Annotated in this window: 50 protein-coding genes and 1 pseudogene (2 of these 51 cut by a window edge); 15 read left to right on the forward strand and 36 right to left on the reverse strand. The window is 62.5% G+C overall.

The window, feature by feature from the left end:
• On the reverse strand, positions 1–1,074 hold the 5' portion of the coding sequence (locus tag ACSSVQ_RS04165) for a NupC/NupG family nucleoside CNT transporter (protein ID WP_454180957.1). It extends 186 nt beyond the left edge of the window; 1,074 of the gene's 1,260 nt are visible here — the first part of the coding sequence; it begins with the start codon at positions 1,072–1,074; its stop codon lies beyond the left edge, outside the window.
• 183 nt (positions 1,075–1,257) lie between these two features.
• Between ACSSVQ_RS04165 and ACSSVQ_RS04170 the strand changes: the two genes are divergently transcribed.
• On the forward strand, positions 1,258–2,160 hold the full coding sequence (locus ACSSVQ_RS04170; RefSeq protein WP_454180958.1) for an SDR family oxidoreductase: 903 nt from the start codon (positions 1,258–1,260) through the stop codon (positions 2,158–2,160).
• Positions 2,161–2,215: 55 nt separating this feature from the next.
• On the opposite strand, the gene ACSSVQ_RS04175 is transcribed toward ACSSVQ_RS04170, so the two are convergent.
• Positions 2,216–3,445, reverse strand: coding sequence for an MFS transporter (locus tag ACSSVQ_RS04175; RefSeq protein WP_454180959.1), 1,230 nt, complete (start codon positions 3,443–3,445; stop codon positions 2,216–2,218).
• A gap of 355 nt (positions 3,446–3,800) precedes the next feature.
• Here ACSSVQ_RS04175 and ACSSVQ_RS04180 point away from each other — a divergent pair.
• Positions 3,801–4,643, forward strand: a pseudogene (locus ACSSVQ_RS04180) (ABC transporter substrate-binding protein); the annotation flags it as partial.
• A 144-nt stretch (positions 4,644–4,787) separates the two neighbouring features.
• The gene (locus ACSSVQ_RS04185) at positions 4,788–5,588 is read left to right on the forward strand and encodes an ABC transporter permease (RefSeq protein ID WP_454184644.1); all 801 of its coding nucleotides are present in this window, start codon (positions 4,788–4,790) and stop codon (positions 5,586–5,588) included.
• Here ACSSVQ_RS04185 and ACSSVQ_RS04190 read toward each other — a convergent pair.
• From ACSSVQ_RS04190 to ACSSVQ_RS04210, 5 genes are all read right to left on the reverse strand, one after another.
• Positions 5,545–6,009 (reverse strand): DUF1801 domain-containing protein, encoded by a 465-nt coding sequence (locus ACSSVQ_RS04190; protein WP_454180960.1) that lies wholly within the window; start codon positions 6,007–6,009, stop codon positions 5,545–5,547. The two genes, ACSSVQ_RS04185 and ACSSVQ_RS04190, sit on opposite strands and share 44 nt — an antisense overlap.
• Positions 6,006–6,482 (reverse strand): GNAT family N-acetyltransferase, encoded by a 477-nt coding sequence (locus ACSSVQ_RS04195; protein WP_454180961.1) that lies wholly within the window; start codon positions 6,480–6,482, stop codon positions 6,006–6,008. The genes ACSSVQ_RS04190 and ACSSVQ_RS04195 overlap by 4 nt, the downstream gene beginning before the upstream one ends.
• A gap of 1 nt (position 6,483) precedes the next feature.
• On the reverse strand, positions 6,484–7,692 hold the full coding sequence (locus ACSSVQ_RS04200; RefSeq protein WP_454180962.1) for an acyl-CoA dehydrogenase family protein: 1,209 nt from the start codon (positions 7,690–7,692) through the stop codon (positions 6,484–6,486).
• Positions 7,693–7,774: 82 nt separating this feature from the next.
• A complete protein-coding gene (locus ACSSVQ_RS04205; RefSeq protein WP_167094322.1) occupies positions 7,775–8,071 on the reverse strand; it encodes a putative quinol monooxygenase in 297 nt (98 codons plus the stop codon).
• Positions 8,072–8,215: 144 nt separating this feature from the next.
• The gene (locus ACSSVQ_RS04210; RefSeq protein WP_454180963.1) at positions 8,216–9,016 is read right to left on the reverse strand and encodes a crotonase/enoyl-CoA hydratase family protein; all 801 of its coding nucleotides are present in this window, start codon (positions 9,014–9,016) and stop codon (positions 8,216–8,218) included.
• Between the two features lie 192 nt (positions 9,017–9,208).
• Between ACSSVQ_RS04210 and ACSSVQ_RS04215 the strand changes: the two genes are divergently transcribed.
• A complete protein-coding gene (locus ACSSVQ_RS04215; protein ID WP_454180964.1) occupies positions 9,209–10,723 on the forward strand; it encodes a sensor histidine kinase in 1,515 nt (504 codons plus the stop codon).
• A gap of 9 nt (positions 10,724–10,732) precedes the next feature.
• Here the strand turns inward: ACSSVQ_RS04215 and ACSSVQ_RS04220 are convergent, their stop codons facing one another.
• The 8 genes from ACSSVQ_RS04220 to ACSSVQ_RS04255 all read right to left on the reverse strand — a co-directional run bounded on the left by ACSSVQ_RS04220 (position 10,733) and on the right by ACSSVQ_RS04255 (position 18,844).
• Positions 10,733–11,287 carry an inner membrane-spanning protein YciB gene (locus ACSSVQ_RS04220; RefSeq protein WP_454180965.1) on the reverse strand — a complete coding sequence of 185 codons (555 nt, stop codon included), beginning with the start codon at positions 11,285–11,287 and terminating at the stop codon, positions 10,733–10,735.
• 4 nt (positions 11,288–11,291) lie between these two features.
• Entirely contained in the window at positions 11,292–11,624 is a 333-nt protein-coding gene (locus ACSSVQ_RS04225; RefSeq protein ID WP_454180966.1) for a winged helix-turn-helix domain-containing protein, read from the reverse strand.
• Positions 11,625–12,296, reverse strand: a complete 672-nt coding sequence (locus ACSSVQ_RS04230; protein WP_454180967.1) for a hypothetical protein — start codon at positions 12,294–12,296, stop codon at positions 11,625–11,627.
• A gap of 91 nt (positions 12,297–12,387) precedes the next feature.
• Positions 12,388–13,515: an acyl-CoA dehydrogenase family protein gene (locus ACSSVQ_RS04235; protein WP_293323972.1), complete on the reverse strand. Its 1,128-nt coding sequence runs from the start codon at positions 13,513–13,515 to the stop codon at positions 12,388–12,390.
• A gap of 53 nt (positions 13,516–13,568) precedes the next feature.
• On the reverse strand, positions 13,569–14,756 hold the full coding sequence (locus ACSSVQ_RS04240; protein WP_339613957.1) for an acyl-CoA dehydrogenase family protein: 1,188 nt from the start codon (positions 14,754–14,756) through the stop codon (positions 13,569–13,571).
• A 237-nt stretch (positions 14,757–14,993) separates the two neighbouring features.
• Positions 14,994–16,439, reverse strand: a complete 1,446-nt coding sequence (locus ACSSVQ_RS04245; protein WP_454180968.1) for a di-heme oxidoreductase family protein — start codon at positions 16,437–16,439, stop codon at positions 14,994–14,996.
• Between the two features lie 44 nt (positions 16,440–16,483).
• The gene (locus ACSSVQ_RS04250) at positions 16,484–17,716 is read right to left on the reverse strand and encodes an imelysin family protein (protein WP_454180969.1); all 1,233 of its coding nucleotides are present in this window, start codon (positions 17,714–17,716) and stop codon (positions 16,484–16,486) included.
• A gap of 117 nt (positions 17,717–17,833) precedes the next feature.
• Positions 17,834–18,844, reverse strand: a complete 1,011-nt coding sequence (locus ACSSVQ_RS04255) for a nicotinate-nucleotide--dimethylbenzimidazole phosphoribosyltransferase (RefSeq protein ID WP_454180970.1) — start codon at positions 18,842–18,844, stop codon at positions 17,834–17,836.
• 105 nt (positions 18,845–18,949) lie between these two features.
• Here ACSSVQ_RS04255 and ACSSVQ_RS04260 point away from each other — a divergent pair, with 105 nt between their 5' ends.
• Positions 18,950–19,192, forward strand: a complete 243-nt coding sequence (locus ACSSVQ_RS04260) for a DUF1289 domain-containing protein (protein ID WP_454180971.1) — start codon at positions 18,950–18,952, stop codon at positions 19,190–19,192.
• On the opposite strand, the gene cobA is transcribed toward ACSSVQ_RS04260, so the two are convergent.
• Complete coding sequence (gene cobA / locus ACSSVQ_RS04265; RefSeq protein WP_454180972.1) at positions 19,189–20,037, reverse strand: uroporphyrinogen-III C-methyltransferase; 849 nt, start codon at positions 20,035–20,037, stop codon at positions 19,189–19,191. The genes ACSSVQ_RS04260 and cobA overlap by 4 nt on opposite strands.
• 220 nt (positions 20,038–20,257) lie before the next feature.
• On the opposite strand from cobA, the gene ACSSVQ_RS04270 reads away from it, so the two are divergent.
• The 3 genes from ACSSVQ_RS04270 to ACSSVQ_RS04280 all read left to right on the forward strand — a co-directional run bounded on the left by ACSSVQ_RS04270 (position 20,258) and on the right by ACSSVQ_RS04280 (position 23,003).
• The gene (locus ACSSVQ_RS04270) at positions 20,258–20,956 is read left to right on the forward strand and encodes a retropepsin-like aspartic protease family protein (RefSeq protein ID WP_454180973.1); all 699 of its coding nucleotides are present in this window, start codon (positions 20,258–20,260) and stop codon (positions 20,954–20,956) included.
• Between the two features lie 103 nt (positions 20,957–21,059).
• Positions 21,060–22,559: a phosphomannomutase/phosphoglucomutase gene (locus tag ACSSVQ_RS04275; RefSeq protein ID WP_454180974.1), complete on the forward strand. Its 1,500-nt coding sequence runs from the start codon at positions 21,060–21,062 to the stop codon at positions 22,557–22,559.
• A 27-nt stretch (positions 22,560–22,586) separates the two neighbouring features.
• Positions 22,587–23,003 (forward strand): PaaI family thioesterase, encoded by a 417-nt coding sequence (locus ACSSVQ_RS04280; protein WP_454180975.1) that lies wholly within the window; start codon positions 22,587–22,589, stop codon positions 23,001–23,003.
• A gap of 8 nt (positions 23,004–23,011) precedes the next feature.
• On the opposite strand, the gene ACSSVQ_RS04285 is transcribed toward ACSSVQ_RS04280, so the two are convergent.
• The 3 genes from ACSSVQ_RS04285 to dusA all read right to left on the reverse strand — a co-directional run bounded on the left by ACSSVQ_RS04285 (position 23,012) and on the right by dusA (position 25,593).
• Positions 23,012–23,656: a hypothetical protein gene (locus tag ACSSVQ_RS04285; RefSeq protein WP_454180976.1), complete on the reverse strand. Its 645-nt coding sequence runs from the start codon at positions 23,654–23,656 to the stop codon at positions 23,012–23,014.
• Between the two features lie 77 nt (positions 23,657–23,733).
• A complete protein-coding gene (locus ACSSVQ_RS04290; RefSeq protein WP_293329349.1) occupies positions 23,734–24,579 on the reverse strand; it encodes a sulfite exporter TauE/SafE family protein in 846 nt (281 codons plus the stop codon).
• A 3-nt stretch (positions 24,580–24,582) separates the two neighbouring features.
• Complete coding sequence (gene dusA, locus ACSSVQ_RS04295) at positions 24,583–25,593, reverse strand: tRNA dihydrouridine(20/20a) synthase DusA (protein ID WP_454180977.1); 1,011 nt, start codon at positions 25,591–25,593, stop codon at positions 24,583–24,585.
• A 257-nt stretch (positions 25,594–25,850) separates the two neighbouring features.
• Here dusA and ACSSVQ_RS04300 point away from each other — a divergent pair, with 257 nt between their 5' ends.
• Together ACSSVQ_RS04300 and ACSSVQ_RS04305 are read left to right on the forward strand one after the other, a co-directional pair.
• Positions 25,851–27,050 (forward strand): cytochrome P450, encoded by a 1,200-nt coding sequence (locus ACSSVQ_RS04300; RefSeq protein ID WP_454180978.1) that lies wholly within the window; start codon positions 25,851–25,853, stop codon positions 27,048–27,050.
• A gap of 26 nt (positions 27,051–27,076) precedes the next feature.
• Positions 27,077–28,063 (forward strand): amidohydrolase family protein, encoded by a 987-nt coding sequence (locus ACSSVQ_RS04305; protein WP_454180979.1) that lies wholly within the window; start codon positions 27,077–27,079, stop codon positions 28,061–28,063.
• A gap of 3 nt (positions 28,064–28,066) precedes the next feature.
• Here ACSSVQ_RS04305 and ACSSVQ_RS04310 read toward each other — a convergent pair whose 3' ends face one another.
• Positions 28,067–29,413: a PQQ-dependent sugar dehydrogenase gene (locus ACSSVQ_RS04310; protein ID WP_454180980.1), complete on the reverse strand. Its 1,347-nt coding sequence runs from the start codon at positions 29,411–29,413 to the stop codon at positions 28,067–28,069.
• A gap of 174 nt (positions 29,414–29,587) precedes the next feature.
• Between ACSSVQ_RS04310 and ACSSVQ_RS04315 the strand changes: the two genes are divergently transcribed.
• Complete coding sequence (locus ACSSVQ_RS04315) at positions 29,588–29,950, forward strand: hypothetical protein (protein ID WP_454180981.1); 363 nt, start codon at positions 29,588–29,590, stop codon at positions 29,948–29,950.
• 60 nt (positions 29,951–30,010) lie between these two features.
• Here ACSSVQ_RS04315 and ACSSVQ_RS04320 read toward each other — a convergent pair whose 3' ends face one another.
• The 6 genes from ACSSVQ_RS04320 to ACSSVQ_RS04345 form a co-directional block, all read right to left on the reverse strand.
• A complete protein-coding gene (locus ACSSVQ_RS04320; RefSeq protein WP_454184645.1) occupies positions 30,011–31,513 on the reverse strand; it encodes a flavin-containing monooxygenase in 1,503 nt (500 codons plus the stop codon).
• Between the two features lie 243 nt (positions 31,514–31,756).
• Complete coding sequence (locus ACSSVQ_RS04325; RefSeq protein ID WP_293329343.1) at positions 31,757–32,425, reverse strand: OmpW/AlkL family protein; 669 nt, start codon at positions 32,423–32,425, stop codon at positions 31,757–31,759.
• Between the two features lie 178 nt (positions 32,426–32,603).
• Entirely contained in the window at positions 32,604–34,031 is a 1,428-nt protein-coding gene (gene mltF, locus ACSSVQ_RS04330; protein WP_454180982.1) for a membrane-bound lytic murein transglycosylase MltF, read from the reverse strand.
• Between the two features lie 158 nt (positions 34,032–34,189).
• Positions 34,190–35,419: an acyl-CoA dehydrogenase family protein gene (locus ACSSVQ_RS04335; RefSeq protein WP_454180983.1), complete on the reverse strand. Its 1,230-nt coding sequence runs from the start codon at positions 35,417–35,419 to the stop codon at positions 34,190–34,192.
• A 39-nt stretch (positions 35,420–35,458) separates the two neighbouring features.
• Positions 35,459–36,583, reverse strand: coding sequence for an acyl-CoA dehydrogenase family protein (locus ACSSVQ_RS04340; protein WP_454180984.1), 1,125 nt, complete (start codon positions 36,581–36,583; stop codon positions 35,459–35,461).
• Positions 36,580–36,720 (reverse strand): hypothetical protein, encoded by a 141-nt coding sequence (locus ACSSVQ_RS04345; protein ID WP_454180985.1) that lies wholly within the window; start codon positions 36,718–36,720, stop codon positions 36,580–36,582. The genes ACSSVQ_RS04340 and ACSSVQ_RS04345 overlap by 4 nt, the downstream gene beginning before the upstream one ends.
• 216 nt (positions 36,721–36,936) lie before the next feature.
• On the opposite strand from ACSSVQ_RS04345, the gene ACSSVQ_RS04350 reads away from it, so the two are divergent.
• The 4 genes from ACSSVQ_RS04350 (at position 36,937) to ACSSVQ_RS04365 (ending at position 42,803) form a co-directional block, all read left to right on the forward strand.
• The gene (locus ACSSVQ_RS04350; protein WP_454180986.1) at positions 36,937–37,482 is read left to right on the forward strand and encodes a hypothetical protein; all 546 of its coding nucleotides are present in this window, start codon (positions 36,937–36,939) and stop codon (positions 37,480–37,482) included.
• Between the two features lie 245 nt (positions 37,483–37,727).
• Positions 37,728–40,382, forward strand: a complete 2,655-nt coding sequence (pepN, locus tag ACSSVQ_RS04355) for an aminopeptidase N (protein ID WP_454180987.1) — start codon at positions 37,728–37,730, stop codon at positions 40,380–40,382.
• A gap of 295 nt (positions 40,383–40,677) precedes the next feature.
• On the forward strand, positions 40,678–42,423 hold the full coding sequence (locus tag ACSSVQ_RS04360) for a PAS domain-containing sensor histidine kinase (RefSeq protein WP_454180988.1): 1,746 nt from the start codon (positions 40,678–40,680) through the stop codon (positions 42,421–42,423).
• Positions 42,424–42,518: 95 nt separating this feature from the next.
• Positions 42,519–42,803 carry a YrhK family protein gene (locus ACSSVQ_RS04365; protein WP_293323806.1) on the forward strand — a complete coding sequence of 95 codons (285 nt, stop codon included), beginning with the start codon at positions 42,519–42,521 and terminating at the stop codon, positions 42,801–42,803.
• Positions 42,804–43,755: 952 nt separating this feature from the next.
• On the opposite strand, the gene ACSSVQ_RS04370 is transcribed toward ACSSVQ_RS04365, so the two are convergent.
• The 10 genes from ACSSVQ_RS04370 to ACSSVQ_RS04415 all read right to left on the reverse strand — a co-directional run.
• Positions 43,756–45,153: a glutamine synthetase family protein gene (locus tag ACSSVQ_RS04370; RefSeq protein WP_339614408.1), complete on the reverse strand. Its 1,398-nt coding sequence runs from the start codon at positions 45,151–45,153 to the stop codon at positions 43,756–43,758.
• A gap of 14 nt (positions 45,154–45,167) precedes the next feature.
• Positions 45,168–46,514: an NAD(P)/FAD-dependent oxidoreductase gene (locus tag ACSSVQ_RS04375; RefSeq protein ID WP_454180989.1), complete on the reverse strand. Its 1,347-nt coding sequence runs from the start codon at positions 46,512–46,514 to the stop codon at positions 45,168–45,170.
• Between the two features lie 61 nt (positions 46,515–46,575).
• Complete coding sequence (locus ACSSVQ_RS04380) at positions 46,576–47,106, reverse strand: periplasmic heavy metal sensor (protein WP_454180990.1); 531 nt, start codon at positions 47,104–47,106, stop codon at positions 46,576–46,578.
• Complete coding sequence (locus tag ACSSVQ_RS04385; protein ID WP_454180991.1) at positions 47,103–47,639, reverse strand: hypothetical protein; 537 nt, start codon at positions 47,637–47,639, stop codon at positions 47,103–47,105. Before ACSSVQ_RS04385 ends, ACSSVQ_RS04380 begins: the two co-directional genes overlap by 4 nt.
• 27 nt (positions 47,640–47,666) lie before the next feature.
• The gene (locus tag ACSSVQ_RS04390) at positions 47,667–48,239 is read right to left on the reverse strand and encodes an RNA polymerase sigma factor (RefSeq protein ID WP_293325571.1); all 573 of its coding nucleotides are present in this window, start codon (positions 48,237–48,239) and stop codon (positions 47,667–47,669) included.
• A gap of 161 nt (positions 48,240–48,400) precedes the next feature.
• The gene (locus ACSSVQ_RS04395; protein WP_454180992.1) at positions 48,401–49,324 is read right to left on the reverse strand and encodes an EF-hand domain-containing protein; all 924 of its coding nucleotides are present in this window, start codon (positions 49,322–49,324) and stop codon (positions 48,401–48,403) included.
• A gap of 230 nt (positions 49,325–49,554) precedes the next feature.
• Complete coding sequence (locus ACSSVQ_RS04400) at positions 49,555–50,694, reverse strand: hypothetical protein (protein WP_454180993.1); 1,140 nt, start codon at positions 50,692–50,694, stop codon at positions 49,555–49,557.
• Positions 50,691–52,271, reverse strand: a complete 1,581-nt coding sequence (locus tag ACSSVQ_RS04405) for a phytoene desaturase family protein (protein WP_454180994.1) — start codon at positions 52,269–52,271, stop codon at positions 50,691–50,693. The genes ACSSVQ_RS04400 and ACSSVQ_RS04405 overlap by 4 nt, the downstream gene beginning before the upstream one ends.
• Positions 52,268–53,881 carry a phytoene desaturase family protein gene (locus ACSSVQ_RS04410; protein WP_454180995.1) on the reverse strand — a complete coding sequence of 538 codons (1,614 nt, stop codon included), beginning with the start codon at positions 53,879–53,881 and terminating at the stop codon, positions 52,268–52,270. Before ACSSVQ_RS04410 ends, ACSSVQ_RS04405 begins: the two co-directional genes overlap by 4 nt.
• Positions 53,882–54,125: 244 nt before the next feature.
• On the reverse strand, positions 54,126–56,693 hold the 3' portion of the coding sequence (locus ACSSVQ_RS04415) for a bifunctional [glutamine synthetase] adenylyltransferase/[glutamine synthetase]-adenylyl-L-tyrosine phosphorylase (protein ID WP_454180996.1). The gene runs 387 nt beyond the window's last position; only the last 2,568 of its 2,955 coding nucleotides appear in the window; the start codon falls outside the window, past its right edge; the stop codon is at positions 54,126–54,128.

Genomic DNA, 56,693 nt, shown 5'->3' on the forward strand with positions numbered 1-56,693 from the left:
GGAGCGCGGCGACAAGGTTCCCGGGGCCAGATGGCCCAGATCCACATAGGCGATGAATTCGTTCAGGATCGTCTTTTCGCCCATGAGCTGCCCGGCCGTCTGCATCTCGCTTACAGGCACGCCCATCAGCCAGACGAGCGGCGAGAACACCCAGCCCATGATGCGCTGCGCGGTGAGCGGCATACCTGCCACGTCGGGTAGAAGCCCCAGCAGGATGTTTGCCAGCGCCACTAGCGCCACCATGACGACCAGCATGGCCATGATGTTGAGCAGCAGCTTCAGCCCCTCCATCGTGCCCTGCGTCACCGCATCCATGCTGCTCTCATATTCCAGATAGGGCACGTCGTCGCCCACGCCGGTCGGCACCTCGCCATGCTCCTCGGGCAGCATGACCCGGGCAATCAGGATGGCGGCGGGTAACGAAATGAGCGATGCGACCAGAATGTGGCCCAGCGCGCCGGGCACCGTGTTCTGCAGGAAGCTCGCATAGAGCACGAGAACGGTGCCCGCCACGGTGGCGAGCCCGACCGTCATCACCATGAAGAGTTCCGACCGGGAAAGCTTCTGCAGATAGGGCCGGATGAGAAGCGGCGCCTCCACCATGCCGAGCAGGGCGTTGGCGGCCGTGGCGAGCCCCACCGCCCCGCCAAGCTGCATGGATTTCTGCAGGAGGGCCGAAAAGCCCTTCGTCACCCAGTCCAGCACCCGCCAGTACCAGAGCAGCGCGGAAAGCGCGGAAATAACCAGCACCAGCGGCAGCGCCTGAAAGGCCAGCGAATAGGCGTTGGCCGGGTCGGTGACCTCGAAGGGCGTTTTCCCGCCGCCCACATAGCCGAACACGAAGCTGGTGCCGGCCTGCGTGGCGTCGGTCAGGGCCGTCACCACGCCGTTCAGCGCCAATATGCCCTGTCGGGCCAGCGGCACCTTGAGGAGCAGCAGCGCCAGCCCGAGCTGGATCGCAATGCCGATCAGCACGGTCCCCAGCGGGAAGGACCGCCTGTTCTCGCTCATCACCCAGGCAAGCCCCACGATCGCGCCCAGCCCCAGGACGCTCTGCAAAATCCCCAGCGACATTCTGCCCCTCTTTCACACAAATGCGCGGGATCGCCCCCCGCCCCGCGCTCCGGCGACGGCCCTCGCTTGACCGTCTATGCCGCATTGTGCACAAAAGCGGTCAAATTCGGGAGCGGCCAGCCCAAAAAGCCGCGCCGAGGGCTTCAATGACCTTCACAGGACTTTCACAGGGAGACTCAACCGATGAGCATTCGTTTTGATGGCAAGGTAGCCATTGTCACCGGCGCCGGCGGCGGCCTGGGCCGTTCTCACGCGCTGGAACTTGCCCGTCGCGGGGCCAAGGTTGTCGTGAACGATCTCGGCGGCGACCGCACGGGCGCCGGCGGCTCGTCGGACGCGGCCAACAAGGTCGTCGAGGAAATCAAGGCGGCCGGCGGCGAAGCCATCGCCAACGGCTCCTCCGTGACCGACGACGAAGGCGTGGCCAACATGGTCAAGCAGACCGTCGACGCTTTCGGCCGCATCGATATCCTGGTCAACAATGCCGGCATCCTGCGCGACAAGAGCTTCACCAAGATGGAAATCGGCGACTTCCAGCTCGTGGTCGATGTGCACCTGATGGGCACGGTCAAGCCGACCAAGGCTGTCTGGCCGATCATGAAGGAACAGGGTTACGGCCGCATCATGGTCACGACCTCCACCTCGGGCCTTTACGGCAATTTCGGCCAGACCAATTACGGCGCGGCCAAGCTCGGCGTTGTCGGCTTCATCAACACGCTGAAGCTGGAAGGCCAGAAGGACAACATCCGCTGCAACGCGCTGGCGCCGGTTGCCTTCACGCGCATGACCTCCGACCTGTTCCCGCCGGAAGCCGAGCAGATGTTCACGCCGGAAAGCGTGTCGCCGGGCGTGATGGTGCTGGTGTCGGAAGATGCGCCGACGGGCACGATCCTGCTGGCAGGCGCAGGCGTCTTCTCCGCCGCGCAGATCATGGAATCGGAAGGCGTGTTCCTGGGCCGCGAAGGCCTCACCGCCGAGAAGGTTCTCGAAAACTGGGAAAAGATCACCGACATGAAGGGCGCCCAGCCGTACTTCATGGGCGGCGAGCAGACCGGCAAGGTGCTGAAGCTCGCCACCGAAGACTGATTTCTCTTTCGGTCGCAAGACGGACCCCCGGCCTCACGGCCGGGGGTTTTTCGTTTCAGTCGGCACTAACAGCAAGACCGCTCCGCGCGTTCCGCCTCACGGCAAGCGACACCATTGCGCCCGCCGCGCAAAATCCCAGCGTGGCCGCTATCGCCTCCATGCCGTAGACGAGATAGAAGTGCTTGCAGCCCTCCACCAGCGCGATCCCCACGAACATGAAGACCGTGTTGATGAAAGCGGCGACCGCGCCCTTGCTCGATCCCGGCACGGCGAAAAGCGTGCGGCGCATGAGGCCGCCGAAGCCGATCCCCATACCGAAGGAACTGATCGTGACGCCGGGTATGAGCCAGCGAAAATCCTGGTTTCCCCAGGTCAGCGCCACGGCCAGCACGGCGCCGGTCGTGATGCAGGAAATGGATATGGCGATCAGCCGCTCGATTTCGACGCGGTAGACGATCTGGGAGAGCAGCAGATTGCCGCCGACCAGGCCTGCAAAAACGGGCAATTGCCATAGCGCATAGGATAGCGGCGTCAGCCCCTGCCTCTCGATCAGGCCGATGGGGCTCAACGCAATCCAGATCATCAGCATGCCGAAGATGAAGCCGAGCGCGAATGAACCGGACAGCAGTTCCCGGTTCATCAAGCACCGCCGGTAGCCCCGCAGCGTGCGGACGATATGGAAGCGGAAGCTCAATGTGCGCTGACGCGATTTCGGCATGCTCTTCCAGAGCCCCGCAAAGGCGACAAGCGATACAAGGGCGATGAGAAGGAAGATCACCCGCCAGGAGAACACCGTTACGACGAGTGCACCCGCCACCGGGCCGAGAATGGGGGCGAGCAGCGACACATTCGCCATGAGCGAGATGGTGCGGACCGCGCGCTTTTCCTCGAACGCTTCCTGAATGGCCGGATAACCGACCGCCATGGTGAAGGCGCCGCCCGCCCCCTGCACCGCGCGCAGCAGGATGAACTGCCACATGCTTTCGACCGCCATGCCTGCAAAGCAGGACAGTGTGAAGATTACGACACCCGCGAGAAAGACCGGCCGCCGCCCGAGCGCATCCGAAAGCGGGCCCAGCAACCATTGCGTGCCGATATTGCCCATCAACGCCGCAGACAAGGCGAGCGAAATCACGCCGACGGATTGCGCACCGAGGTCATGTGCCACGGCGGGCATGCCGGGCATGATCATGTCGTTCGAGATGAAGGTCGCAAACTCGAAGAACACGACCGACAGGGGAAACAGGACACCGATGACCGGCGCCGGACGAGATTGAGCAGTCATTTTATGAGAATCACTTTTTCCGCTTTATGCGGAGGGAGCAACATCCACCGGAAAGGCGGACCGCGACACCCCGAAACACGAACTGAATCGTGACCGGAGCGCTCTTAGCGAGCGGCTGGACGAACTATCCGAATGTTGGATGCATTACGCATCGGTCATACTCCCGAAAGGACGGCACAGCTTAATGCCGCAATAAGTCTTGTGGCAAGCCCCGGTTTGCCATTGGCCCCCCTCTCCCTATAGTTCAACCATGCCTTTTCGACATATTCGTTTCTTCGCGGTTCTGCTGATCGCTACCGCCGCTCTTTTTGCCAGCTCCTCGCACGCCGCGGCCTGCGAACTCAAACGGCCTGTGATGTTCGGCGGGCTCGACTGGGATTCCAACGCCTTCCATACCGCGGTCGCGCGCATCATTCTGGAGCGCGGATATGGCTGCAAGACAGATGTGCTGCCCGGGTCGGCACTGCCGCTTCTGACCGGGCTTTCCAATGGCGATATCGACGTGCTGATGGAAGTCTGGCGCGACAACGTCACCAAGCCGTGGAATGACGCGCTCAACGCCGACAAAGTCGTCTCACTCGGCACGAATTTCCCCGACGCCATACAAGGCTGGTATGTGCCGCGCTATGTGATCGAGGGGGATCCGGCACGCGGCATAGAGCCCATGGCGCCCAACCTCCACTCCGTCGAAGACCTCAAGCGATATACCAAGCTCTTCCGCGATCCGGAGGAGCCGGGCAAGGGCCGCTTCTACAATTGTATTCTGGGCTGGACCTGCGAGGTGGTGAACACCAAGAAGCTCAAAGGCTATGGGCTCGACCGCTACTATACGAATTTCAGACCGGGCACCGGCGCCGCGCTGGCCGCCGCCATCTCGTCCGCCTATCAACGCGGCAAGCCCATCCTTGCCTATTATTGGGGTCCGACCTGGATCCTCGGCAAATACGATCTCGTCAAGCTGAAGGAACCGCCCTACAGCAAGGCCGCATGGGAAGCCTTCAACGACGATCCGGTGCATAACCCGCCCGTCGCCTATCCGAAAGTCGAAGTTATCATCGGTGCCAATGCGAAATTCGCAAAGGAAGCACCCGAGATCGTCGCGTTTCTGCGCAACTATCAGACAAACAACCAGATGGTGAGCCAAGCGCTTGCCTATATGCAGACGCACAAGGATGCAGGCGCGACAGGGGCGGCGGAACATTTCATCGCGACACGCGGTGACATATGGCGCAAATGGGTGCCGCCCGAAATCGCCGCGCGCATTTCCGGCGAACGCAAAGCGAAGGCGAAAAGCTTTCCCCTCACCTTTCAGCGCCCGATTGAAGACTGGGTGAACAAGGCGATGAAGCAGTTCGTCGCCAAATATGGCGATGCATTCCAGGCGGCAAGTTCCGTCATGCTGACCCTGATCCTGACAGTCGAACAATTGTTCAGCCTGCTGCCCTGGTGGCTTTTCATTCTACTGGTCGCAGGCGCCGCATGGCATGCCTCGCGCGGGGTTATATTACCCGCTGTGCTGTCCGGCACGCTCCTGCTGATCGGGTTTCTGGGGCTTTGGGATCTGGCCATCCAGACACTCGCCCTCATCGTCATTTCGGTCGGCATTTCCGTGCTGATCGGCGTACCGATAGGCATAGGGCTCGCGCAGAACGACATGGCACGGCGTATCGTACGGCCCGTGCTCGATGCGATGCAGACCATGCCGAGTTTCGTCTATCTCATCCCGGCGCTGATGCTGTTCGGGCTCGGCAAGGTGCCCGCCGTCTTTGCCACCGTCATCTATGCCATGCCGCCGCTGATCCGGCTTGTCGATCTGGGCCTGCGCGGTGTCGACGAACGTCTCGTCGAGGCCGCCGCCGATCTCGGCGCAGATAACAAACGGCGTCTCCTCGACATCAAGCTGCCGCTGGCGCTCCCCAACATCATGGCGGGCATCAACCAGACCACCATGATGGCGCTTTCCATGGTTGTGATCGCTTCCATGATCGGCGCGCGCGGGCTCGGCGAGGAGGTGTTGCTGGGTATTCAGCGGCTCGATATCGGACGGGGCCTCATCGCGGGCGTCGCCATCGTGGCGCTCGCCATCGTCTTCGACCGCATTACGCAGGCTTACGGCGGACAGCAGGACGCGGCGCCGCGCTAGCGGGACGCCGGTGATAGGTCAGCGCCATCGACAGGCACATCGCAAGCGGCTCTTTCGGCAGCGGGCCCGACACATTCAATAGAATGGCGCGATTTCCCTGATACTCGAATGCTTCAGGAAATTGGCTCCTGAAGGTATCGACCAATGTCGTCCGGCAATTCACGAAGACGGCGCATCGCCCTTCCATCGCGCGCGGTACGCCGAGCCTGATGGTGGTGCCGCTGCCGCTTGCCTCCGTCAAATAGGCCGGCTCGCCCCATTTGAGGGTCTCCGTTAGCGGGCCGACACCATCCGTCTCGGCCGCCGTCTTGAAAATCAGACGGCGCACCTGGAGAAGCCGCTCGCGAACCGACGCGGGATAATCGTCGAATACTGCCGCCACTTCGGCGGACATAGCGGGAAGCGTTGTTGCGCGGGTCATGCGAGATACTTCTCCATCCGCCACATGGCATCTTCAAGATAGCCGATGACGGAGCCTTCCGGCGAGTCGGCAAGCTGCGCGACCTGCCAGCCCTGTTTCTCGTAGAACGCCCGCGCGCGGTCATTGCCGACACGGCAAAGCAGAAAGAGCTGTTTGTGCCCCGCCTCGCGCATGGCCGTTTCGGCGCGCTCGATAAGCTCGGCGGCAAGCCCTCCCCCATAGACACCCGGTAAGACAAATAGCTGATAGAGCTCGTTTTCCTGCCACGACACGAGGCCCACCGGCTCACCCTCCTTGCGGGCGATCAGGCAGTCCGGCAGCAGTTTGGCGGCACGGGCTTCGAAATAGGTCTGATCCGGCTCTTTGCCGAAGCTCAACGCGGCGTGGCTTTCGTACCAACTGTCCTTCCAAACGAAAGCGAGCGCCGGAATGTCTCCGGCGCTCGCCCGTTCGATGTCGAATGTGCCGTCCAACTCAGAGGCCGAGCACGGCCTTCGCCATGATGTTGCGCTGAACTTCGTTGGAGCCGGCATAGATCGAGGCCTTGCGCAGCGAGAAGTAGTAAGGCGCTGCGGTGAAGGCGCCCTTGGGGCCCACTTCCGGTTCGTTCGTCTCGATCATGCCATTTGCAACGGTCGGCGCCGCATAGTCGCCCAGCACTTCCACCATGAGGTGCGAAATGGCCTGCTGCAGCTCGGTGCCGCGGCATTTCAGGAGCGAGCTTTCCGGACCGACATTGCCGCCGATGGACAGAGCCGAGAAGATACGCAGCTCGGTATATTCCATCGCCGTGATCTGGCTTTCGAGGTCGGCGCATTTGGCGCGGAAGGTTTCATCCTCGGCGAGCGGCTTGCCGTCCACCTCGATGTCCTTCGCCATCTCGCGCACTTCTTCCAGCGCGCTGTAGAGGCCCGGCGAATAGGGATTGCCGCGCTCGAACTCGAGCAGATATTTGGCGTAGGTCCAGCCCTTGTTCACTTCGCCGATCAGGTTTTCCTTCGGAACCTTCACATCCTCGAAGAAGACCTGGTTCACTTCCTGGTTTGGCGCGGGCGTGCCGTCGAGGCAGACGATGGGATCGACGGTGATGCCCGGCGTCTTCATGTCGATGAGCAGGAAGGAAATGCCCTGCTGCGGCTTGCCCTCATTGGAGGTGCGCACAAGGCAGAAAATCCAGTCGGCCCATTGCGCGACCGAGGTCCAGATCTTCGAGCCGTTGACGAGGAAATGATCGCCCTTGTCCTCGGCCTTGGTCTTGAGCGAGGCCAGGTCGGAGCCCGAGCCCGGTTCGGAATAGCCCTGGCACCAGAGGACGTTCGTTTCCAGGATGTCGGGGAGGAAACGCTTCTTCTGCTCTTCCGTGCCGAACTTCATGATGACGGGCGCCACCATGGTCGGACCGAAGGGAATGGTGTGCGGCACACCGGCGCTGCCCATCTCCACGTTGAAGATGTATTTCTGCGACTGGGTGAAGCCCGGCCCGCCATATTCCTGCGGCCAGTTCGGTGCCAGCCAGCCCTTCTTGGCGAGCGACTTCTGCCACTGCACATGGGCTTCCTTGGTGATGTAGCCATGCTTGGAGCGCGCATGCAGTTCGCGCATCTCCTGCGTGTAGTGCTCTTCAATGAACTGGCGGACTTCCTGACGGAACGCCTCGTCCTTTTCGCTGAATGCCAGATCCATGAGTTACTCCCTTCGGATATCGAAGGGGCGCCGCACCCGTGCGGGCCGCACCCCTTGCAAAGCTGTTAGCTCAAATAGGGCCTTACTCGACCTTGTCCAGGAACTGGAGGTCGGGCTTGCCTGCGAGCGTCGCACCCAGCGCGGGGAAAGCGGCCTGGAAATATTCCGACTTGCCATGCGCTTCCAGGTCGGCCTGAGAGGCGTACTGCTCATAGATGTAGAATGTCGTGGGCTCGGATTTGGACCTGAACAGATCGTACTGCAGGCAGCCCTTCTCATTGGCCTTCACCTTCTTGGCCAGGTCGCTGAACACACTCTCGAATTCGCTTTCCTTGCCGGGCTGAACCTTCATCGTGGCCAGAATGCCGATCACACTCATTTTTCGCTCCCATCCTGTTTATCTGTTTGTTGTTGCGGGAACTTTAGGCTCTCCGCCGTCCCGCTTCAATCGATTGACCTGCCCAAAGACGGACATTTCAGGGCTCATCCGTGAACAAGCCCCCCGATCCGCCCCGCGTCGGCCTCATTCGCCCCGGTAGCTGGGGTCGCGCTTCTCGAAAAAGGCGTCCAGCGCCTCCTTGTGGTCCGACGTGTGGTGGGCGAGCGCCTGCATGGAGGCGGAAAGCTCCATGATGTTGTCGAAGCTCACCATCATGCCCTGACGCAGAAGCTGCTTGGTCATGCGCAGCACATCGGGCGCCTGCCGGGCCATTTTGGCCGCCACCTCCCGCGCGCGGTCCATCAATTGGTCGCCGGGCACGACTTCGGAGACGAGGCCCCATTCCTTCGCAGTCGCCGCGTCGATCGTGTCGCCGGTGTAGAGCAGCTCGGAGGCTCGGGCCATGCCGACGATACGCGGCAGGAGCCAGGCCCCGCCATCGCCGGGAATAAGGCCGATCTTCAGAAAGGTCGCGCCGAAGACCGCCTTGTCGGACGCGATCCGCGTATCGCAGAGGCAGGCGACGTCATTGCCGAGGCCGATGGCCGGGCCGTTCACCGCCGCGATGACCGGCACTTCGATCCCCCAGACGGATTTGACGATGCGGTGGATACCGTTGCGGTAGCGTTCGCGAATATGGACACCCGGGCCGCCGAAGCCATCGCCGCCCTCGCGCATGGCCTTCACATTGCCGCCCGCCGAAAAGGCCTTGCCCGCCCCTGTCAGGATCACGCAGCGCACATCCCTGTCGGCGTTGATCGCCGCCACGGCTTCGGTGAAGTTTCCGGCATCCTCCGGCGCGCCCAGCGGGTTGCGGGCTTCGGGCCGGTTGATGGTGAGTGTGACAACCGGGCCTTCCTTTTCGAACAGCAGCGCTTCGCTCATAACGGGCCTTTCTTCCTCAAAGTTTTCGTTTCCGTTTCTTACGGTCCATTTCGGTGCGGAGACTGTGCCGCAAATAGCGCCATTAACCAACTCGCAGAAAGCCTTGTTAACAGATTTCCGTCACTCTCAATGCGATTCAACAAAAGGAGGCCTCGTCCGGGCAATGGGACGCGGCCGGGCAACGAGGTGGGCATGTCGGAGATTTCGGGACAGCGCCCGGACCAGGCGCATATGCCCGGTTCGGGAACAATGCCGTCTTTCGGCCTGTTGGCGCGCCTGTCCAGCTTCTATCGCGCTCACAAGCTCGACGCCCCCCGACCGGACTCCGAGACCGAGTTCGCCCAGATGCGCATCGTCGCCGAAGCGCAGGATATGCCGCTCCCCTATGCGTTTCCCGTCCTCGCGGCCATATATGCCGCCAGCCTCATGGGGACGCTTGCCTGGCCCTGGCTCGTCGCACCCGTCCTCCTCACTTTTGTGTGCAACTGGTACAGCCTGCGAACGATCCGGGCGTTTCTCGCGGCCACACCGGGCCCTTCCGACATCGGCTACTGGCGGCGCAAATTCCTTTTCATCGGATTCTGCTATTCCTCCGCCGTTGCAAGCTTCGCCTGGTTCTTCTGGGTGCCGGACGATCCGATCCTTCAGACCTACCTGCTCTGCGTGATGGCGCTCGCGCTCGTCCCGATCGTGCTTATCAACTCTTCCTACCGGCCGTTGATTCTGGTCTGCATGCCGCCCATGGTGCTGGCCCTGACCGCCCGGCTTCTCCTCTATGGTGACGTCGCGCATTCGATCTTCGCCTTCATGCTGGTGATGTTTTCCGTGCTGGTCGTCCGGATCGCGACCAAGACCAACAGCTCGGTGATCGAGGCGATCCGGCTGAAGGGAGACAAGGACGCGCTGATCGACGAGCTCTACCAGGCCAAACGCGAATCCGACCGTGCGCGCGCCAAGGCCGAAGACGCCAACCGGGCCAAGTCGCAATTCCTCGCCAATATGAGCCACGAGCTGCGGACGCCGCTCAATGCCATCATCGGCTTTTCGGAGATGATGAGCACCGAATTGCTCGGCAAGCATGTCGTGACGAACTATCGCGACTATGCCGAGGACATCCATCGGTCCGGCCAGCACCTGCTCGGCCTGATCAACGATGTGCTGGACCTGTCGCGTATCGAGGCGGGCCGCTTCGAGATTTCCGAGGAGACCGTAACCATCCAGGGGCTGGCCGACGACAGCCGCCGCATTCTGGACATTCGCGCCCAGGCGCAGAAGATCGAGATCACGGAAGATATTCCCCCGCACCTTCCGCCCGTCCTGGCGGACGGACGTACATTGCGCCAGATCTGGATCAACATTCTGACCAATGCGATCAAGTTCTCGCCCGCCCACTCCACCGTGCATCTCTACGCCCATATCGACGAGGCGGGCGATCTTCATTTCGGTGTGCAGGACGAGGGGCCGGGCATTCCCGAAGGCGAGATCGACAAGGTCCTGGAGGCCTTCACGCAGGGCGCTTCCGGCATCGCCCAGCCCGGCACGGGCTCGGGCCTCGGCCTTGCCATCGTCCGCGGCTTGATGGAAGCCCATGGCGGACGGTTCGACCTCATCAGCCGGCCCGGTGAAGGGACGCGGGCAAATTGCGTGCTACCCGCATGGCGCCTCGACGCGATCAACCCCAGGGACCATCACCGCCGAAACGCCTGAGACGCCCGCCTAGTCCGCCGACACAGGCGCCGCCCGCCGAAGATTGCGGATAACGGTCGCGCGCATCAGCGCATACTGCATCGCAAACATGGCGAGCTTCGCGCCGATGGCGCCGAAGGAAATGAAATAGCCCCAGACTTCCGGACTGAAGGTCATGGCGATCACGATGTTCGCAATGCCGAGAGCGAACATCAGCACCGCCCAGGCATATCCCCACCCGTCGATCATGGACCGGGAAAGGTTGCTCTTTGCGACCGGTGGCAGATAGCGCCCCATCCAGCCGCGCCGCAACATGACGGCGCCGATCGCAAAGTGAATGATGGACGGCTTCACCATGATGAAGCGCGGGTCGTGAAGATAGAGCGTCGCGCCGCCGAAAACGATGACGAGTGCAAGGCTCATCCACTGCATCGCATCGACCGACCGTCCGCGCAGCTTGAAGAACGCGATCTGCCCCATGCCGGCAAGGATCGCCACACCGGTTGCGATATAGATGTCGCCGATGACGAAGAAGACGGTGATGAAAACCAGCGTCGAGAACAGATCGATCAGAAATTCTTTCATCGCCCTATCCTTTCCCAGTGCCCTTCCCCTGGCCGTTCCCGGCATCGGGAAGCAGCGTTTCCAGATGGGATACGTAGTCGCGAAGCGCTTTCCCGCCCTTCTCGGTCAGCGCGTAACTCGTTTGCGGTTTGCGGCCGACGAACTTCTTTTCCATGGAGACGTAGCCCGCCTCCTCCAGCTTGCGCAGGTGAACGCTGGCATTCCCGTCCGTGGTCTCGGTTGCGTCGCGTATGGTCCTGAAGTCGACACGGCCGGCGCCCGCGAGGAAGGCGACGATGGCAAGACGCACGCGCCCCTGCAGCACCTCGTCGATCGCAGTGTGCGCGTAGTCAGCCATTTATCGGCCCTGCGACGACAGCGGCCGCAGCCAGAGCAGAAGCCCCGGGAGACTGAGCAGGCCGAGCATCAGCGCCGCCCCGAGCAGCAGCGAGAGCGCCGTATCGCCCGCAGCGACAAAAAGAAATTCGCTGACCCACCAGCCCAGCGCGACCCAGCGCAGCCAGCCGATGCCGGTTGCCGCGGCAGTTGCAAAGAAGCAGAGGCCAAGCAGCCCCGCCGACACCAAATTCATGTCGCCCGGCAATTGGGTCGTCACCGCGTTCAGCAGTGCAAAAATGAGCATCGTGATGCCGAAGCCGAGCCATAAAGCACCGAGAACGCGCGCCGCGTCGCTACGCACCTCCCCCTCGCATCCGGCGGCCCGACGCTGCCAGAAATGGCGCGACGAGAAAAACCATCCCAAAGCCACAAGCGTCCACCAGACATAGGTCGGATGAATGCCCGTCAGGCCTTCCACAAAGGCGTAGGTGCCGAGATAGCCCAAAGCCACAAGGGCGCCCCAAACAGCGATATCGGGGCCGCGAAACTGGGCGTATGTCCGTCCGCCTTCCAGCGCATTCCGGATGAAGGCGATGTCTTCTCGAGCGCGGTCTTCACTCATGGCTTTCCTCCGACTGCAATGTACTTTGTTTTTTAAAGTACATTGCGTGAGAAGGTCAAGCGACTTCATTGCGGACATCGTCCATATCGTGAGATTCGGGGCAAAAAAGAAAGGCCGTAACGGGAGTTACGGCCTTTCCATCAAGTGATTCTCGAGGTGCTTACGCAGCCTGCGAATAGCGCTTCAGCTGATAGTCGACATTGCCGAACTGGGTATCGATCATGGTCAGGCGCTTGAAGTAGTGGCCGACGCTGAGTTCGTCGGTCATGCCCATGCCACCATGAAGCTGCACGGCTTCCTGACCGACGAAGCGACCCGCCTTGCCGATCTGCACCTTGGCGCCGGCGGCGGCCTTGGTCCGCTCCGCATCGCCTTCGGCCAGCTTCAGGTTCACCATATAGGTCATGGAAACGGACTGCTCATGCGCCATGAACATGTCCACCATGCGGTGCTGGAGCACCTGGAACTTGCCGATCGGCACGCCGAACTGCTTGCGCTGCTTGCAGTAGTCGACGGTCGCGGTGTTCAGCTCTTTCATGCAGCCGATGGCTTCGGCGGAGAGCGCGGCGATCGCCTCGTCGGTGATCTTCTCGATCAGCGGCAGGGCCTTGCCTTCTTCGCCGATCAGCGCGTCGGCGCCGACCTTCACATTCTCGAAGGTGATCTCGGAGGCGCGGCGGCCGTCGACCGTCGGATAGTCCCGGGTGGAAACACCCGCAGCGGACTTGTCCACGATGAAGAGCGACACGCCGTCGGCGTCGCGCTGCTCGCCGGAGGTGCGGGCGGAGACAATCAGCTTGTCGGCCCAGGGAGCGGCCACGACCACGCATTTGTAGCCGTTGATCGTGTACCCGTCGCCGTCCTTCTTCGCCGTCGTCTTGAGGTCGGCGAGGTTGTAGCGGCCCTGCGGCTCGGCATAGGCGAAGGTCCAGACGGTTTCACCGCCGATCAGACCCGGAATGTGCTCTTCCTTCTGCGCGGCGGAGCCTCCTTCACGCAGGAAACCACCGGCCAACACGACCGTTTCGACATAGGGCTCGACCACGAGGTGGCGACCGAACTCTTCCATGACGATCATCGCTTCGATGGCGCCGCCGAAGCCGCCCAGCTCTTCCGGGAACGGTGCTGCCAGCAGGCCGAGCTCGGCGAACTGCTGCCAGTTCTCCCGACGCCAGCCTTCCGGCGTAGCCACGATCTTGCGGCGGGTGTCAAAGTCGTATTTGTCCTGAAGGAAGCCCTGCACCGAGTTGCGCAGCAGCGTCTGTTCCTCGCTAAAAGAAAAGTCCATCGGTCTCTCTTCCCCTGCTTTTTCTCTTTGTTGATTGTTCCGCTGCCAGCGCTCTAGAGCCCGAGCACCGCCTTGGCAATGATTTCATGCTGGATTTCGTTCGACCCACCATAGATGGAGGTCTTGCGCATGTTGAAATATTCCTGCGAACGGCCGGCCGCGTAGTCGGGGCCCGGCACATATTCGTTGCCGGTTGCCTCGCGCCGCGGCGCATAGACCATCGCATAATTGCCCACCGCTTCCATGGTGAGTTCGGTGATGCGCTGCTGCACTTCCGTGCCCTTGATCTTGAGGATCGAGGCTTCCGGCCCGGGGCCCTGCCCCTTGCTCTCGGCAGCCAGCGTGCGCAGTTCCGTCACTTCAAGGGCCGACAGGTCGATCTCCAGTTCGGAAATCTTGCTGCGGAAATCCTCAGTGTCCAGAAGCGGGCGGCCATCCACCAGTTCCGAGCGGGCGATCTCGCGCAGGCGCTCGATGGCCTTCTTGGAGCGCGCGACACCGGCAATGCCGGAGCGCTCGTTACCCAGCAGGAACTTGGCGTAGGTCCAGCCCTTGTTCTCTTCGCCGATCAGGTTTTCGGCGGGCACCTTGACGTCTTCGAGGAAGACTTCGTTCACCTCATGGGCGCCGTCCATTGTGATGATCGGACGCACGGTGATGCCGGGCGTCTTCATGTCGATCAGCAGGAACGAAATACCTTCCTGCTTCTTCGCATCCGGATCGGTACGAACCAGGCAGAACATCCAGTCTGCAAACTGGGCGAGCGTCGTCCAGGTCTTGGAGCCGTTGACGATGTAGTGGTCGCCCTCGCGCACGGCGCGGGTGCGCAGGCTGGCGAGGTCGGAGCCGGAGCCGGGCTCGGAATAGCCCTGGCACCACCAATCCTCGGCCGACAGGATGCGCGGCAGGAAGCGCTTCTTCTGCTCTTCATTGCCGAAGGTGTAGATCACCGGGCCAACCATGGAGAGGCCGAAGGGAAGCAGGGCCTGCGTCTCGGCGCGCGCATTTTCCTCGTTCCAGATATAGCGCTGGGTGATGTCCCACCCCGCGCCGCCATATTCCACCGGCCAGTGCGGCGCAACCCAGCCCTTTTTGTGGAGAATGCGGTGCCAGGTGAGGATCTCATCCTTGGTCATCTCGCCCCGCGTCTTCTTCCGAAGCTCCGCCGGGTAGTTGTTGGCGATGAATTCGCGCACTTCGTCGCGAAATGCGAGTTCGTCGGGGCTGAAACTCATATCCATAGGACTAACCTCCGCAAGGCCCTCAGCTCTCCGCCTTTCGGCAGAGCCGGAGCCCTTGATGCCATCTTTGAGAACGGCTGCCACCCCATAGTCGCGGGTCGGCGAAAGCCTCTCGTTTTTGGCGAGGATAATAGAGCCAACGCCTCCCGTTGCAAGAGCGGGGAATGACGCGCCGCCGCCCATAGATGAACAAGCCTCGAACAGGGATGGACAGTCCGGGCCGTCGCCGGGGCCGCGCTAGATCGATTTCAGGAAGGCGATCAGCGCCTCGCGATCCGCCTCCGACAGGCTGCGGAACCGTTCTTTCGATGCCTCGGCTTCACCGCCATGCCAGAGGATCGCCTCGGCAAAGCCATCGGCCCGGCCGTCATGGAGCAGCCTGAGATGTCCGTTCACCACCGGCACGAGGCCGAGGCCCCAGAGCGGCGGCGTCCGCCATTCGGTTCCCGTCGCCTTCACATCGGGCCGGTTGTCGGCCAGTTCCGGACCCATATCGTGCAGCAGCAGGTCGGTATAGGCGTGGAAGGTCTGGTCATTGAGAACGTCCAGCGCCGTATTCTTGCCGGTGGTCATGGAGGGGCGATGGCAGGCCGCGCAGCCGATGTCTGCGAAAATCCTGCTGCCCTTCATCACCTCGGGCGCCTTCGGCTTGCGCCGCACCGGCACGGCAAGGACGCGCGTGTAATGCGTCAGCTTCCGGAGGAATTCTTCCGAGAGGTCCGGATGGTCGCCTGTCGGCGCGTCGGCGCAGGCGGTCTGCGCGGGGGGACAATTCTCGTCGGGATGCACGGGGCTGGTGATGCCGATATCGCCCGCCGCCGCGCCGGAATTCTGCGCGCGCAGCGTGGGCTGGTTCGCCTTCCAGCCGAAACGGCCGATCAGCATTTTCCCGGTTTCGGGGTCGGGCTGATAATTCGCCCGGCCGGATATGCCGTCGCCGTCGCTATCGTCCGGATCGGCCCAGGCGAGAATTTCCTTTTCGGGCACGGCCTCGAGAAGGCCCACGCCATAGACTTCGGAGGCCACGCGCGGCGAGATGCGGACGTCGTCGCCCAGCGGACCGAAATTCAGGTCGGTCAGTTCGAAGACGGGTTTCGTCAAACTGTAGGGCGTGCCGTCGGCATATTCGCCCTTTTGCGTTTCCCAGTGAAACGCGACGCGGCCTTCCGCCGGAATGCCATGATTGGCGCGGTCGTTGAACTGATCGCCATACTGGGGCAGCGGATTGCCCTGCCCGTCCGAAATACGGATCAGCATGGAATCGAGGTGTTTCTCGTCATTGAGCGGCGGACGCCCCCGCCCGTCCCGCGTGTGGCAGCCGGAACAGGAAACGCGGTTGAACGTCGGGCCCAGCCCGTCGAACTTCGTCACCGACCCCGGCGCGACGGCCCAGTTGGTGTTGAAGAGGCGGTTGCCGAAAAAGAAATCCCGGCGCTGCTGAAAGGTGAGCCCCGGCGCACTTTGAGCGAACGCATTGCTGTTGGTCAGCCGCGTGGACAAGGCGGCCCCCGGCAGCGCATCGGGCGACGGCATTTCGACGTGCTTTACAGCCGGCTCCGCCGCGGCGGCCGTCTCGAGCCCATGGCCCGAGACGGACACAGCGAGAACCGCACCGACGAGGATCAGGCTGGCGGCCGTAACACCGCCGATCAGTGCAACTCTTCGCTCCAACGTCGCTTTCACAACATGCTTTCCCGTTTTGCCACCTTGACGATGGCGGCCTTCGACTATTCGGTTGCGACGACGATCTTCACGCCAAGCGCCTTGCCGACTTCAACGAGCATTTTGCCCTGCTCCACCAGATCGGTGACGGCCTGCTCCATCTTTACCCGGCCATCGCTGCCCTTGGGGCTTGCGAGCACCTGATCGATCGGATGCGGCATGACGGCAATCGCCTTTGTCGTCTTCTCGATCTGCGCCGTCACCTTCTTTTCGAGATCGGGGTCGACGCGGGCCACGAGGTCCTGAATGCCCGCGAACTCCTTATCGCCCATTTCGCCGAACCAGATATTGGCGATGCCCTTCTGGTCGTAAATGAAGTCGTTGTTTGTGTTGTCGGAGAAGCAGGAATGCTCGTCTTCCTGATCGCCGGAATCGAGCGCGACAGCCATGCGCTCAGACGCCATTTCGAAACCGGAGAGCGTCGCCATGCCCGTGAGGATGCGGCCCAGCGCTTCCTTTTGCGGCAACTTCAGGAAGTCCGTCGCATAGGCATTGGGGTTGTCCATGTTCCAGCTCATGGCGAGCCAGGACAGATCCTTCACCAGCATCTGCGTCACGGTCTTGAGATAGAGACGGCGGCGGTCATTGAACTTGTCGCCGGGCGTGTAATCGCTCGCCGGACGCGCGCCGGGACCGTCATCGTTGAAATCCTGTCCCCAGAGCAGGAACTCGATGGCATGCCAACCGGTGGTCACATCGGCCTCGTCCTCGGTCTGGTCGTGGCCGAGGATCGTCTTGTCGTTAATCGGGATCGAGGTGTCGTGGATGATGCCCGCATCCGCATCGCCCTTCACATAGTCGATATACGCCTCGTTGAGCGGCCAGGCATTGATATGCGCCTCCGGGCCCTCTTCGCCCGTTTCCTCGTCCGCGAAGTCGATGGGGCCCTCATAGAAGCGGAAGGCCTCGGTCACGAGATAGGCGGGACGGGCATCGATCCAGGCCTTGCGGGCACGGGTGAGGTTTTCTTCCGTCGGCTTGTCGAGGAACTCGTTGATGACGCCGCGCATCTTCTTCGCGTCTTCGTAAGAGCGCTGATAAGAGGCTTCGACGAGGCGGGCATAGCCGAGAATTTCAAGGGTCGCGCCGTAGGAACTGCCGCCATCCATCGCAAACTGCGCCGGGATGGCCCCCGCACCGGACGCAAGCACCGACTGGGCCGGGAGGGCGATTGTGCCGCCCGCCAGCAGGAGCGAGAGAGCGATAACGCCGCGACGGCTTTTGATGCTGGTGGACATGAAAACGGCCCTTCCCTTTTGCCTACTACCCATATGCGGCTATCGTCACCGCTCTTATTGCGAGTGATTATTAGACGCAGGATCGGGGGTCAAGGGAAAATGCGAACCGCTCTCAAGTCAGGTCGCCGCGATACCGGCCTGCTCGGCCTCGGCCATGCCGTTGAGGATCGCCGCCGCCGAGCGCAATAGCCCTATGCCCGAGGCCGCTGCCGTGCCGTCGTCCAGCGTGATGCCGGTACGGGAAAGCGGCTCCTTGCCCAGCTCCGCGAGGAGACGGTCATGGGCAGGCGTGGCGCTCGCGGAGGCGGCGAGGCAGTGATCGGTCATTCCCGGGGCGAGGCGTTCCAGCACCAGCGCCGCCACGCCGGAGACGAAACCGTCCAGCAAGACTGGGATGCGCTGATAACGCGAGGCGATGATCGCGCCCGCGATGGCGGCGAGTTCGCGCCCGCCCATGCGCCGCAACACCTCCAGCGGATCGGACAGAATGGCGGCGTGATGCGCCAGCACGGCATCGACCAGTGCGATCCGGCGGGCAGCAAGCGCCCCTTCCCCGTCGATCCAGTCGCGTCCGTTGCCGCCTGCAAGCTTCGCAGCGATGGCGGCGGCGGGGACGCGCCCGCCCACGCCCAGCGCGCCGACGCAAAGAAGATCCGTTCCGCCCGCGATCGCTTCCATGCCGAACGCCATGGTGGCGGCGCAGGCGTCTTCTTCCAGCGCATCGGCTTGCGTGATGTCGGGGGTCGGCAAGTCGAGCGCGAGATCGAACACTTTGAGGCCCGCATCATATTGCAGGGCGATCTGGTTCACCGCCGCGCCGCCGCCCGCGACGACTTCCATCATGGCCTGGGTCGCGCCGGACGCGAAGTCGCTCGCTCCCCTGGCCGCCACGCCATGAGAGCCCGCGAAGATCGCGATCAGCGGACGGCGAAGCTGCGGCTCCTCCGCCGCCTGCCAGCCGGCAAGCCAGACTGCGAGGTCACCGAGGCGGCCGAGCCCGCCTTCGCCCAGCGCCAGCGCCGCCAGGCGCCGGCGCGCGAGATCGACAGCCTCGGCCTCCATGGGGGGCGGATTGCCGAGCAGATTGCGGATGTCGTCGAAGGGCAGGCCGGAAGCGGCGGGATTCATCAATGGGCCTCGTCGAGTGGGATTTGCGCGAGCGGGGATGCTGTGTCCTATACTCCGCCGCGCGCCACGACACAAAACAGGTATTCAGCGAACAGGCGACCCGGAATGAGTTTTTCAGCCCCGATCAGGACCCCCTGCATTTCGATCTGCGCCGTGGACGGCCGCAGCGGACTTTGCACGGGCTGTGCACGGACGCTGGGGGAAATCGCCGGCTGGGGCGGCATGAGCGATGCCGAGCGCGAGGCGGTCTTGCGGCAATTGCCCGACCGCCTCGAGACACTCGGCAAAAAGGCAGCCGAACCGGAAGCGGCCCTCAGGCAAATCGACAGAGCCCTTCGCCAGAGCTAGCCCGCATCCTGCTGACGGCGATGGCCCAGCGGATCGGGATTGAGGATGCGTCCTTCCAGCGCGCCCAGCCAGTCCAGCCCTTCGCGCAGACGCACCACATCGCCGATGACGATGATGGCAGGCGCGGTGAAGCCTTCGCGCTCCACATCCGCGGCTGCCGTGGCGAGCGTGGTTTCGAGCACGGTCTGGTCTTTGAGCGACGCATTGCGCACCAGCGCGACGGGCTCCGCGCCCGACCGGCCATTGGCGATGAGCGTTTCGGTAATCGCAGGCAGATGTTTCAGCGCCATGTAGAGGACGATGACGGGCGAGCCCTTGGCGATGGCCGCCCAGTCCAGATTCTCCGGCACGTCGCCGCCCGCCATATGGCCGGTGACGAAGGTGACGGCGTGGTTGACGTCGCGATGCGTGACAGGAATGCCCGCATAACCCAGACCGCCGATCCCGGCGGTGACGCCGGGCACGATGCGGAAGGGAATACCGGCCTCGACCAGCGCCAGCGCTTCTTCTCCGCCGCGGCCGAAGACGAAGGGATCGCCGCCTTTAAGACGCAGGACGCGCTTGCCCGCCCGGGCCAGTTCCACAAGACGCGAGGAGATGTCCCGCTGTTTCGGGCTCGGCTTGCCGCCACGCTTGCCGGCATATTCCAGCGTGGCGCGGGGATTGGCGAATTCGAGAACGGTTTCGTCCACCAACGCGTCATAGACCACATGATCGGCCTGGCGCAGCGCATTCAGGGCATGAAGCGTGAGAAGGCCGGGATCGCCGGGGCCTGCGCCCACCAGCCAGACCCAGCCGGCTTCCAGCTCGGGCAGCGCAAGATGCGAGGCGGCATTAGCAGCCATGCTGCCCTCCTGCCCCCCTCTCAGCGGTACGATCTTGCGCTCGGTCATTTCACATCACATTGTCGTGGTAATAAATTCAACTCGACTATAACATGTAAATATAAACTTGTCCCCCCGCCTTCAAGCGGCCCCGCATTAGAATCGTGTTGAATTCGGATCTGTCGAATTTCGGGCGGCGCGGTTACGACATGGTCACAATCGAGCGGATAGGATGGCGCTCATGAAAAGCAACAGATGGGCATATGCGGGACTGACGCTGCTGGGACTGGTGGCGCTGGTGCTGTTTCTCAACAACCGCTTTCCGGGCGCCCTGTCGAGCCAGAACGCGCAGATCAGGCTTACCTACGGCATGGTGCTGATCGTCGCCATCCTCGGCAGCGCAATCCTGGGCTTTCGCGGCAATCCGGGGCTTGCCGTCAAGCAGGCGCTGACCTGGATCGCGATCACGCTGATGCTTGTGGTGAGCTATAGCTACCGCTCCGAGCTTGGGGGGCTCATGCAGCGCACGAAAAGCGCGCTCATCCCCTCCGCGCCGGTGCAGACCGAACCGGGGGTCGCCTATCTCAGCCGCAGCCTCAACGGCCATTTCAGCGCCGATGCGATGGTCAACGGGACCCATGTTCATTTCCTGGTGGATACCGGCGCGACGGATGTGGCCCTGACCCGGGAAGATGCGCAGCGCGCAGGGATAGATCTCAACCGTTTGAGCTATACCACCGCCTATGACACCGCCAATGGCCGGATCATGGCGGCCCGGATTCGGCTCGACGAAGTTTCCATCGGAGATATCGTGCTGCGCGACGTGGACGCCTCGGTGATGCGCACCGACACCCTGCCCGGCTCGCTGCTGGGGATGAGTTTCCTCGGACGGCTCAGAAGCGTCGAAGTCAGCGGAGACCGTCTAATCCTTCGGGAATGAACCCTTCTCGCCCTATTCTCACCAAACTAACATTGCATTGAAGCCCGATCGGGCGATGATCCCGTTCGTCCGATCCGCGATTCAAATGCCGAGGTAACTGCGAATGCTGCCTATCCCCCGCGACGACCTGAAACCCAATACGCCGGAATTCGAAAACCTTCCGCTGGTCGCCCCCGCTGGGTTTCGCGAATATGACGCCAGGTGGCTCTTCCCCGAACAGATCAACCTGATGGGCGTTCAGGCGCTTGGCTTCGGGCTCGGCACCGTGCTGCACGAAATGGGCGTCAAACCCGCCATCGCCGTGGGGCATGATTTCCGCTCCTACTCCGCCTCCATCAAGCAGGCGCTCATCATCGGGCTGATGGGCTCCGGTTGCGAAGTCCATGACATCGGGCTTGCTCTGTCGCCGGTCGCCTATTTTTCGCAATTCGATCTCGATGTGCCCGCCGTTGCCATGGTTACGGCGAGCCATAATGAAAATGGCTGGACGGGCGTGAAGATGGGCGCTCAACGCCCGCTCACCTTCGGGCCGGACGAGATGGCGCATCTGAAACGCATCGTGCTCGAGGGCCAGGGCAAGGCGCGCGACGGCGGACGTTACATCTATGTCCCCGACATGGCGGAGCGCTATATCAAAGACCTCACCGACCGCGACAAGCTGAAGAAGCCTCTCAAAGTCGTAGCGGCCTGCGGCAACGGCACGGCGGGCGCCTTTGCGCCGCAGGTGCTGGAGGGCATCGGCGCGGAGGTAATCCAGCTCGACTGCGAACTCGACTTCACATTCCCGAATTACAATCCGAACCCGGAAGACATGGAAATGCTCCATGCACTGCGCGACAAGGTGCTGGAAACGGGCGCGGATGTCGGCCTCGCCTTCGATGGCGACGGCGACCGCTGCGGCGTCGTCGACAATACGGGTGAGGAAATCTTTGCCGACAAGGTGGGCGTCATGCTGGCGCGCGATCTTTCGGCCCGGTTCGAGAACGCCAAATTCGTCGTCGATGTGAAATCGACGGGCCTCTTCCTCACCGACCCGATCCTGCAGGGCAATGGCGCCACGACGGATTACTGGAAGACGGGGCATTCCTATATCAAGCGCCGCGCGAACGAGATCAACGCGCTGGTGGGCTTCGAGAAGTCCGGCCACTATTTCTTCAACGCACCGATCGGGCGCGGTTATGACGACGGGCTCGTTTCCGCCATCGCCATTTGCGACATGCTGGACCGCAACCCGGACAAGACCATGTCGGATCTGCGCGAGGCGCTGCCCATGACATGGGGCTCGCCCACCATGTCGCCGCACTGCCCCGACGAGGTGAAGTATCAGGTCGTGGACCGCATGGTGAAGGCCTTTGCCGGCATGCGGGAGAACGGCGAAAAGCTGATCGGGCAGAACATTCGCGATCTCGTGACGGTCAACGGTGTGCGTGTGACCGTGGATGACGGCACATGGGGGCTTGTGCGCGCCTCGTCCAACAAGCCGGGTCTGGTGGTCGTGGTCGAAAGCCCGACCTCGGAGAAAAACATGCGCGACATGTTCCACGAGATCGACAAGCGCCTGTCCGCGCAGCCGGAAGTGGGCGAATACGACCAGAAAATCTAGGAAGAAGACTCGCGGGGGAGACAAGCCATGAGCGACGCACCGGAAGGGTTTCGCCTCATCGATGCGTCGATGGCGGACGGATTCGAGGGGCTGGTCGGGCCGCTCTGGCAACGCGACGATACGGACGACATGCACGCCGTGTGGGGATTTCGCGCGGAAACGAAGCACTGCAATCCTTACGGGATGCTTCATGGCGGCATGGCGACGACGCTGGCCGACACGATGATGGGCAGTCTCGTCTTTCACGCAATCGGCGGCGCGCCCTGCGCGACCATCTCGCTCACCACGGAGTTCATTTCATCGGCCAGGGCCGGTCAGTGGATCGAGGGCCGGGCCGAGATGGTGAAGAAAGGCCGCGCGGTCTGTTTCCTGCGCTCGGAAATCTTCGCCGATGACAAACGCATCATGACCGCCCATGGCAACTGGGCGATCATCGGCGCTTGAGGTTGCCACTAATCAACTGGCTGCAAATCGATTTCCAGTTCTCCGATCGGGAGCCCTTTTGCAGAAGTCTGCATATTCCCCATAGGGATCATCATCGGAAGAGGACCGGCGATAAACAAGTCGGGAGCCGGTTGCACATGTGTATCCCCAGCGTCCACGAACTGCTTCGTTGTGTGTACAACGAGATAATGTGCATGGTCTTCGGGCTTAATTACGAACGCTATTTCGCGGCGATAGCTACCGCCTAGCTTGAACACCGCTTGCTCGGGACGCATGACCGGAACCGGCTTCTTGGTTTCATCGAGCAACTTCACAGTCTGAAAGAAATACGCACTTCCGCAAAAGAGACACTGGACCGCGTACTGATAGCTTTTGATGAGGACCCGGTACGAAATGTCCGTATTTGGCAACTCGAAAGCTTTGTAATGACTGAGCCCATCCTGCTGCCCGAAATCAAAGACAGGGCTTGCAGACGTGATCTCAAAATCCTTATCGCTGGATAGAGAAATGGGTTCGAAATTCATTTCCTCATAAGAGGAAACAGTCGGCTGCAAAGAGTCGTACTCGGCCTTCTCCTCTGCAACGTCGACCCGCGGAATGCATGCTGAAATCATCAGACATGCAACAATTCCAATTACGCCCGCGTATTTCATTTTCCCCTCGCAGAAGCCCTCGCGCTCTAAGATAAAATTTATATTTCTTGCGAGGTCTTGTCGAGGCGCGTCCGGCCTCAGCCGTAAAGCCGGAAGAACATGTGCAGGGACGAAATCACGAGGAAGAGCGCGAAAGCGCGCAGCAGCGCCTTGTGACTGATCCGGTGCGCGAGGTTCGCGCCCCATGGCGCGGCCAGCACGGTGAGCGGCGCAATGAGCGCCATGCCCACAAGGTTGACGAAGCCGAGACTGAACGGCGGCAAAAGGGGCTCGTTCCAGCCGGAAATGATGAAGCCCACCACGCCCGGCACCGAGATCAGCAAGCCGAGGCCGGATGAGGTCGCCACCGCCTCTCGCGGGTTGCGGCCGAAGAGCGTCATATAGGTAACGCCGAACGTACCGCCGCCAATGCCCATCATGGCGGAAAGCCCGCCGATGACCGAAGCGATGCCGTATTGCCAGGGCTTCGACGGAAGCTCGCTGCCCAGACGCCAGCTCTCCTTGCCGAAAGCGAGATTGAAGGCGACGAGGAGCGCGACGGAAGCGAAGACCGTCGTCAGGATATCGCCGTTCACGCTGGCGGCGAAGGTCGTGCCGACAGCAACACCGATGAGAACCGGCAGCGCCCAGCGCCGGAGCAATTCGAAATCGACGGCGCCTCTTTTCGAGTGCGCACGCACCGAGCGTATCGAGGTCAGGATGATGGTGCCGAGCGAGGTGCCGACCGCCAGATGCATGCGGATCGACGGGTCGATGTCGAGCACGGTGAAGACCTGATACAGCACCGGCACGATGACGATGCCGCCGCCGACGCCCAGAAGGCCCGCGATGAGCCCCGCGACAAGCCCCGTTCCGATGAGACCGATGGCGAGCGCAATGAGTTCGTGGGTGGGGTAAGCCCCCAGCGAGCCGGTAAGATCCATTTGTCAGGCGTCCAGAGTTTCGAGAGAAGAAGAAAGAGCGGAAGGCGCGCCGCGTTCGACGCAGGCCAGCGCCTCGCGCAGCACCTCGATGCCCGCATCGGAGCGCGGGGCGTTTTCCGAGATGTGACGGCGGAAGGCGCGCGCGCCGGGTCGGCCCTGGTAGAGGCCGAGAATATGGCGCGTCATGGCGTGGAGATGCGTGCCCGCCGCGAGCTCGCGCTCCACATAGGGGATAAAGCGTTCGAGTATCTCGGCGCGGGTCGGAATTTCGGCGGCGGGGTCGTAGAAGCGCCGGTCCGCCTCGGCCAGAACGTAGGGCGTCTGATAGGCGGCGCGGCCCAGCATCACGCCATCGACATGCGCCAGATGATCGGCGCAGGCATCAAGATCGGGGACGCCGCCATTGATGATGATTTCCATATCGGCCATATCGCGCTTCAGGCGATAGACCAGCGGATAATCGAGCGGCGGCACGTCTCGGTTTTCTTTCGGGGAAAGACCTTTCAGCCAGGCCTTGCGCGCATGAACGATGAGCGTGTTACAGCCCGCTTCGCGCACGGCGCGCGCCATGGTCGGCAGCACGTCTTCCGGGTCCTGCTCATCCACGCCGATACGGCACTTCACCGTGACGGGGACGCTAACCGCCTTCCCCATCGCTTCGACGCAAGCCGCGACGAGGCCGGGTTCCTGCATCAGGCAGGCCCCGAAGCGGCCGGACTGGACACGGTCGGACGGGCAGCCCACATTGAGGTTGATCTCGTCATAGCCGAAGCCCTCGGCAATGCGAGCGGCTTCGGCGAGTTCTGCCGGTTCGGAACCGCCGAGCTGGACGGCGACGGGATGCTCCGCATTGTCATAGCCGAGCAGGCGCTGACGGTCGCCGTGAATGACGGCGCCGGTCGTCACCATCTCCGTATAGAGCAGCGCATGACGCGTGATGAGGCGCAGGAAGAACCGGTCATGCCGGTCCGTCCAGTCCATCATCGGGGCCACGCTGATCAGCCGCTCGGGCATTCGCTCGTCCGTGAAGTCAAAAGCTCGGTCAATAGCTTGACCTAGGTAGCCCCTGACCGTAGCGGACGCAAGGCAAGGGCGCGCACCGATTACAGGACGAGAACGCCTCCCAAGAGACCACTCGGCAAAACTAGAACGCGGTCTATAAATGAAAAGCTTTTAGGGAAGTGCCAATCAAAAGCGCCGTGCCGTTTCTCTTTTGACTGAAGGTCATCGGATTTATCGCCATTTTATCCCCCACGGAGCTGAAAGGCCGGATGAGCGGCCTGTCCGAAATGAGGGAAATTGAGATGCGCGCAACCTACTGGGGCGACCTTTACGGTTCGGCTGCCTTGCGGGACCCCTATCCCGCCTACGAGAAAATCCGCAATCTCGGTTCAGCGGTTTGGATGCCCCGGCGGCGTCTCTGGGCGGTCGGACGATATGAAGATGTCCGCGATGCATTGCGCGCGGATGATCGTCTTCTCAGCGGCAAGGGGGTCGCGGCCAACAATCCGGTCAACCGGCAGGCCCCTCCCATCACGCTGACGAGCGACGGCGACACGCATACACGACGACGGAAAGTCCTAATGCAACCCGTCATGCCGGGCCCGTTGAATGAGCTGCGTCCCCGTCTCGAGGAAATAGCCGACCGGCTGGTGAACGAGCTCGCGGCCGGCGAACAATTCGATGCGATAGGCGATTTCGCCGCGCACCTGCCGGTGACCGTAGTGGCCGAACTGGTGGGCCTTAATGCCTTCGGACGCGAGCGCATGCTGAGTTGGGCCGCCTCAACCTTCAACGCTCTTGGCGTCATGAATCTGCGGGGCCTGAGATCGATGCCCGCACTGCTCGATCTCGGTAAATATGTCCGCGCACTACGCCGCGAGGATGTGACGCCGGATGGATGGGCAGATCGCCTTTTCGCGGCGGCCGAACAAGGTCAACTCTCCCGGGCGGAAGCCAACGCGATGGTCATCGACTATGTGGCTCCGGCGCTTGATACGACTATCCTTGCGACCGGACACATGGTCTGGCTTCTCGCAAACAGACCCGAGACCTACGAGGCGCTTCGCGCCGAACCGGAGCTGATCCCCGGCGTGGTCAATGAAACGGTCCGTCTTGCCTCACCCATTCGGGGCTTTACGCGCCATGCCGCCGAGAATGTGGACATCGGCGAGCAGACCGTTCCGGCCGGTTCCCGCGTATTGATACTCTTTGCTTCAGCCAACCACGACGAACGTCATTATGCCCGGCCGCAAGACTTCGATATTCGTCGCAACCCACGCGATCATGTTGGCTGGGGCCACGGGGCGCATACTTGCGTCGGTATGCACCTTGCGCGGTTGGAAATGGAAATTCTGCTGACGAGCCTCGTGCGCCGTGTATCGCGTATCGAGGCGGGCAAACCGGTTTACTTACGCAATAATGTTCTGCAGGGCTTCGAGAAGCTACCCGCCCGGTTTCATCCGGACTGATCTTCCGCAAAAGGAACCTCTGTCTCATGACACAGAATGAAACCTGCGCCTGTGGAGGCCGGATCGACGTGCACGCGCATTTCCTCCCCGAGTGCTATGCACAAGCGCTGACCAAGGCGGGGATGACGCATCTCGATGGCGGCATGCCGGTGCCGCAATGGAGCGAGGCGGAAGCGCTTGCGGTGATGGACCGTCAGGGGATCGCGACGGCGATGATCTCGCTCTCCTCGCCTTCCACCCATTTCCTGCCCGAAGAAGAACGAACCGGCCTCTGCCGCGAGGTGAACGAGGAAGGCGCCGCGCTTCTTCGCAACCATCCGGACCGCTTCGGCTTCTTTGCAAGCCTGCCCCTGCCGGATGTGGCGGCCTCTCTGAAGGAGATAGACTACGCCTTCGAAACGCTGGGTGCGGACGGGATCATTCTCGAGACCAATATCAACGGCGAGTATCTTGGCTCGCCGCGTTTCGCGCCGGTCTTCGACGAACTCAACCGGCGCGAGGCGACGCTCTTCCTGCATCCGACAAGTCCGGCCTGTTTCGAGGCCGTGGCGCTCGGGCGGCCTGCGCCGCTTCTGGAATTCCCGCTCGACACAACGCGGGCGATTGTCGATCTGCTCTATTCGCGCACGCTGCAGGCACGGCCCCACATCAAGGTGATCGTCCCGCATGGCGGCGCGGCGCTGCCCTCGCTCATTGCCCGGATCGCCATTTTCGCGAATGTGCCTTTCATCGAACCGCGACCTCTCAGCGAGGAAGAAGTCTTCGAGACGCTGAAATCGCTCTACTACGACGTTGCGCTCTCCGCGCATCCCGTGCCCTTTGAGGGATTGCGCCGCATCGCACCGGTGACGCAGATCCTGTTCGGGAGCGACTGGCCCTTCACGCCGGAATTCGGCGTCGAACGGAACATCTCGATGCTCGATACGATGCCCGGCCTCAGTGAAAGCGATGCGCGCACAATCGCGCGGGAAAATGCCGAACGCATCTTCCCGCGCCTGATGCGAAAAACCTGACGATCAGCTATTCGGGCCGCCGCCGCTCACCCGCCAGACGGTGTTGCCGACATCGTCCGTCACCAGAAGGTCGCCTGCCCCGTCGACAAGCACATCGACCGGACGGCCTTGCGCCTCGTCATCCTTGTTGAGGAAACCCGTCAGCACGTCTTTGGGATTGCCAGACGGCATGCCGTTTTCGAACGGCACATAGATGACCTTGTAGCCGCTCTTGGGACGGCGGTTCCAGGAGCCGTGCTGGCCAACGAAGAGGCCATGGTTCCAGCCCTCGGGCAGTTTCGCATCATAGGAAAAGGCGATACCGAGCGAGGCGGTGTGCGGGCCCAGCGCGTAGTCCGGCACGATGGCCTTTGCCACGAGCTCCGGCTTTTGCGGCTGCACGCGCTCATCGACATGCTGGCCGTAATAGCTGTAGGGCCAACCGTAAAAGCCGCCCTCCTTCACCGATGTGATGTAGTCGGGCACGAGGTCGCTGCCGATTTCGTCGCGCTCGTTTACCGCCGTCCAAAGCTTGCCGGTATCTGGCTCGAAGGCCAGGCCGTTGGGATTGCGCAGGCCGCTCGCATAGATGCGTGTCTTGCCGGTCGCGCGGTCCATCTCCCAGATGGCGGCGCGGTTCTTCTCCGCCTCCATGCCGTTTTCGCCGACATTGGAGTTGGAGCCGACCGTGATGTAGAGCTTCGTCCCGTCCGGGCTCGCAATGACGTTCTTCGTCCAGTGATGATTGATGCCCGCCGGCAGGTCCACCACCTTCTCACCACTGGCGGCGATCTCGGTTTCGCCTTCCTCATAGGGGAAGCGCCAGAGACTGTCGGCATTGGCGACATAGAGGTCATTACCCACCAGCGCCATGCCGAAGGGCGAATGAAGGCCGGTGAGGAAAGCGGTCTTCACATCCGCCACGCCGTCGCCATCGGTATCGCGCAGAAGCGTGATGCGGTCCGCGCTTTCCACGATGGCCCCCGCGGCGGACTGGATCTGCTCCGCCACCCAGCCCCGGAAACCGCCGTCTCCGGCTTTCTTCGGCCCTGCCGTTTCAGCGACGAGAATGTCGCCATTGGGCAGCTTGTAGAGCCAGCGCGGATGCTTGAGGCCGCTGGCAAAGGCATTGACCTTGAGCCCTTCCGCCGCCGTCGGCTTCTGCCCCTCGGGCCAGCCCACGGCCGAGGCGATGTTGACGGTGGGCATGACGGTCTTTTTGGGCGCGGGCAATTCGGGCGAGGGACCGGTGCCCTCCGCCACGGTGAGAGTTGCGCTCTCCGGATAAACGATGAATTTCAGAAACGCCCCGCCTGCCAATACCAGCACGACGAGAATTCCCAACAGCCACTTCACGGCTTTGCCCGACATAGCGCCCTCTTCCCTTGCCCGGCTCGTCAGAAGCCGGTTCCTGGATGGAGAGGATAACAGACATGACCGGATTGTCTTCCCCGGTCATGCGGGTATTCACATCACGAACATGTGTTTGGAGGACGGCCACGCTGCCTTTAGGCTGCGCGCTCTGGCCGCATGAGGAACATCACAATGATACGAACCGTTTTCGCCGTTCTCGTCGCAGGATTTGCCGGCACGATCGTCAATGCGCTCGCCGCCATGCTGATCGGCGGTCCGGCGAAATGGGAGCTGATGCTGATACCGGGGCGCTATGTCGTGGCCTGCATCGTGGCGGCGCTCCTGCCGTTCATCTTCCGCGCAATGAAACCGACACTCGGCGTCGTGGTCGCGGCGATTGCGCTGACAGGCATTCCCTCGCTCAACGCGAAACTGGTACTGGGCGTGGGCGCCCCCTGGTTCAACGTGCTGTTGCTGAATGCGGTCTATGCGGCAGTGGCGATGCTGGTCTATCTCGCCATCACGGGCGATCTCACGCAACGACGGCGGCGCTGAGCGCAAAAAGGGCGGACGACCGCGTCGCCCGCCCCTTGCATCTCATCTTGTCCGGTCGCGTCAGGTGTTGGCGCCTGCCAGCGAGTATTCCTCGAAATCGGGCTGGCGCATCTCCCACCAGTAGCGGGCGGTGAAGCTCGACCAGTTATTGGTCACCTTGCCGTCTTCGGTCTTGTACCAGGACGAGCAGCCCGCGGCCCAAACCGTTTTCTGCATGTCGTGCTGCAGCTCGCTGTTGAACTCGGCCATGGCTTCCGGTTTCACGTCGATGTAGCGCGCATGCGAGGCCTTCACCGCTTCGATGCATTGCAGGATGTAATTCACCTGACACTCGATCATGAAGATGATCGAGTTGTGGCCGAGATTGGTGTTCGGTCCGTAGAGCATGAAGAAATTGGGGAAGCCTGCCAGCGCCACGCCGCGATGGGCCTCCGCGCCTTTCGCCCATGCGTCGTTGAGGTCGAGCCCCCCACGGCCGGCAACATCCATCGGCGCGAGGAAGCGGGTCGCCTCGAAACCGGTCGCGAAAACGATGGCATCGACCTTGTGCTCGATACCGTCCTTCGTCACGACGCCTTCCCTGGTGATGCGGTCGACGCCGTGATCGTCCACATGGACATTGGGACGGGCAAGCGCGGGGAACCAGTCATTGGAAAGAAGGATGCGCTTGCAGCCTGCCGGATAGTCGGGCGTCAGCTTGCGGCGCAGGTCCGGATCGGCAATGGCGTCTTCCAATGCCTTTTTCGACGCCTTCTCGAAGAGCTTTCCGAAAAAACTTCCTTGCGTGAAGGCGAGGAAATTGCGCTCCAGCGTCATCCAGATCAGCCAGCGCTGGAGGCGCGCCACAAAGGGGAAGGCGCGAAACAGCTTCTTTTCCCATTCCTTGTAGGGACGATCCGCCTTGGGCACGACCCAGTTGGGCGTGCGCTGGAAGATGGTCATGTCCTTCACCACCTTCGCGATCTCGGGCACGAACTGAATGGCGCTGGCGCCATTGCCGATCACGGCGACGGTCTTGCCGGTCAGGTCGTGTTCATGCTCCCAGCGCGCGGAATGGAACCTGATACCCTCGAAACTCTCCAGACCGGGAATATCGGGGGTGAAAGGCCGGTTGAGCTGGCCCACGCCGGAGACAACGATATTGGCGGTGACCTCTCGGCCGTCCTTCATCTCCAGGTGCCAGAGACCGGTCGCCTCGTCGAAGCGCGCCGCATGGACTTCGCTGTCGAACTGGATATGCGGGTAGAGACGATATTTGCGGGCGACATGCTCGAAATATTCCTCGATCTCGGGCTGGGCGGCGAAACGGCGGCTCCAGTCGAGTTTGGGCTCGAAAGAATAGGAATAGAGCATGGAGGGAACGTCGCAGCCTGCGCCCGGATAGGTGTTGTCGCGCCAGGTGCCGCCCACACGGTCGGCTTTTTCGTATATCGTGAAATTCGTGATGCCGGCCTGCTGCAGGCGGATCGCCATGCACAAACCGCCGGCGCCCGCTCCCAGAATAGCAACGCTCAGGCCCTCTTCCCTGACCTTGGCGGTATCGATCCCCGTTCCATCGACCATCTGGTTCAACGGTTTCTCCTCCAGAAATCCGGTTGTTTTCCTCCCGCGCCGCACACAGCGGCTAGGGTGATTACCCTATTGGCTAGCATAAAAAAACTGCCCCTCGCAATGCGAGGGGCAGCTGCTGCCGGCCAACCGTACAGGCGGCGGTCCGATCTCCCGTTTTCGCCCCCGTGGGGCTGCGGGTGACAGGGACGAGAACCAGCCTCGAAGACCCGCCGTCCGCCTAAACCGCGGTCGGCATCAGAAGCGGTAGCCGACGCCTACACCGACGATCCACGGATCGAGGTTCACATTGGCGGTGACCGCACCGCCATTGATCTTCACGTCAGTGTCGAGCCAGAGCTTCTTCACGTCGAGGTTGAGCGACCAGTTGTCGTCCAGCGCGTAGTCGACACCGGCCTGCAGCGCATAGCCGAGGCTGTTTTCGTAGTCGATCGAGGTGATCGAAGACCCTGCATCCTCATTGTAGAAGATGGTGTAGTTGAGGCCCGCGCCGACATAGGGGCTCAGACGCTCTTTCGGCATGAAGTGATACTGAACGGTCAGGGTCGGCGGCAGCAGGTTGACCTTACCCAGATCGAGCTGGGTACCGCCGATATTCCACTTCACATCGTGACGGGTCGTCGCGGCGATCAGTTCCAGCGCGACGTTGTCGGTGATGAAGTAGGTGAAATCGAGTTCCGGCACATATTCGTTCGAGACATCGGGTTCGCCCGGAATGGAGGCGCTGTCCGCATTGTCGCGCGGGATGACGCCGATGGCGCGTGCACGGACGACGAAGTCACCCGCAGACTTGCCCTTGAACCCGTCAGCCGCCTGAGCCGCCGGTGCAGCGGCGACCATGCCCGCTGCCAGCACCACGCCCAGCGCGATCTTGCCGAGTGCGGAATATTTCATGTTGCCCTTCATTTTCTTCTCCTTGAGACGGCACCGGAAATCGGTTTTCAGCCCCGCCGGTGCATTGCAATTCGTTCGGACACATCATCCGCCAAAGCCCATAAAAATTTAGTGGTCATTTGGTCGCAGTGGCATGGCGAGGTGTCGCACCCCTAGGTAAAGGAACCGGCGCACGAAGCATTGTCAGAGATCAAATCAGGCCGCGGCTCTGGCGAAGAATGTACATATAGGTGCGGATCTGCTGCACATAGTGAAGGGCCTGACGGCCCCGGCCTCTTCCATGGCGGAGTTTTGCGTAGATCTCCGGCCTCTGGAGCAAAGGCAGGACCTGGCGAAGGTCCGTCCACGAATCAGGATCGAGACCACGGCGAGCGGCCAGAATGCGCGCATCCAGCAGATGGCCGAACCCCATATTATAGGCCGCCAGCGCCATCCAGACGCGGCTGTCGCCCTCGATCCCGTCCGGCAGCCTTTCCTTGATGCTGGCGAGATATTTCGCGCCGCCTTCAAGACTTTCCAATAGATTGAGACGATCTTCCACGCCGAGTTCCCTGGCGGTCGGCAAGGTCAGCATCATGAAACCGCGCACGCCTGTGGGGCTGCGGGCTTTCGGGTTCCAGTGCGATTCCTGCCATGAAATCGCGGCCAGCAACTCCCAGGGCAAACCGCTCCCGGCCGCCGCCCGGCGAATCGCCTTCTCGTATTCCGGCAGCACATCCTCGATGGCGCGGCGGAAGCTCCGGATGTCGACATAGTCGAAGAGCGAGAGGAAGCCGTGATAGCGGCGCTCCAGGCGCGCGATGAGCCCGGACTTCTCCGACTGGGCGAACCATTCCGACAATTTGCCGTCCAGCTCCTCTTCCCCCTTCGGAAAAGCCCACCCGACCGGTTCGTCCTTTGACAGATAAAACGCTCTCCGGAGTTCGATCCTGTAGGGCTGGGTGACCTTGAAGGTGATGCTGTTGGCGACGGTGCAATCCGCCTCCCCGTCCGCCACACGGGTGAGGAGCTCATCGGGCGATGCATTTTCGATGCTCACATCGATCTCTTCCGACGCCTCGGCCTTCTTTGCAAACAGTTCCGCGCCATAGGTTCCCGCAGCCAGCATTATGCGACGCCCTTCCAGATCCTTCATCGACCGGATCCGGCCCGCGGGGCGGCGACACGCGACGAGCTGGCGCACGGTTTCATAGGGTTGCGTGAAGGCGAAGCGCTCGCGCCGCGCCTCCGTGGCGACGATGCCGGCGGCTGCGATATGACCGGCATTGTCCGCCAGCGCGTCGAGCAGTTCCGGCTCGGTGTTATAGACACGGAAGTCGACCTCGACACCAAGGTCCTCTGCGAAGTCCCTTGCCAGCGCATATTCGAAGCCGGTCGGGCCGTCGCTGCCTTCATAATAAAGCGCGGGCGAAACGCGGGTGAGGACGACAAGCCGTCCGTCGGACAGAATGCCGTCCAGACCCGGCGTGACCGGCGGCACATAGACCTGCCGGATAATCGAAAATGCGACGCCGAAAACGATCACGCCTGCCACGGGGAAATAGGGTCCGTAGCCCGCAGGCGTCGCCGGGAGACGCGCCTTGAGCCACACGCCCATGGCGTGCAAATGCGCGCTCATCCTTGAAGCTGCCGATTTCAGCGCCGCTTTCAAACCCTGCCCCGGACGTTGGATCCGGCAGAAAGCATAACACAGCCTTGCGGAGGCGGCTAAAGACGGGACACGAAAAAGGGGCCCGGAAACCGGACCCCTTTGCAAAGGCAGGAAAGTTTCCTGTCTTATTTTCCCTTGGGCAGTTCGTTGAACGCCTTGTCCTTGTCCACGCGCACATCCTGCGGCAGACCCAGCACGCGCTCGGCCACGATGTTGCGCAGGATTTCGTCCGTACCGCCGGCGATGCGGTAACCCGCCGCGCCGAACCACTGCTCGGTATAGGCGCCTTCCAGCGGCGACACGTTGCGGTCGCGGATGATGCCGCCCTGGTCCTGAAGATCCATGCCGAAGGAGCCGAGGTCCTGCATCTTCTTGGCCGCCACGATCTTGCTGATCGAGGATTCCGGTCCGGGCGTATCCCCCTTCGACAGCGCGGTCAGCGTGCGGAAGCGGGTGAATTTGAGGCCCTGCGCCTGCACATACCAATCGGCGATGCGCTCGCGCACGGCGCCATTGTTGATGGCCGGACCGTCCGCGATATCGACATCGCGGGCAAGGCGGATGAGGTCGTCCACATCCGCATTGCCCTGACTGCCGCCCACCGCGAGACGCTCGTTCATCAGCGTGGTCAGCGCGACCTTCCAGCCGTCACCTTCCTTGCCGAGACGCTGATCGTCCTTCACGCGCAGATCGGTGAAGAAGACTTCGTTGAAGCCGCTTTCGCCCGACATCTGCCGGATCGGGCGCACTTCCACGGCCGGATCCTTCATGTCGATCCAGAACATGGTGAGGCCCTTATGCTTGGGCACGTTCGGATCGGTACGGGTCAGCAGGATGCCGTAGTCGCAAAACTGGGCACCGGAGGTCCAGACTTTCTGACCGTTGATGACCCATTCATCGCCGTCCTTTTCCGCGCGGGTGCGCAGGCCGGCCACATCCGAACCGCCGGCGGGCTCGGAGAAGAGCTGACACCAGATCTCCTCACCGCGGATGGCGGGCTTCACGAAGCGCTTCTTGTGCTCGTCCGAGCCCCAGGCCATGACGGTCGGAATACACATGCCGAGGCCGATCGCGAAGATCGATCCGGGTACGTCATATTTCGACTCTTCCTGACCATAGATCACGCTGTGGATGGGCGAGGCGCCGGCACCGCCCCACTCCTTGGGCCAGGTAAGCGCGGCATAGCCTGCATCGGCCTTCTTGGCCTGCCATTCCTTGTTGCGCTTGACGACCTGATCCTGCGTGCGGTCGACGTTGGTGTTCTTGGCTTCCGACTTCAGTGTCGCGTTCTTGCTCAGCCACTCGCGAACCTCTGCGCGGAATTTGGCTTCTTCCGGTGTGTCGTTGAAATCCATGACGTTATTTCCCTTTGCCGAATTCTGTTTTTGGTTCGCTCAGGCTGCGTTCTTCGCTTCGAGGCGCGAGACGAGCTTCTCTTTCCACTGGGCGGAAGCGCCCACGGTGAGAGCCAGCAGCTTGGCGCGGCGGTAGTGGAACTGACAGTTCGACTCCCATGTGTAGCCGATGCCGCCATGGGTCTGGATGTTCTCCTGAGCCGCGAAGACATAGGCGTCGTTGCCCGCGATGCGCGACGCGGCGGCGGCTTCCGTCAGTTCCGAGCCTTCGTCGTTCAGCATCATCGCGCCGTAATAGGCGTTGGACTTGGCCAGTTCCTTCTTCACATACATATCGGCAAGCTTGTGCTTGATCGCCTGATAGGAACCGATCTGACGGCCGAAGGCGTAGCGCTCCAGCGCATATTCCTTCGCCATTTCCAGCGAGGCCTCGGCACCGCCCACCTGCTCGAAGGCAAAGAGTACTGCCGCGCCGTCCAGCACACGCTGAAGCTGCGACCAGCCCTGACCGGCCGGGCCCATCAGTTCGGCAGGCGCATCCTTGAAGGTGAGCTGCGCATGAGGCCGCGTCGGGTCGATGGTACGAAGCGCTTCCGCCGTCACGCCGCCGGCCTTGAGATCGACCAGCGCGAGCGAGATCGCGCCCTCGCCGCTACCGCCGGAATTGACGACCACGACGGCCACGTCGGCCGCTTCGCCATCGGCCACCGGCTGCTTCACGCCATTGACCTTGCCATTGGCGAAGGAGGTTTCGATGTTGCGCGGATTGGCGGCCTTCAGGCCCTCGCCCATGGCGAGCGTGCCGACGGCTTCGCCGCTGGCGATTTTCGGCAGCCATTTCTGCTTCTGCTCTTCCGTGCCGAAGAGCTTGATCGCTTCCGCGGCAAGATAGATGGAGGAAGAGAACGGCACCGGCGCCGCGGAACGGCCCAGTTCCTCGGCGATCACACAAAGTTCCAGCGCGCCGAGGCCAAGACCGCCATAGGCTTCCGGGATGGCGGTACCGGTCAGGCCCATGTCCACGAGGCCCTTCCAGACGCCGGCATCATAGGCGTCCTTGCCTTCCAGATGCTTGCGCACGACGTCATAGCCGCATTTGTCGCCCAGGAACTTGCGTACCTGCTCCTTGAGCATCTTCTGGTCGTCGGAAAAATCGAAATTCATAGTACCTCCCGCAAGGCCGGTAGCGGCGGCGCATTGTCCCTGCCCGCCGGATCCGGCTCTTTCATGACTTTCCAGTCCGGAAAAATGGTCTTGTCGCCCATCCCGACAAGTGCCGGGACGATCCGTTTGGCGCGCATTGTTCCCGCATTTCCGCCATCTGAAAAGGCCCGCTTATTTTACGTCGCGTCGGGCTTGAGGCGTTCGGGACAGCCATGGGCGCGCCTGTTCCCAAACCGCAAGACTCTCGACTTCCTGATGGCAAAATCTTGGTTTTCTTTAACAGCCTGCTAACCGGCCTTCGCCGATGATGCCCGAGGCGAGAGGTCAGGATTAGAGGCAAAGGATATTGCGGAATGGCCAAGGCACAATTTCATAAGAACCAGCGCGTTTATGTCCGGCCCGTGGGCACATGGGCGGTGATCGAGCGGCTGGTGCCGCAATGGGTCAAGGACATGGATGAGCCGTTGCGCATCAATTACGATGTCGGCCTCGGCCGCGAGTTCCGTGCCAATGAGCTCGAAACGGAAGAAACCGAGGCCCTCACCCATCTCGATCCCAATATGGAAGAGTGGCATGTGCAGCGCGTGCCCAACAAATGGCGCTCGGACTCGGAATCCGCCAATCACCCCGTCCCCGGCACCCATCCCGTCATCGTGACGGGCGGCCATGAAGGCGGGGGCTGGCGCGTGCCCGGCATCGAATACGACCTCTATCCGGATCGCTGCGAGATGCAGGCGCGGATCATGGCGGCGAGCCCGCAATTCATGGTGCTGCTGCAGCACCTGATCGAAGTGGCGCGCAACAATCCGGAAAACCTGCCCGACGATGTGATGGATATCGCCAATGACGCCGCCGCGACACTGGCCAAGGTGCTGCGCCAGGGCGTGGCGGAGGAATAAGGCGGCGCGAGCTAGCCCTCATCGAGCCGCCCCTCCTAAAGACCCCGAAGGGCCCCCGGGACGGAAAATCCCGGTCGGGCACTTCAATTCCGCCCCAATTCCGCCACGCGAATTGCGGAACCTTTCCCGAACGATTATCTCCTGTCCACGGGCCGACGCGCGAGGTCTATGGAGCTGCGGCTTGCCGCCGGTCCTCCCCTTGTCCGTCCGCGGCCCGATTGCCCCCCGGTTTCGAGTGATCATCCATGAAAAATGAAGACCCCCGCACCATCCGCCTTGCCGAATACACGGCGCCCGCCTTTCAGATCGATGAGGTGGCGCTCGACGTTTCGCTCGACCCGAAGGCGACGCGGGTGCACTCAAAGCTGACCGTGCGCCGGAACCCGGACAGCAAGAGCGCCGACGCCCCCCTCGTACTGGACGGGGAGAAGCTGACGCTTCACGAGGTAAAACTGAACGGCGAGACGGTGAGCCCGAACGCCTATCAGGTCGACGACGCCCAGCTGACCCTGTTCGATGCGCCGGAGGGGCCCTTCACGCTCGAAATCGCAACGACTTGCGCGCCGGAGGAGAATACGGCGCTGACCGGGCTCTATCTTTCGAGCGAGATCTATTGCACGCAATGCGAGGCGCAGGGCTTCCGCCGCATCACCTATTTCCCGGATCGTCCCGACGTGATGGCGGTCTATCGCACGCGCATCGAGGCCAACAAGGCCGATGCGCCGGTGCTGCTCTCGAACGGCAATCTGGAAGCGAGCGGCGATCTGGACGGCGGGCGGCATTTCGCGGAATGGCACGACCCCTTCCCCAAGCCCTCCTATCTCTTCGCACTGGTGGGCGGCAAGCTCGACCATGTGGAAGACACCTTCACCACCATGTCCGGCCGCGAGGTGACGCTTCGCATCTATGTCGAGCCCGGCAATAAGGACCGCTGCGCCTATGCGATGGAAGCGCTGAAGCGCTCCATGAAATGGGACGAGGAGCGCTTCGGGCGCGAATACGATCTCGACATCTTCATGATCGTCGCGGTCAGCGCCTTCAATATGGGGGCGATGGAGAACAAGGGTCTCAACGTCTTCAACGACAAATACATCCTTGCCCGCGCCGAGACCGCGACGGATGCAGACTACGCGGCAATCGAGGCGATCATCGTGCATGAATATTTCCACAACTGGACCGGCAACCGCATCACCTGCCGCGACTGGTTTCAGCTCTGCCTGAAGGAGGGACTGACCGTCTTCCGCGACCAGGAATTCACCTCCGACATGCGCTCGCGTCCGGTGAAGCGGATCTCCGACGTGAAGCTCCTTCGCGCGCATCAGTTCCCCGAAGATGGCGGGCCGCTTGCGCATCCCGTCCGGCCCGACGCCTATATCGAGATCAACAATTTCTATACGGCGACCGTCTACGAGAAAGGCGCCGAGCTGTGCCGCATGATCCATACGCTGGCGGGGCCGGAGCGCTTCCGCAAAGGCATGGACCTCTATTTCGAACGGCATGACGGCGAAGCGGCGACGGTGGAGGATTTCGTCACCTCGCTGGCCGATGGCGCGGAACTCGACCTCGGCCAGTTCATGCGCTGGTACAGCCAGTCCGGCACGCCGGAGGTGCTCGCGTCGGGCAATTACGATGCGAGCCGGAAAAGCTACACGCTGACGCTGAGCCAGGTCTGCCAGCCGACGCCGGGCCAGCCCAAAAAGGCGCCCTATCACATCCCCGTCGCCATGGGGCTCGTGGGGCCGGACGGCCATGACATTCCCCTGCAGCTTCAGGGCGAGGACGCGCCCGTCGGCACATCGCGCGTGCTGAACCTGACCGAGCAGGAACAGACCTTCCATTTCACCAACGTGCCCGCAAAGCCGGTGCCGTCGCTGCTGCGCGGGTTTTCCGCGCCGGTGAAGCTCAATGCCAATCTCAAGGAACGCGACCTCATGTTCCTGATGACGCATGACAGCGACCCGTTCAACCGCTGGGAGGCGGCACAGCGCTACGCAACGGGCCTGCTGATCGGGCTTGTCGGCGCACAGGCCAGTGGCGAGAAGAACCGTCAGGGGACGGCCTTTGCCGAGATGATCCGGTCCCTGCTCGCCGACAGCTCGCTCGACCCCGACTATGTGGCGCAGATGATCGTCCTGCCGAGCGAGCAGACCATTGCGCAAACGATCGGCAAGGATGTCGACCCGGACGCGATCCATACGGCGCGGGAGACATTGCGCGGCTCCATCGCAGCACAGCTTCGCGATGAGTTTGCAGCAGCCTATGAGGCCTTCCGGGTGGACGGGCCTTATTCGCCCAATGCCGACCATGCCGGCCGCCGGGCACTGCGCAATGCCTGCCTTTCCTATCTGGCCGCTGTGCCGGGCTCTCGGGAGGGCGTCACGCTTGCCCTCACGCATTACAGGCAGGCGACCAATATGACGGATGCGATGGCCGCGCTCGGCGTTCTCGCCAATGTGGATGGAGCTGAGCATGACGAAGCGCTTGCCGACTTCTATGAACGCTGGAAAGACAATCACCTCGTCGTGGACAAATGGCTCACCCTGCAGGCGCTCTCCACACGGCCGGACACGCTGGCCCAGATCAAGCGCCTGACCACCCATCCGGCCTTCAACATCAAGGGACCGAACAAGGTGCGCGCGCTCATCACCAGCTTCGCAGCGGCCAACCAGGTCCGCTTCCATGCGAAGGACGGCGCGGGCTACGAATTCGTCGCCGACAAGGTACTCGAACTGGACCGGCTGAACCCGCAGGTGGCGGCGCGGATGCTCGGCAGCTTCAAGAGCTGGCGGCAATTCGAGCCGTCGCGGCGGACGGGTATGGAAGCCGCGCTGAAGCGCATTGCCGAAACCGAGGGTTTATCCCGCGATGTCTATGAAATCGCGACCAAGACGCTGGCCTGATCGACATGGGATCGCATGCGATCCGGTTGGCGGACATTCGCCGAAAAGGCGCTATTCTCATCGGGTAATGTCTGTGGACTGAGTCCGAATTGCATCGGTTAATGAAAAGTTAACGCACGACTATGGACAAAGCTGTGCCCAAGCCGAATCATCGCCTTCAAGCAACTGATTCGGAACGGCTATACAGGCAAGGGCCATGGCGGACGCCAGCACCGGCAGACATGAAACGATAGGCAAGATGGGCGACCGACCGGCCATATGGCATTCGTCGCTTCGGCGGAACGGATGGTTCGGCATGTCTTCTGGAAAAGTCGCCCGGCTTCTGCTCGCCCTTTCCGGGGTCGGGCTTGTCGCGCTCAACGTCGTCCTTTATCTCGACGAGGGCTTCTCGCGCACGCTCGTCTTTTCGGGCCTCCTTTCGGCCGGCTATGTGGCGCTTGCCTGGCTCCTCGTTCATCTGCGCGAGAGCAAGCTGGAAGCGGAAGCTGCGCTGGTGGAGAACCAGCAGCGCTTCGACATGGCGTTTGCCGGTGCGCGCTGCGGGATCTGGGACTGGGACCTGACGGAAAACCGGGTCTACTGGTCGGCGGCGATGTTCGACATGGTCGGCCTCAAGCAGCCCTCGCGGCGTATGTCGCCCAATGAAGTGAAAGCGCTGACGCATCCCGACGACCTCAAGGCGATCGACGAAATCATGCAGGCGGCAAGCCGCCCGTCCCGCTCCTACGACACGGATTTCAGGCTGAAGCATGCCGATGGCTCCTGGGTCTGGGTCCACGCCAAGGGTCAGGTCTGGGGCGGCGGCCGGCTCGCCAGCGAACGGCTTGTCGGCATCACCATCGACATCACCGAACAGAAGCTCGCCGAAAAGCGCGTCTCGGAAGCGAATGAGCGCCTGCGCGACGCCATCGAGAGCATTGGCGAGGCCTTTGTGCTCTGGGACGGCGACAACAAGCTGGTGACGTCCAACAGCAAGTTCGCCGAATTCCTCGACCTGCCGGAAAGCGACGTGGCGCCCGGCGGCACCCTGCCCGACCTGATGGCGCGCGCCTCGGTGGCGGAAAGCTGGCCGCAGCCCGGCACGGGCCGCAATGAAAGCGTGCGTGAAATCCACCTGCCCAGCGGGCGCTGGCTGCAGATCAGCGAACGCCGCACCAAGGATGGCGGGCATGTGAATGTCGGCACCGACATTACCGACATCAAGACGCAGGAAGCGCAGCTGACCGAAAGCAAGGGCGAGCTGGAACGCACGGTGCGCGACCTCGAAACTTCGCGCCAGAAGCTGCAGGAGCAGGCGCGCCAGCTCGTGGACCTCGCCGAGAAATACGCCGTCGAAAAGACGCGCGCGGAAACGGCGAACCGCTCCAAGTCGGAATTCCTCGCCAATATGAGCCATGAGCTGCGCACGCCGCTCAATGCGATCATCGGCTTTTCGGAGATGATGGAGTCGGAGCTTTTCGGCCCGCTCGGCGCGCCGAAATATCACGAGTACACGAAGGACATCAAAGGCTCCGGCCAGCACCTGCTCGAACTCATCAACGACATTCTGGATATGTCGAAGATCGAGGCGGGTCGGATGACGCTGGAAAAGGAAGACCTCGATATCGACGAAGTGCTGGGCGAGTCCTTGCGTCTGGTCAGCGGCCGCGCCGAAGAGGCCGACCTCAAGATCGTCAACGAAGTCTCGGCCCTGCCCCATGTGCAGGCGGACAAGCGCGCCGTGAAACAGGTGCTGCTCAACCTCCTCTCCAATGCGGTGAAGTTCACGCAGGCCGGCGGCAGCATTCACGTTACCGGCACGACGGGGAACGGGATGCTCACCATTGCGGTGCGCGATACCGGTATCGGCATCCCGTCCAGCGCGCTCGCCAAGATCGGGCGTCCTTTCGAACAGGTGGAAAGCCAGCACAACAAGACGCACAAGGGCACGGGCCTTGGCCTTGCCCTGTCGCGCTCGCTGGTGGAAATGCATGGTGGCGAACTCGACATCGACAGCATCGAGGGCGTCGGCACGACAGTGAGCTTCACGCTGCCGCTCTGAGCGTCACTTCTTTTTTGCGACACAGCATTGGCCGTTTCCCGCCCGGCGCGTTAGGTTGCGCTCGCCCTTCGAGTTTCGAAAAAGACGAGGAAACGATGACGCAGGAACGGCAGGCCTCCCGGCAACGCAGCTTTTCAATCCATGTCGGCCACGAGCAGATCGTGATCGAACGCACTTACGAAGTCGTCAGTATCGTCAACGACTTCATGGTCGGCGCCTGGTTCCTTGCGGGCAGCATTCTCTTCTTCTGGGCAGAGACCACTTACGACGGCACATGGCTTTTCGTGATCGGCAGTGCGCAGCTTCTCATCCGCCCCGCGATCCGGCTCGCGCGCCACATCCATCTCGGACGCAGCACACCGAGCTATTCGCAGTGGTGAATTAGCTGCCTAAAGAATAGGGGCAGACCTGGACGGCGTTGCAAACAGCGTTTTTTCGTCACCTGCCAAAGCAACCGCTGCTTAAATTCCCGCACTGCAGGTCATGCACATTCGACAAGGGTACCGTCTGTTTGCTATCGAACCAGATATTGAACCGGCAAAAGAACCGCAATCGCCCAAGCCAACTGAATTAGCAGAATCACACTCCACGGAACCCAATACTTCTCCGGCTTCACTCTATCGAATGTATAGAAACTTTTTACTGAATCTCGGTTTGCATCGCTTCGTTTCCAATACAAATATCCTCCCGTACGAATAATTGGAAAGGGCGCTAGGAGCAGCGCAATATCAAACGGGTACGGCACCAAATAGAACATTCACAATCTCCCGGGAACATCCGCATACGCTGCAAGTGATGCGTTAGCGTCACGTCTGAAATAACGGTTAGACTTGGACAGCATTGCAAATGCCATTTTCTCGCCACCCGCTACAGCGACCGCCGCTTCAATTCCCCGCGCTGGAGGTCACGAGGGCATCTTTATCTTGTTATCGAACCAGATATTGAACCGGCAGAAGAACCACAATCGCCCAAGACAACTGTATTGACCAAAGTCCTACCGAAGGGACCCAGTATTCCTTTGGCTTCAATGATCTGTAAGCCCATATATGCCTTGGAACACCAGGATCGGCGCCACTTCTTTTCCAATGACGATACCCGACCGTACGCAGAATGGTGTAAGGCGCAAAAAGCAGTGCAAAATTAAGAGGCCAGGGGATGCAATAGAACATTCGCGCCCTTCTCCCAGGAAATGAGCGACGGCGCATAGGAAGCAAGCGGTACGCACCGATGATACGCAAATGCAGAAGGAAACGCCGCAACTCCCGACTGCGCGGCCCTCTCCTCACCCATCACCCGTTCATCACTTGCCCCGGGTGACACGCCAGCATCGCGTCAGAGATACCAGTCATATTCCAGCGCGGAGATTTCGCTGTTGAACTTGTCGTATTCGAGGATCTTCGTCTCGGCATAGACGTCGACATATTCCGCGCCGAAATATTCCCGCATCGGCTCCGAATTGCGCAGGCGCTTCAATGCGCTCGGCAGATAGAACGGAATGTTCTCGTCCACGATATCGCAGGCATTTCCTTCCGCCGGGGCGCCGGGATCGCATTTGTTGACGATGCCGTAGTGGATGCCCGCCAGAATGGCCGCGACGACGAGATAGGGGTTGGCGTCCGCACCCGTCACGCGATGCTCGATGCGACGCGCATGCGCGGGCCCATTCGGCACGCGGAAGGCGACGGAACGGTTGTTGTAGCCCCAGCTCGCATTGACCGGCACAAACAGGTTCGGTCCGAAGCGGCGATAGGAATTGAGGTTCGGCGCGAAGATCGCCATGGAATCCGCGAGCAGCTCCTGCACTCCCCCAATCGCGTGACGCAGCGTGTCGGACCCGTCATCGGCGCCATTGTCGAAGACATTGTTGCCCTGTTCGTCCTGCACCGACACATGGACATGCATGCCATTGCCGGTCTGATCGGGGAAAGGCTTGGCCATGAAGCTCGACACGAAGCCGTGCTTGCGCGTGATGGCGCCGATGAGATTTCGCAGCATCACCGCGTGGTCGCAGGCAACCAGCACATCGCTTTCATGATTCAGGTTGATCTCGTACTGGCCGGGCGCGAACTCCGCCGTGGCTCCGGAGGCCGGCACGCCCTGCGCGGCAGCGGCTTCGTCGATTTCCTTCAACAGCCCCATAAAGCCGTCAAGTTCCGTGATGCCGTAAACCTCATTGGCGGTTTCGCGCATCCCGGTCGCCGGATTGATCGGCGCCTGCGGCCTGCCCTTCGCATCGTTGGTCTTGTCGAGCACATAGAACTCGAATTCGCAGGCGATGGTCGCGTGGAGGCCGAGTTCGGCGAGCTTGTCCTTCACCCGGGCAAGCACATTGCGCGGCTCCAGCCAGAGCGGCGAGCCGTCCTTGCCCTGCATGGTCATCAGCACCTGGGCCTGCTTCATCGAGGCCCATGGCACCGGCACGATGGAGCCGGACAGAGGAAAGCTTTCCGCATCGGGGTCGCCGTCGGAAAAGCCCATGCCGAGAATGTCTTCATTCACCCCGGTCACATCGAAGAAATAGATCGATTGCGGCATCTGGATACCGCCGGTGAACACCTTGTCCGCTTCTTCGGAGGGAAAGCGTTTGCCGCGGACGGTGCCGCACATGTCCACGAAGATGGCGTCGAGGTAGTCGATCTCGCCATTCTCCTGGATGAATTTCTCGTATTCGGCCAGCGTTGCCAGACGCGTTTCGGCGGCCGGGGTGGACGTCTTCTTTCGATCACTCATAAAAAACCCAAAGGTCAGAGGTCAGTCCAGCGATAGTAGCTGAGAGCCCCCCTCAGATACCAGCGCCGCAACGCCGCAAAGGGGATGAGGCCGGGTTCTCCCCGGAAAGGCGCGGGTAAATCGCTTTCCGAAGCCTTTCCCGCGATAAGGCGGGCGGCCATGCGGCCCGCCCAGGGGGCGGCGGACACCCCGTCTCCATGATAGCCGAGCGCGGCAAGCGCCGTCCGGTCGTTCTCCATATAGGCGATGGAGGGGGTCAGGCGGCGCGTCATGCAGACGAAACCACGCCAGTAATGGGTGGTTTCCACCTCCGCCCATGCCGGGAAGACCTCGCCGAGGCGTTTCTCCATCCAGCGGCGCATGACCGCCCCGTCCTCCGGCCTGCCCGTCAGGTCGCCCCGCGAGCCGAAGAGGAACCGATTGTCCGGCAGCATTCGGTAATAGAAAAGCAGGCTCCGCGTGTTGGAACAGGGCCGCTCCGTCCGCCATTTCTGCGCCAGCCTTTCGCTCTCGGTGAGAGGACGGGTGACAATGATATTGGACAGAACCGGCACCAGCCGCTTTTCAAGGCGGCGGTCGAGAGCCGGACGGATAAAGCCATTGGTGGCCAGGATGACCTTGCGGGCGCGCAATGTGCCGCCCGGCGTGACCAGATGGTGCCAGTCGTCATGCTTCTCCCAGCTTTCGACGTTGCTGCCGCCATGCAGTTTCGCGCCGTGACGGGCCGCCGCTGCGGCCAGGCCCCGTGCAAAGCGCAGGGGCTGCAGCCCGAAGCCTACCGGGTCGAAGGCAGCGCCGAACTGTTCGGTGGAGTCATATTGGCTGGCGGCCACTTCTTCCCGGCTCATCAGCCGGGCCTGAATACCGAAGCCGTCGCGCCAGAGGCGAACTTCCTCTTCCAGCTCCCGGAAGCGCTTTTCGTCATGGGCGACATGCAGCGTGCCGTCGCCTTGCGGGCTGTAGTCTATCCCCTCGTCCCGCGCCAGCGCCTGAACGAGCTCCACCGCCTCGACCTGCGAGGAGATGAAGCGCCGTGCTTCCGCCTTTCCGAAACGCGATACCAGTTCGCCGAGCCCCAGCCCGGTGGGCTGCAAGGCGCAGAAGCCGCCATTGCGGCCCGAGGCGCCCCAGCCGAGCGGCCCCGCCTCAAGCAGGCGAACATCTACATTGTGATCGCGGGCAAGATGCAGCGCGGCGGAAAGCCCGGTATAGCCGCCGCCGATGATGGCGACGTCGCACGTCGCCTCTGCTTCGCTGAAAGCGCCGCTATCGACGCCCGCTGCGAGAGGGGGTGCCTCTTCTTCCCAGAAACTCCCCACCGGAACGGCGGGGTCATACATACTCGAATGATACCAGCTCATACGTGTGAGCTTAGCGCAGACACACGAGCCCGTCTTACATCAATTTGCGGAAAGAGACCTGTCAGTGATCGTCGTCGTCATCGTCCCGGTCCCAGCGGCGATGGCGGTCTTCGCCGATCTTTTTGGCAACATGCTTTCGCTGCTCCGGCGTCATCTTTTCGAGCGTGTTGATGAAAGAGGTCTGGCCGATCTCACGCACCCGATCCATCGGCGCGTCTATTTCCGCCATTGCCGCGCGCACCTTGCCGCCGTCGAAGGGTTCGGCGGCAATCGCGTCCGCCAACGCCTTGCGACCGCTTCCCGCCTTACGCAGAAAAGGCCTCATCTCACGGAAACTCTCCCGCATGGACTGGCGCAGCATTTTGCGATCCTGGGGCGGCAATTCGCGCAAGGCACCGAAAATCCCGTGACGCGGTGCCCCTTCTCTCAATCCATCGGGGGCCTGCCCCGACCGCCAATGAAACACAAGCGGCGAGGCGATCACGGCGATCAGGAAAATATTCAGCGCTGCGGAGGCGAGAAAAGCGGGCCCGAGCCATCGGCGCTGTTTCGGGGACGAACCGGTATCGGTCTGCGGGTTCATATCGCTCATTGGGTCCATTCCTCGATATAGCTCGGATCAGCCAGCGCGATCGCGATCAGCTGGTCATCGGTAGAGTCCGCCGTCGCGGCAGCGGTGGTCGTCGCGCCGCCATTCGTCGCGATCGGGCTGATGCCGGTGGAGGTGCCCAGCGCAATCCCAAGCACCAGCGAGGCCGCCAGCGCGCCCGCGGGGAAAGCGGAGGAGCCATAAGGCCAGAGCGCGGCGGCGATACCGCGCAGCCCGCCGCCCTTCTTCGCCCGACCGGCCTCACGCCGCGCTTGCGGCAATTCTTTCGACACTTCCCTGGGGCGCGCGGCCATCAGCCGTTCCACCAGTTCCGCGGAGGGTTCCTCGACCGGCGCCGCGTTCAAAAGCGTATCCAGCGCCCTCGCGTCCTCCAGCAGTTGCCGTGCCTCGGCGGAAGCGGCGATCAGGTCGCGCGCCGCCTGCCGTTCGCCGGCGGGCCAGCCTGCCTCATCCGCACCATAGGCGGAGAGCAGCTCGTCGAGGCGTTCCAATGTCATCGGTCCAGCGTTCATCATTTCAACATCCCGTGGGCGGCCTGTATCTCAGGCGCCTGTATTCATTCTACGGAGCAACTCGTCCTTTTCCGTCGCCAGCGCCGCCTTGAGCGCCCGTCGTGCCCGGCCGAGTAGCGATTCCACGGCCTCGACGGTCACCTCCATCACCTCGGCGGCCTCGATATTGGTGAGGCCCTGATAATGCGACAATGTGATTGCGAGGCGCTGGCGCGGCGGCAATTGCTGCAACGCCGCGTCGACGCGCCGCGCGACATCCTTCTGCGCCATCGCTTCATAGGGCGTCGGGTCTTCACTCGCAGGCTCGGGGATCGCATCCAGATCGTCCATGCCCTGCTTGCGCAGCCGGTCGAGGCAGAGATTGGTGCCGACCCGGTGCAGCCAGGTGGAAAACTGCGCCCGGCCCGGCTCCCATTTTTCGGCGTGCTTCCAGACCCGCAGGAAAACTTCCTGCGCTATTTCTTCCGCGTCGGCCTGATTGCCGAGCATGCGCCGGGCGAGCGCCACCACCCGACCGAGATGGCGCTTCATCAGTTCGCGGCACGCGCTTTCGTCGCCCTTGGCGACGGCGGCTACCAGTTCGTCGTCCGGAATTCCGTCCAAACGCGGTCGTCCCCCTTCAATGCGCCCGGCATGACCGCCTTGCGCAGATATGACGAAAAGGTGCGGGCTTGCGCCCGCACCTTGCGGCTTTCGTATCGGGTGCCGCTCTGCAAGCTTACCCCGATTTGCCGTTTCAGGCATGATCGCCACACCGCGGCATGTCAGCCACGCTTGCCGAAACCACGGCGGCCTTCGCCGCGCTCGACCTTGCCGTCGTCATTCCGGTCCATATAACCGAACATCTTTTCGGTCCGGGCCTGGAACTCGGCCAGCGTCACGCTGCCATTGCCGTCGGCATCGAGCATCTTGAAGTGCGCCCCGCGGCGTTCTTCGCGGCGCTCGCTCCACGCGGCCTTGCGCTCCGCCTTGGAGAGAGAACCGTCGCCGTCGCTATCCATCGCCTTGAAGCGTTCGGCCGCGAAAGCGCCGGCTTCATCCTTCGTGATGACGCCATCCTTGTTCGTATCGGCGGCGGCGAGGCGGCTCATGAAGGGGCTGTCTTTCTTCAGTTCGATCTTGCCGTCGCCGTCACGGTCGAACCGCTTGAACATCTTTTCACCGCCTGCATTGAATTCAGCCAGCGAGACCTTGCCGTCCTTGTCCGTATCGGCCCGGCCGAAGCGCTGCCAATCGCCGCGCTTGCCGTATTTGCCGTGATGGCCATAGCCGTCACCGCGGCGGGACTTGTCGTAATCACGGTCGCCGGAACGCTTCATGCGCTTCTCGGCTGCTTCTTCCATTTCCTCGCGCGTGACCGACCCGTCGTCGTTCAGGTCCATCCGCTCGAAGCGCTTGCCGGCCATTTCCTTGCGCCGTTCGACGCGCATCTTCTGGCGGGCTTCGGTCATTTCCTCACGCGTGAGGGAACCGTTCCCGTCGAGGTCGAGCTTCGCAAACATATCGGCGCTCTGCGCCTTCGCTTCGTCGAGCGTAACGGCGCCGTCGCCATTCGCATCGGCCTTCTGGAACATGCCGCCATGATGGTAGCCCTGCGGGCCTTTACCCATGCCGGTCGTTGCCGCCAGGGCCGGAACCGCCAGCGCTACCGTGAGCGCGCCAATCGCGGTGAAAGTGAGCTTCTTCATTAAATCGCCTTTCGTCAGTTCGCCGTACCCCGGTGAGCTAACATTTGTTCGGGTCGCCCCGGAGACCGGCGGTCGAATGATGGGCATTCGGCCACCGGTCAACCGGGGGAAAGGAACGGCAAGGCTCGCGAGGGCCAGGGGGGAGGGCCAAAGCGCCTTCTCGCCGTTCCTGCATCAATAAACGGAGGAGACACGGCGTTCCGTCGCCAAAAGCGAAGAATTTTCCTGGATCAGCGATTTTCCGGGCGCGGGCGGATCCGGACGGGCAGTTTTTCGCGCCATACGGCCAGTTCGCGCCGGATTTCCGCCTCGACGGTGAGGTCGCCTGCGCTACAGGCCGCCGCCTCCACCGTGGCAAGGGCGAGATACTGGCCGGTCTCGGGCATGAAGGCGAAGCTGGTGCAGACGCCGACCTGCCGCTCGCCCTTGCAGACGACGGCAAATGTCAGATCCCGCGCATCGTCCACCGTCAGCGCAACGATCCGGTGGCCGGCGGATTTCACAGCCATTCGCCTCAACGCGGCGCGGCCATTGAAGACGGGCTTATCGAAATCGACGTTTATCTCGCCCGGCATTTCAAAGGGCGTGCGCACATGATCGTGCGACACGGCGGAAAGCGCGCCGAGATAGTCCGTTCCCATGCGCGGGGCTCCCCGGTCGATGCGCACAAGGTCGCGCGTCTTCTCGCCAATGGCCTGAAGACCGGCCTCGCGGCCCGCCTGCATGAGATGGCGCCAAAGCGGCACCGCGTCGTCCTCTTCCGGCCAGAACTCGAAGACATCGCCGACATGGCGCAGGACCAGTACCGGCATGCCCATCAGCTCGCGTGTCTGGGCATGGCCTGCGAGGAGCAGACGCAAGGGCTCGAAGCCTGCCTCGTCCAACACCGCCTCGGCCAGCGGACCCGCCAGTTCGAGACCGGCGCCTTCCGCGCTCACATCCTCGGCATGGACCTGAAAGCCCGTCGAGTTCCGGCGAAGCCATGACAAGACTTCTTCTTCCGTAAACAGACGGAACTCGGTGTCGCCGATACGCGCAAGGCTCCCTTCGCCCACCAGCAATCCGTTTTCCTCGCAGAAGAAGACCGGGCTGAAATGCCCTTCCTCGAGCTTCGAAATATCCGATGTCACCATCCGGTTCAGGCAGTCCATGGCTTCACGGCCCGCGATGCGATAGCGGCGGCGCGATGAAATATCGGCCAGCGTCGCGCGGTGGTAGCGGGCGAAGACTTCCGTTTCCGGCGTATCGAGATGACCGGCCATGGTGAAGCCGTTCCGCTCGATCCAGTCATTGGTCCGGCTTTCCATCGCCACTTCGGCGTGAAGCGGGGTCATGCGCAGATGCCGCCTGAAGGGAAGACCGCCGCTCATGTGCGCCCTCCCCTGGCTTCGGCTTCGAGAACGGTTTCGGCGGCAAACTTGCCCGGCAGGCCGGTCACGCCGCCTCCCGGGTGGCAGCCCGCGCCGCAAAGATAAAGGCCGTTCACCGGCATTGCATATCCGGCCAGCTCCGGCTCGGGCCTCAGCCCCAGCAGGTCGAACGGGTTGAGCCCGCCCTGATGCCAGTCGCCGCCCCTGATGCCGTATTTCGTTTCGAGATCGGGCGGCGTCAGCACTTCACCCGCCAGAATGTAATCGGTCGCGTCCGGCGCATAGCGGCAGACGGCCCGGATCGCGCGCTGCACGAATTCTTCGCGCCGCGCTTCCCAACCGCCTTCGATCTCGTAAGGCACCTGGTGAACGAGGATCGACATGATGTGATGGCCGCTCGGCGCCAGGCTGTCGTCATGGCAGGTCGGCATCACGATTTCCATGACCGGATCGAGCGGCAGCGCGCCTGCCCGGGCGCTCAGCGCGGATTCCTCGACCTCATCCAGCGAGGGCGCGATGACGATGCGGCCGCCCACCTGTTCCGGCGTCAGACCGCGGAAGCCCGGCATGCCGTCCAGAGCCAGATTGATCTTGGCGGTCGCGCCGCCTGCCTTGCCAAGCGACAGACGGTCCGCCAGATCGGCTTCCAGATAGCGCGCGCCGACGAGACGCAGCAATGTTTCGCGCGGCGCGGCACCGGAAAGGATCAGCGGCGCCGACACCTCGATGCCATTGTCGAGAACGACGCCGCAGGCCGTCGTCCCGTCCATGAGGATGCGGCTGGCGCGCGCTTCGGCCCAGACCTCGCCGCGCTGGCCTTCGATCAGCGCCACAAGCGTTTCGGCAAGTGCGCCCATGCCGCCCCGCGGAATGGCAACGCCGCTTTTTGCCTTCAACGCATGGCGGTAGATGAGACGGAACGCCGTCCCCGCATCGTAAGGCGCATCGGTGGAGCCGAGCGTCGCATCGAAAGCGACGAGACCGCCCAGAAGCGGTGCCTCGAGTTCTTCATGCACCCAGTCGGAAACGCTCTTGGCCGCCAGAGACAGAAACGCCTCCCGCGCCCGCTCGCCAGAGGCTTCGGCGAGGACGGCGCGCGCCATCAGCTTGCCGCGCGCGGAGGAAGAGGCGGCAACCAGCGGCGGACGGTTGAGCAAGGGCGAAAGCCAGGCCGCGCTGTTTTCGAGCTTGCGCGCAAATGCGGTCCATTTCGCGCCGTCCTGTCCGCGAGCGGAAAGGAAAGCCTCGTCGTCTTTCGCATTGCCCGTCAGCACCAGATGGCGGCCGTCGGGATCGAGCGCGACGGTGGGCAGACCCGATGCCGCATAGGCAAAGCCATGCCGGGCGAGCTTGAGGTCTTTCACGACGCTGGCGGAAAGGCCGTCCATCAGATGGGAGACGGCGGGCAATGTGTATTTATGCTGAAGCTCGGCGGCCAATGCACCGCCACCGACAATGCCGCCGGCTTCCAGCACGAGAACGCGCTTGCCCGCCCGCCCGAGATAGGCGGCGGCGACGAGGCCGTTATGGCCGCCGCCGATGACGATTGCATCATATGCCTGCCGGTCGCCGGTCATGCGCCTTGCCTCCGCTTCATGGAGGCGAGGATGGCCGCGGCGGTGTTGGCGCCCGCGCGGGCGGGCAGCAGCGACCCCGGATGCGTGCTCTGCGAACAGAGATAGAAATTCTTCAACGGGGTCGCATAGCCGCCGCCCGGCGCACCGAAAGGCGTCGGCCGGTTGAAGAACATCTGGTCGAGCGTCATTTCACCCTGATCGAGATCGCCGGAGGTAATGCCGGTTTCGTTTTCGACCTCATGCGGCAACCACATCTCCTGCGTGCGAACGGTCTCGCGCAGGCCGGGCATCGCCGTCTCCAGCTTTTCCAGCACGGCATCCGTCAGGCGGCTCTTCTTTTCATCCGTCCAGGGACCGTCATGCGGCGTTTCGGGCACCCAGTTCACCAGCACCGACATCACGTGTTTTCCGGGCGGGGCCAGCGCGGGGTCGACAAGGCTGGGCAGGAAGACGGAAAGCTCAGGGTTTTGGGGCACCACATTCATATGCCAGCACGCATGCGCCTTGTCCTGCTCGGCCAAGCTGCCCATCAGACGCAGGCCGCCCGCCAGCGCCGGGCAATCGCGCGGCACGCCCTCGATACGGGGCTGCCGGTCCAGCGCGAGATTGAGTTTCGCGGTCGTTCCCTTCATGCGGAAGCGGCCCGCCGCCTCCACGAGATCGCCGGGGATATCCTTCCACTGGAAGAGCCCCAGGATCGTGCGCTTGAAATCGAGATCGGAAATGATGACGGGCGCGGCGATTTCCTCGCCATCGGCAAGCACCACGCCGCGCACCTGCCGGTCGCGCAGCTTCACATCCGTCACTTCCGCTTCCATGCGGAGTTCGCCGCCCGCCGCTTCGACGATACCCGCGAGACAGGTCACCAACGCATCGGTACCGCCCACCGGCAGCAGTAGACACGGGCTTCCCTCCGTCGCATCCGCGCCGCCCTGAAGGAACGGCACCAGCAGGCGCCAGGCGCTCATCGGCGAGGACGGCCCCACCGTCGCCCCGGCCAGCGCCGCGCCCGCAAGATGCGCCTTCACCAGCGGCGAGGTGAAATAGCGGTCCAGAATGGTGGAGATGCTTTCCGTCCAGATGTCGAGCTTGGCGGCCATGTCGGTGCGCGGCCAGGCGGCAAGCTCGCTTGCAAAGCCCAGACGGCGGCCGAAGGCTGAAAGCCCTGCCTCGCCGGGCTGCGGGAAGGCCGTCGTCAGCGCAGGCGTCACGACGTCTGCGAGCCGCAGCATGTCGCGGCGGTAGCGGCGCCACGCATCGCCATCCTCATGGGCATGGCGGGCGAACTCGGCGCGTTGGGCCGTCCCGGCGGAAAAGGAGGCCGTCCATTCGCCGGGGCCGAACCAGCTTACGCCCGCATCCACGGCGCGCACCCTGAGACCGGCTTCCGCCAGACCGAGGCCGGCATAGGTTGCGGGATCGATGAGGGCGCCGCGCAGCGACCAGGCGGGAAGGAAAAAGCCGGGCTCGACCGCGCGCATGGCGGCGGTGCCGCCCGCACGCCCATTGCGATCGAGCACCAGCACCTTCAACCCGGCGCGGGCGAGATGGGCCGCGGCTGTGAGACCGTTCAGACCCGCCCCTATGACGATCGCATCATGACGCACCATCGCGTCACCACCCCACTCATGCTGCGTCTCGCCGCGTCCATTACCTAAACGAAACGTACCATATTGGCACGTCCGGAATGGCGACGAGACACCGGGTGTTCATACACCCGGGCTGTTAACCATCTAAGACACGGATTCCCCTCTCCCTTTGCGCTTCGGCAGCTATCGGGAAGCGATGGGGGCGCCGGTCCTCAGGGGTGAAACTGCAAGAGTCCAGCCATGGAACCGGGACAGGCGGGGGGGCTTATCGGGCGGGGCCGACGATCTCTTCGAAGGCGGTCAGGACGCGGGCCTGGCTCTCGGCGAGCTGGCTTTCCAGCGCCTCGAAGCTGGGCGCATTGCCCGCTCTCAGCAGCAAGGTCTTGAGCCCCCTGCTTGCCTCGGCGGGCTTGAACACCCCTTCCACGCAGACGCGGATGGCCTGGGTGAGATTGTGGTTGAGTTCCAGCCCCGCGATCAGCTCGTCCACCTGCGCGGTGGGAAGAAGCCGGGCTGCGGCCACGGCTTCCAGCGACGTGCGCGTATGCGTGTTCAGCACTTCGTGGTGCTCCGCGCCATGGAGGAGTTGCAGATATTGCGCGATGAACTCGATGTCGATGAGCCCGCCGCGCACATGTTTCATCTCCCAGGGGTTCCGGTCGGGAAACTCCTTCGCGATGCGGTTGCGCATATCGGCCACATCGACGGCGGTTTTCAGCCGGTCGCGCGGCATGGTGAGAATTTCACGAATGCATGCCTCGACATCCGCCATCAGATCGGCAGGGCCCGCAATGGGCCGGGCACGGGTCAGCGCCATATGCTCCCATGTCCAGGCCTCTTTCGTCTGGTAGGTCCTGAAGGCATCGAGCGGGGTTGCGATCGGCCCCGCATTGCCGGAGGGACGCAAGCGCATGTCGACTTCATAGAGCTTGCCCTCCGCCGTCGGCGCGGTCAGCGCGCTGATGAGCTGCTGACAGATGCGCGCATAATATTGCGAGGCATAGAGCGGCTTTGCTCCGTCGGACTCCACATCCGGCTTCGGCACGTCGTAAAGCACGATGAGGTCGAGATCGGATGAGGCGCTCATTTCCTCGCCGCCGAGCTTGCCCATGCCGAGCACGCAGAAGCGCCCGCCGGGAATATGGCCATGACGTTCGGCAACCTTCGCCTCCGCCGCGGGGGCCAGCGCCTCGATGAGTTCGCCCGCGAGCGCCGCATAGGCAGGCCCCGCCTCTTCGGCATCGGCGCTTCCCGTCAGCACGCGCACGCCGAGACGGAAGCGGTATTCGCGGGCCCAGACGCGGGAGAAGTCCAGCATGTCCTGATAGTCGACGGCATGGACGAGCTGCGATTTCAGGCTCTCGCGCAACTCTTCGCGTCCCGGCAGCACCTTGAAGAAATCGGGGTCGATTACCGCTTCCAGTACGCGCGGGTTCTGGCTGAGGTAATTGGCAAGCTTCGGCGCCGTGCCGCAGATACCGGCGAGCAGATCCAGCAGATGCGGGTTGGAATAGAGCATCGAGAAAAGCTGTACGCCCGCGGGCAGGCCGCGCATGAATTTGTCGAAGCGCGAAAATGCGGTGTCCGGGCTTGCCGTCCGCGACAGGGCGCGCAGCAAGGCGGGCATGAGGTCCGTCAGCAATTCACGCGAGCGCGCGGTGCGCGTCGCCGGAAAACGGCCCGAATGCCAGGCGCGGATCGCCTCCGACATTTGCGAGGCGTGGGTAAAGCCCATGCTCTGCAAGGTTTCCAGCGTGTCGGGATCGTCGTCCGTGCCGGTGAAAACGAGGCTGCCGCTTTCCTCGGCGAGCGGCGGCGCCGTCTCGAACAGCAAGGCGTAATGTCCCTGCACGGTGCCCAATGTCTTCGTCACATCGGCCGCGAAATCCCCGGCGCTTTCATAGCCCATAAAGGCGGCAAGCTGCGCGATGCCCTCATCGTTCGACGGCAGCGTATGCGTTTGTTCGTCCGCCACCATCTGCACGCGATGCTCCAGCGTGCGCAGAAAGCGATATGCCGTTTTCAGCTCCTCGGCGGTATTCGGTTCGATCCATTGCTGGCGCGCCAGTTCGTCCAGCATTTCCACGGTCTTCTTGCCGCGCAACGCATGTTCGCGTCCGCCCGCAATCAATTGCTGGGTCTGAACGAAAAATTCGATTTCGCGAATGCCGCCGCGCCCGAGCTTGATGTTGTGTCCCGCCACCGCAATCGCTTCATGCCCGCCGACCACATGGATCTGCCGTTTCATGGAATGAATATCGGCGATGGCGGCAAAGTCGAGATTGCGGCGCCAGATATAGGGCTCGATGAATTTCAGGAAGCGGGCACCCGCCTCCATATCGCCCGCCACGGGGCGCGCCTTGATGAAGGCCGCGCGTTCCCAGTTCTGCCCCCGGCTCTCGTAATAGGATTCCGCCGCCGGCAGCGAGACGGCGACCGGCGTACCGCCCGGATCGGGGCGGAGGCGCAGATCGGTGCGGAAGACATAGCCATCCTCTGTCCGCTCCTGCAGCAGCTTCACCAGATCGCGCGTCACCCGCACAAAGAACTCGCCATGGTCGAGCCCGTCCTTCAGCGGCAGCTGATCGGGCTCGTAAAAGACGACGAGGTCGATGTCGGAGGAATAGTTGAGTTCGCCGGAGCCGTATTTGCCCATGCCGAGGATGACGAGACCGCTGCCCTCTTCCAGCGGCTCGTCGGATGCGCGCAGGATCTGCCCGCGCTTGACCGCTTCGCGCAGCAGGAAATGCACGCCCGCCTGTACGCAGCAATCGGCAAAGTCGGTCAAGGCGCCGGTCACGCTTTCGAGCGGCCAGACACCGGCCAGGTCCGC

It is taken from the genome of Parvibaculum sp. MBR-TMA-1.3b-4.2, from assembly GCF_053628815.1.

Bases quoted from the DNA above. Each gene is read 5' to 3' on its own strand.
- ACSSVQ_RS04170 (WP_454180958.1), top strand. From the start codon at position 1,258: ATGAGCATTCGTTTTGATGGCAAGGTAGCCATTGTCACCGGCGCCGGC.
- ACSSVQ_RS04175 (WP_454180959.1), bottom strand. From the start codon at position 3,445: ATGACTGCTCAATCTCGTCCGGCGCCGGTCATCGGTGTCCTGTTTCCC.
- ACSSVQ_RS04185 (WP_454184644.1), top strand. From the start codon at position 4,788: ATGAAGCAGTTCGTCGCCAAATATGGCGATGCATTCCAGGCGGCAAGT.
- ACSSVQ_RS04190 (WP_454180960.1), bottom strand. From the start codon at position 6,009: ATGACCCGCGCAACAACGCTTCCCGCTATGTCCGCCGAAGTGGCGGCA.
- ACSSVQ_RS04200 (WP_454180962.1), bottom strand. From the start codon at position 7,692: ATGGATCTGGCATTCAGCGAAAAGGACGAGGCGTTCCGTCAGGAAGTC.
- ACSSVQ_RS04205 (WP_167094322.1), bottom strand. From the start codon at position 8,071: ATGAGTGTGATCGGCATTCTGGCCACGATGAAGGTTCAGCCCGGCAAG.
- ACSSVQ_RS04210 (WP_454180963.1), bottom strand. From the start codon at position 9,016: ATGAGCGAAGCGCTGCTGTTCGAAAAGGAAGGCCCGGTTGTCACACTC.
- ACSSVQ_RS04215 (WP_454180964.1), top strand. From the start codon at position 9,209: ATGTCGGAGATTTCGGGACAGCGCCCGGACCAGGCGCATATGCCCGGT.
- ACSSVQ_RS04220 (WP_454180965.1), bottom strand. From the start codon at position 11,287: ATGAAAGAATTTCTGATCGATCTGTTCTCGACGCTGGTTTTCATCACC.
- ACSSVQ_RS04225 (WP_454180966.1), bottom strand. From the start codon at position 11,624: ATGGCTGACTACGCGCACACTGCGATCGACGAGGTGCTGCAGGGGCGC.
- ACSSVQ_RS04230 (WP_454180967.1), bottom strand. From the start codon at position 12,296: ATGAAGTCGCTTGACCTTCTCACGCAATGTACTTTAAAAAACAAAGTA.
- ACSSVQ_RS04235 (WP_293323972.1), bottom strand. From the start codon at position 13,515: ATGGACTTTTCTTTTAGCGAGGAACAGACGCTGCTGCGCAACTCGGTG.
- ACSSVQ_RS04240 (WP_339613957.1), bottom strand. From the start codon at position 14,756: ATGGATATGAGTTTCAGCCCCGACGAACTCGCATTTCGCGACGAAGTG.
- ACSSVQ_RS04250 (WP_454180969.1), bottom strand. From the start codon at position 17,716: ATGTCCACCAGCATCAAAAGCCGTCGCGGCGTTATCGCTCTCTCGCTC.
- ACSSVQ_RS04255 (WP_454180970.1), bottom strand. From the start codon at position 18,844: ATGAATCCCGCCGCTTCCGGCCTGCCCTTCGACGACATCCGCAATCTG.
- ACSSVQ_RS04260 (WP_454180971.1), top strand. From the start codon at position 18,950: ATGAGTTTTTCAGCCCCGATCAGGACCCCCTGCATTTCGATCTGCGCC.
- cobA (WP_454180972.1), bottom strand. From the start codon at position 20,037: ATGGCTGCTAATGCCGCCTCGCATCTTGCGCTGCCCGAGCTGGAAGCC.
- ACSSVQ_RS04270 (WP_454180973.1), top strand. From the start codon at position 20,258: ATGAAAAGCAACAGATGGGCATATGCGGGACTGACGCTGCTGGGACTG.
- ACSSVQ_RS04275 (WP_454180974.1), top strand. From the start codon at position 21,060: ATGCTGCCTATCCCCCGCGACGACCTGAAACCCAATACGCCGGAATTC.
- ACSSVQ_RS04280 (WP_454180975.1), top strand. From the start codon at position 22,587: ATGAGCGACGCACCGGAAGGGTTTCGCCTCATCGATGCGTCGATGGCG.
- ACSSVQ_RS04285 (WP_454180976.1), bottom strand. From the start codon at position 23,656: ATGAAATACGCGGGCGTAATTGGAATTGTTGCATGTCTGATGATTTCA.
- ACSSVQ_RS04290 (WP_293329349.1), bottom strand. From the start codon at position 24,579: ATGGATCTTACCGGCTCGCTGGGGGCTTACCCCACCCACGAACTCATT.
- dusA (WP_454180977.1), bottom strand. From the start codon at position 25,593: ATGCCCGAGCGGCTGATCAGCGTGGCCCCGATGATGGACTGGACGGAC.
- ACSSVQ_RS04300 (WP_454180978.1), top strand. From the start codon at position 25,851: ATGAGCGGCCTGTCCGAAATGAGGGAAATTGAGATGCGCGCAACCTAC.
- ACSSVQ_RS04305 (WP_454180979.1), top strand. From the start codon at position 27,077: ATGACACAGAATGAAACCTGCGCCTGTGGAGGCCGGATCGACGTGCAC.
- ACSSVQ_RS04310 (WP_454180980.1), bottom strand. From the start codon at position 29,413: ATGTCGGGCAAAGCCGTGAAGTGGCTGTTGGGAATTCTCGTCGTGCTG.
- ACSSVQ_RS04315 (WP_454180981.1), top strand. From the start codon at position 29,588: ATGATACGAACCGTTTTCGCCGTTCTCGTCGCAGGATTTGCCGGCACG.
- ACSSVQ_RS04320 (WP_454184645.1), bottom strand. From the start codon at position 31,513: ATGGTCGATGGAACGGGGATCGATACCGCCAAGGTCAGGGAAGAGGGC.
- ACSSVQ_RS04325 (WP_293329343.1), bottom strand. From the start codon at position 32,425: ATGAAGGGCAACATGAAATATTCCGCACTCGGCAAGATCGCGCTGGGC.
- mltF (WP_454180982.1), bottom strand. From the start codon at position 34,031: ATGAGCGCGCATTTGCACGCCATGGGCGTGTGGCTCAAGGCGCGTCTC.
- ACSSVQ_RS04335 (WP_454180983.1), bottom strand. From the start codon at position 35,419: ATGGATTTCAACGACACACCGGAAGAAGCCAAATTCCGCGCAGAGGTT.
- ACSSVQ_RS04340 (WP_454180984.1), bottom strand. From the start codon at position 36,583: ATGAATTTCGATTTTTCCGACGACCAGAAGATGCTCAAGGAGCAGGTA.
- ACSSVQ_RS04345 (WP_454180985.1), bottom strand. From the start codon at position 36,720: ATGCGCGCCAAACGGATCGTCCCGGCACTTGTCGGGATGGGCGACAAG.
- ACSSVQ_RS04350 (WP_454180986.1), top strand. From the start codon at position 36,937: ATGGCCAAGGCACAATTTCATAAGAACCAGCGCGTTTATGTCCGGCCC.
- pepN (WP_454180987.1), top strand. From the start codon at position 37,728: ATGAAAAATGAAGACCCCCGCACCATCCGCCTTGCCGAATACACGGCG.
- ACSSVQ_RS04360 (WP_454180988.1), top strand. From the start codon at position 40,678: ATGTCTTCTGGAAAAGTCGCCCGGCTTCTGCTCGCCCTTTCCGGGGTC.
- ACSSVQ_RS04365 (WP_293323806.1), top strand. From the start codon at position 42,519: ATGACGCAGGAACGGCAGGCCTCCCGGCAACGCAGCTTTTCAATCCAT.
- ACSSVQ_RS04370 (WP_339614408.1), bottom strand. From the start codon at position 45,153: ATGAGTGATCGAAAGAAGACGTCCACCCCGGCCGCCGAAACGCGTCTG.
- ACSSVQ_RS04375 (WP_454180989.1), bottom strand. From the start codon at position 46,514: ATGAGCTGGTATCATTCGAGTATGTATGACCCCGCCGTTCCGGTGGGG.
- ACSSVQ_RS04380 (WP_454180990.1), bottom strand. From the start codon at position 47,106: ATGAGCGATATGAACCCGCAGACCGATACCGGTTCGTCCCCGAAACAG.
- ACSSVQ_RS04385 (WP_454180991.1), bottom strand. From the start codon at position 47,639: ATGATGAACGCTGGACCGATGACATTGGAACGCCTCGACGAGCTGCTC.
- ACSSVQ_RS04395 (WP_454180992.1), bottom strand. From the start codon at position 49,324: ATGAAGAAGCTCACTTTCACCGCGATTGGCGCGCTCACGGTAGCGCTG.
- ACSSVQ_RS04400 (WP_454180993.1), bottom strand. From the start codon at position 50,694: ATGAGCGGCGGTCTTCCCTTCAGGCGGCATCTGCGCATGACCCCGCTT.
- ACSSVQ_RS04405 (WP_454180994.1), bottom strand. From the start codon at position 52,271: ATGACCGGCGACCGGCAGGCATATGATGCAATCGTCATCGGCGGCGGC.
- ACSSVQ_RS04410 (WP_454180995.1), bottom strand. From the start codon at position 53,881: ATGGTGCGTCATGATGCGATCGTCATAGGGGCGGGTCTGAACGGTCTC.